33 protein-coding genes and 4 pseudogenes are annotated in these 48013 nt (G+C 67.2%); 16 read left to right on the plus strand and 21 right to left on the minus strand.

What is annotated here, in order from left to right; translation table 11 throughout:
- The 5 genes and pseudogenes from MFF64_RS38670 to MFF64_RS30170 all read left to right on the plus strand — a co-directional run.
- Positions 1–211 (plus strand): annotated as a pseudogene (locus MFF64_RS38670) (hypothetical protein); the annotation flags it as partial.
- A 1239-nt stretch (positions 212–1450) separates the two neighbouring features.
- Positions 1451–2044, plus strand: a complete 594-nt coding sequence (locus MFF64_RS30155) for a hypothetical protein (protein WP_238193162.1) — start codon at positions 1451–1453, stop codon at positions 2042–2044.
- A gap of 65 nt (positions 2045–2109) precedes the next feature.
- Positions 2110–3924 (plus strand): type I secretion system permease/ATPase, encoded by a 1815-nt coding sequence (locus tag MFF64_RS30160; RefSeq protein WP_238193163.1) that lies wholly within the window; start codon positions 2110–2112, stop codon positions 3922–3924.
- Complete coding sequence (locus MFF64_RS30165) at positions 3924–5276, plus strand: HlyD family type I secretion periplasmic adaptor subunit (protein WP_238193164.1); 1353 nt, start codon at positions 3924–3926, stop codon at positions 5274–5276. Before MFF64_RS30160 ends, MFF64_RS30165 begins: the two co-directional genes overlap by 1 nt.
- 25 nt (positions 5277–5301) lie before the next feature.
- Entirely contained in the window at positions 5302–6243 is a 942-nt protein-coding gene (locus MFF64_RS30170) for an alpha/beta fold hydrolase (RefSeq protein ID WP_238193165.1), read from the plus strand.
- Here MFF64_RS30170 and MFF64_RS30175 read toward each other — a convergent pair.
- On the minus strand, positions 6160–6996 hold the full coding sequence (locus MFF64_RS30175; RefSeq protein WP_238193166.1) for a response regulator transcription factor: 837 nt from the start codon (positions 6994–6996) through the stop codon (positions 6160–6162). The genes MFF64_RS30170 and MFF64_RS30175 overlap by 84 nt on opposite strands.
- 453 nt (positions 6997–7449) lie before the next feature.
- On the opposite strand from MFF64_RS30175, the gene MFF64_RS30180 reads away from it, so the two are divergent.
- Positions 7450–8817: a hypothetical protein gene (locus MFF64_RS30180; protein WP_238193167.1), complete on the plus strand. Its 1368-nt coding sequence runs from the start codon at positions 7450–7452 to the stop codon at positions 8815–8817.
- A 265-nt stretch (positions 8818–9082) separates the two neighbouring features.
- Here MFF64_RS30180 and MFF64_RS30185 read toward each other — a convergent pair whose 3' ends face one another.
- The 3 genes from MFF64_RS30185 to MFF64_RS30195 form a co-directional block, all read right to left on the minus strand.
- A complete protein-coding gene (locus tag MFF64_RS30185) occupies positions 9083–10531 on the minus strand; it encodes a DUF1254 domain-containing protein (RefSeq protein WP_238193168.1) in 1449 nt (482 codons plus the stop codon).
- Between the two features lie 1106 nt (positions 10532–11637).
- Positions 11638–13686, minus strand: coding sequence for a response regulator (locus MFF64_RS30190; protein WP_238193169.1), 2049 nt, complete (start codon positions 13684–13686; stop codon positions 11638–11640).
- 26 nt (positions 13687–13712) lie between these two features.
- Positions 13713–19526 carry a HAMP domain-containing protein gene (locus MFF64_RS30195; protein WP_238193170.1) on the minus strand — a complete coding sequence of 1938 codons (5814 nt, stop codon included), beginning with the start codon at positions 19524–19526 and terminating at the stop codon, positions 13713–13715.
- A gap of 544 nt (positions 19527–20070) precedes the next feature.
- On the opposite strand from MFF64_RS30195, the gene MFF64_RS38675 reads away from it, so the two are divergent.
- Entirely contained in the window at positions 20071–20319 is a 249-nt protein-coding gene (locus MFF64_RS38675; RefSeq protein ID WP_438823106.1) for a DUF6894 family protein, read from the plus strand.
- Here MFF64_RS38675 and MFF64_RS30200 read toward each other — a convergent pair.
- The 4 genes from MFF64_RS30200 to MFF64_RS30215 form a co-directional block, all read right to left on the minus strand.
- Positions 20316–21260 (minus strand): AraC-like ligand-binding domain-containing protein, encoded by a 945-nt coding sequence (locus MFF64_RS30200; protein WP_238193171.1) that lies wholly within the window; start codon positions 21258–21260, stop codon positions 20316–20318. The genes MFF64_RS38675 and MFF64_RS30200 overlap by 4 nt on opposite strands.
- 333 nt (positions 21261–21593) lie before the next feature.
- Positions 21594–21809 carry a hypothetical protein gene (locus MFF64_RS30205; protein WP_238193172.1) on the minus strand — a complete coding sequence of 72 codons (216 nt, stop codon included), beginning with the start codon at positions 21807–21809 and terminating at the stop codon, positions 21594–21596.
- 863 nt (positions 21810–22672) lie between these two features.
- Positions 22673–23272 carry a hypothetical protein gene (locus MFF64_RS30210; RefSeq protein WP_099901969.1) on the minus strand — a complete coding sequence of 200 codons (600 nt, stop codon included), beginning with the start codon at positions 23270–23272 and terminating at the stop codon, positions 22673–22675.
- An 18-nt stretch (positions 23273–23290) separates the two neighbouring features.
- Positions 23291–24466 (minus strand): zinc-dependent alcohol dehydrogenase, encoded by a 1176-nt coding sequence (locus tag MFF64_RS30215; RefSeq protein ID WP_099901972.1) that lies wholly within the window; start codon positions 24464–24466, stop codon positions 23291–23293.
- 317 nt (positions 24467–24783) lie between these two features.
- Here MFF64_RS30215 and MFF64_RS30220 point away from each other — a divergent pair, with 317 nt between their 5' ends.
- The 6 genes and pseudogenes from MFF64_RS30220 to MFF64_RS30245 all read left to right on the plus strand — a co-directional run bounded on the left by MFF64_RS30220 (position 24784) and on the right by MFF64_RS30245 (position 29722).
- Positions 24784–24993 (plus strand): hypothetical protein, encoded by a 210-nt coding sequence (locus MFF64_RS30220; RefSeq protein ID WP_238193173.1) that lies wholly within the window; start codon positions 24784–24786, stop codon positions 24991–24993.
- A 108-nt stretch (positions 24994–25101) separates the two neighbouring features.
- A complete protein-coding gene (locus tag MFF64_RS30225) occupies positions 25102–26199 on the plus strand; it encodes a two pore domain potassium channel family protein (RefSeq protein ID WP_238193174.1) in 1098 nt (365 codons plus the stop codon).
- 93 nt (positions 26200–26292) lie between these two features.
- Positions 26293–27060, plus strand: coding sequence for a Crp/Fnr family transcriptional regulator (locus MFF64_RS30230; protein WP_238193175.1), 768 nt, complete (start codon positions 26293–26295; stop codon positions 27058–27060).
- 980 nt (positions 27061–28040) lie between these two features.
- A pseudogene (locus MFF64_RS38230) lies at positions 28041–28268 on the plus strand (peptidoglycan-binding domain-containing protein); the annotation flags it as partial.
- 325 nt (positions 28269–28593) lie between these two features.
- A complete protein-coding gene (locus tag MFF64_RS30240) occupies positions 28594–28983 on the plus strand; it encodes a peptidoglycan-binding domain-containing protein (RefSeq protein ID WP_238193177.1) in 390 nt (129 codons plus the stop codon).
- Positions 28984–29149: 166 nt separating this feature from the next.
- On the plus strand, positions 29150–29722 hold the full coding sequence (locus MFF64_RS30245; RefSeq protein ID WP_238193178.1) for a type 1 glutamine amidotransferase domain-containing protein: 573 nt from the start codon (positions 29150–29152) through the stop codon (positions 29720–29722).
- 17 nt (positions 29723–29739) lie between these two features.
- On the opposite strand, the gene MFF64_RS30250 is transcribed toward MFF64_RS30245, so the two are convergent.
- The 4 genes and pseudogenes from MFF64_RS30250 to MFF64_RS37920 all read right to left on the minus strand — a co-directional run bounded on the left by MFF64_RS30250 (position 29740) and on the right by MFF64_RS37920 (position 34050).
- Entirely contained in the window at positions 29740–31695 is a 1956-nt protein-coding gene (locus MFF64_RS30250; RefSeq protein WP_238193179.1) for a PAS domain S-box protein, read from the minus strand.
- A 723-nt stretch (positions 31696–32418) separates the two neighbouring features.
- Positions 32419–32830: pseudogene (locus MFF64_RS30255) on the minus strand (VWA domain-containing protein); the annotation flags it as partial.
- A gap of 437 nt (positions 32831–33267) precedes the next feature.
- A complete protein-coding gene (locus MFF64_RS30260; RefSeq protein ID WP_238193180.1) occupies positions 33268–33612 on the minus strand; it encodes a hypothetical protein in 345 nt (114 codons plus the stop codon).
- Positions 33613–33927: 315 nt separating this feature from the next.
- Positions 33928–34050, minus strand: coding sequence for a hypothetical protein (locus MFF64_RS37920; RefSeq protein WP_273557181.1), 123 nt, complete (start codon positions 34048–34050; stop codon positions 33928–33930).
- Between the two features lie 51 nt (positions 34051–34101).
- Between MFF64_RS37920 and MFF64_RS30265 the strand changes: the two genes are divergently transcribed.
- The 3 genes from MFF64_RS30265 to MFF64_RS30275 all read left to right on the plus strand — a co-directional run bounded on the left by MFF64_RS30265 (position 34102) and on the right by MFF64_RS30275 (position 36482).
- The gene (locus tag MFF64_RS30265; RefSeq protein ID WP_238193181.1) at positions 34102–34590 is read left to right on the plus strand and encodes an SRPBCC family protein; all 489 of its coding nucleotides are present in this window, start codon (positions 34102–34104) and stop codon (positions 34588–34590) included.
- Between the two features lie 13 nt (positions 34591–34603).
- Entirely contained in the window at positions 34604–35773 is a 1170-nt protein-coding gene (locus MFF64_RS30270; protein ID WP_238193182.1) for a zinc-dependent alcohol dehydrogenase, read from the plus strand.
- A gap of 541 nt (positions 35774–36314) precedes the next feature.
- Positions 36315–36482 carry a hypothetical protein gene (locus MFF64_RS30275; protein WP_165795588.1) on the plus strand — a complete coding sequence of 56 codons (168 nt, stop codon included), beginning with the start codon at positions 36315–36317 and terminating at the stop codon, positions 36480–36482.
- A gap of 667 nt (positions 36483–37149) precedes the next feature.
- Here MFF64_RS30275 and MFF64_RS38680 read toward each other — a convergent pair.
- The 9 genes and pseudogenes from MFF64_RS38680 to MFF64_RS30320 form a co-directional block, all read right to left on the minus strand.
- Positions 37150–37560, minus strand: a complete 411-nt coding sequence (locus MFF64_RS38680; protein ID WP_438823105.1) for a hypothetical protein — start codon at positions 37558–37560, stop codon at positions 37150–37152.
- 44 nt (positions 37561–37604) lie between these two features.
- Positions 37605–40793, minus strand: coding sequence for a PAS domain S-box protein (locus MFF64_RS30285; protein WP_099905410.1), 3189 nt, complete (start codon positions 40791–40793; stop codon positions 37605–37607).
- Entirely contained in the window at positions 40790–41605 is an 816-nt protein-coding gene (locus MFF64_RS30290; RefSeq protein WP_099905412.1) for a Crp/Fnr family transcriptional regulator, read from the minus strand. Before MFF64_RS30290 ends, MFF64_RS30285 begins: the two co-directional genes overlap by 4 nt.
- 622 nt (positions 41606–42227) lie before the next feature.
- Positions 42228–43655: a sensor histidine kinase gene (locus MFF64_RS30295; RefSeq protein WP_238193183.1), complete on the minus strand. Its 1428-nt coding sequence runs from the start codon at positions 43653–43655 to the stop codon at positions 42228–42230.
- A gap of 250 nt (positions 43656–43905) precedes the next feature.
- Positions 43906–44212: pseudogene (locus tag MFF64_RS30300) on the minus strand (GMC family oxidoreductase); the annotation flags it as partial.
- A gap of 25 nt (positions 44213–44237) precedes the next feature.
- Positions 44238–46028, minus strand: a complete 1791-nt coding sequence (locus MFF64_RS30305; protein ID WP_238193184.1) for a thiamine pyrophosphate-requiring protein — start codon at positions 46026–46028, stop codon at positions 44238–44240.
- 455 nt (positions 46029–46483) lie between these two features.
- Positions 46484–46813, minus strand: a complete 330-nt coding sequence (locus tag MFF64_RS30310) for a cytochrome C oxidase subunit IV family protein (RefSeq protein ID WP_238193185.1) — start codon at positions 46811–46813, stop codon at positions 46484–46486.
- Positions 46810–47547: a cytochrome c oxidase subunit 3 gene (locus tag MFF64_RS30315; RefSeq protein WP_099900421.1), complete on the minus strand. Its 738-nt coding sequence runs from the start codon at positions 47545–47547 to the stop codon at positions 46810–46812. The genes MFF64_RS30310 and MFF64_RS30315 overlap by 4 nt, the downstream gene beginning before the upstream one ends.
- On the minus strand, positions 47544–48013 hold a 470-nt coding region (locus MFF64_RS30320; protein ID WP_238193186.1), incomplete at its 5' end, for a cbb3-type cytochrome c oxidase subunit I. The genes MFF64_RS30315 and MFF64_RS30320, both read right to left, overlap by 4 nt.

Below are 48013 nucleotides of genomic sequence, written 5' to 3' on the forward strand. Positions count from 1 at the left end.
ATCCTCGTCACCGATCTCGGCATCCTTATCGGCCTCCTCGTCATGGCGGGGCTGCCCGACCGGGCTAGCGCGGCCGCCCGCACCCCGTTTCGGCGGAACCCTCGCGGTCTTCATCCAAAAGTACGGGGTGAAGTACACCCGTGCGACCGAACGCCTGACGAAAGACAACGAAGCTCTGCTGGCGTTCTACGGCATGCCGGCGGAGCATTGGGGTAGATCGATTGGCTCGGGTTTTCCGCGCCCCCGTCCGATCTGCTTCAATCCTGAGTTTTCTGGGCGAGGCAAGCGCCCTCCCAATCCGGATGCATCCGTTCGGGCATCGTCCCCCACCCGCCTTGGTGACTATCGCCGAAGGTTTGGCCTTGGTTCTGTGTCCTGTTCCCGGGTTTACACCCAGCAGCGTGCGCGGCCCATGCAGCAGAGAGGCAGCACCATGACGGACCGACTTCGTGTGGATCAGGACGCTGAAGCCGACCAAGACAGCGTCGTAGATGTGGACGTGGGCGGCGAAGGGGGATTTAACGTGCAGGTCGAACAGCGCGAGCACATCGGCCAGAGATCGATGGTCGACGGTGACGGTGACCACACGGTCAGACTCGATCAGGACAGTGCAGCCGGTGACCTGTCTTCGGTCGACGTGGAGGTGGCGGACCGCCCGGTTGCCGTCGACATGCGCATTCGGACCTCACAGAGGGACGAGGCGGACCAGCGCGCCGATGTGGACGCCGATGATGACGGGGCCAGCGATGGAGGAACGGGAGTCGAGGCCTCCATCGAGCATCACCTCGATATCGACCAGCGTACGGACGTGTTCGTCGACCTGGAGGACGACGATGGGGTGCTGCGCCTGGAGGTCGAGATCGAGATCGATACGGATGTTGAGGAGGAATCCGACGTCGAGATCGACATCGAGGAGGATGCCGAGGCGGACGACGTCGAGGCCGAGATCGACCAGAATACCCGTGTGACTGACGAGTCGGACGTGCGTGTCGATGGCGACGACGACCTCGACGGCGCCTTCATCAGGGTCACCATCGACAAGCTCGTCGCTTCCGACATGGAGGACAGCTTGGAGGTGGACCTCTCCGACGACGGCGCGTGGGTCGATGCCCTTTCGAAGGCCGATGCCGACGTCGGCGTCCATGTGGACGTATTCATAGTCGCCTGACCGTATCATACCACCCCGAGCTCCAGGGCCGCCGGTTTCCCGGTGGCCCGTTTCTGTGCGTTCCAGGGTATGGATCCTGTCTGAAGTAGCGATACCCCTCCGGATATGCTCTCGCGGGCGGGTGATATCCTGACGGATACACGCCAAGTCGTGGCTTTTGCTGCTCACCGTCCTGGAGCCATGGTCACGGCGTCGGAGGCGAATTCCGGGCGACCGGAGCTCCGAGAACGCCGGGGACGCCCGAGCCCCGGTGCCCTGCACGGCAGAAGGGGAGATCACCCTATGGCTTCAGACAACGCCCGCGTCTTGTTCGACCTCGAACAGAACGACGACACCAACCAGACCGACAACTCGAACGTGGTGGTCACGGATTCCGACGACGCCGACGTGGACACGGACGTGGACCAGGAGTCCGAGGTCGACCAGGACGACGACACCACCGTCGACATCTCCGACTCCGACGATGCCGACGTGGACATCGACGATGATCAGGACGCCGACACGGACCAGTTCTCCGGCAGCAACGTCGACATCGACGACTCCGACGACGCCGACGTGGATGTCGACCACGACCAGGATAACGACATCGAGCAGGAGATCGACAACGACGTCGACATCACCGACTCCGACGACGCCGACGTGGACCTCGACACCGACCAGACGGTGGACAACGACCAGGATGCCATCTCGCTCGTGGAGATCGATGATTCCGACGACGCCGACGTCGACAGCGACATCGACCAGGATACGGACACCGACCAGGACACGGACACGGACGTCGACATCGACGATTCCGAGGACGCCAACGTCGACGTGACCATCGACCAGACTGCCGATACCGACCAGACCGGCACGGTCGACATCGACATCGACTGAGCGCCCGCGTGCTCCGGGAGGGCCGCCTGGCCCTCCCCCCGAACGACCAGCCCGGAGCCCCCGCGATGTCGCTGCTGCGGACAGCCTCCCGCCCGAGGACCGAGGTCGAGACGGCATTCCAGGCATGCCGCCCGTCCCTCGCCCTGGTGTTCTGCCTCAGCTTCTTCGTCAACCTGATGGCCCTGACCGTGCCGCTCTACCTGCTTCAGGTCTACGAGCACGTCCTGTCCAGCCGCAGCCTCGACACCCTGGTCAACCTAACGCTCATCGTGGTGGTCGCCCTGGCGGTACACGCGGTGCTGGAGGCGTTGCGCCGTGAAATGCTGACCCGCATCGGGGACTGGCTCGAGGAGCGCCTGCAGCCGGCGGTGATGACCGGAGCGGTGGCCGCCGCCATGCGGGGCGATCCCACAGCCGCGGCGCAGGCCTGGCGCGACCTGGGCAACGTTCGCACCTTCTTCTCCGGCAGCGCCGTCATCGCTCTGTTCGACCTTCCCTGGACCCCGATCTTCATCGTCGCCATGGTGCTGGTGCACCCGCTCCTCGGCGTCGTCGGCCTCGTCGGATCGCTCGCCCTCTTCCTGCTGGCGCTGATCAACGAGTTGGTCACGCGCAAGCCGTTTGCACGAGCCTCCGCGACCACCACCGCCAGCCAGCACCGCCTGGAGGCGATGTTGCGCAACGCGGAGGCGATCAGTGCCATGGGCATGCTTCCGGGCGTAGCCCGTGCGCTCCATGACGATCACGACGAGGCCAAAGTCTCCCAGGGCAGCGCCGGGCGGCGCGCCTCGGTGATCCAGGCCTGCGCCCGCTTCGTTCGCCTTCTCACCCAGGTCTCGATGTTGGCCGTCGCCGCCTGGTTGGTGATCGGCCGCGATCTCAGCGCCGGGGCCATCTTCGCTGCCTCGACCATGCTCGGTCGCGCGCTCGGCCCGGTCGAGAACGCCATCGGGACCTGGAAGGCGGTGACGACGGTCCGGCTCGGCTACGGGCGCCTGCAGAAGATTCTCGCTGCCGTGCCACCCCGTCCCAAGCCCATGAGGCTGCCCAAGCCCAAAGGGGTGCTCTCGGTCGAGCAGGTGAGCTACGTCCCCAGGGGGAGCGACACCGCGACGCTACGCCGGGTCACGCTCGCGGTCGAGCCCGGGGAGGTGCTCGGGGTCGTCGGTCCATCCGGCGCCGGCAAGTCCACGCTGGGGCGGCTCATCGCCGGCACCATCCAGCCCAGCGGCGGGCACGTTCGCCTCGACGGCGCCGATATCGGCATCTGGCTGTCCTCGGGCGGCCACAGGCACCTGGGTTATCTGCCCCAGGACGTGGAGCTCTTCGCTGGCACCGTGTGCGAGAACATCGCACGCCTGGGGGAGGCAGACGCGGAGGACGTGATCGCCGCCGCCGCCCTGGTCGGCATGCACGAGACGATCATGCGGCTGCCCCAAGGCTACGACACCCACCTCGGTGAGGACGGAGCCCGCCTGTCGGGTGGGCAGAAGCAGCGGCTGGGGCTGGCGCGCGCGTTCTTCGGCGACCCGAGCCTCGTGGTGCTCGACGAGCCCAACGCCTCCCTGGATCCGGAGGGCGAGCACGCGCTGCGCGAGGCCATCGTGACCCTGCGTACGCGCGGCACCACGGTGGTGCTGATTGCCCAGAGGCTCGGCATTCTCAACATCGCCGACAAGGTGCTGGTGCTGGATAACGGCTGCGTCAACGCCTTCGGCGCCCGGCGCGACGTGGTCGCCCGCATCAAGGACGGGCGCACCGCGATCCCGGTACGCAAGCCGGACGTGATCGACATCAAGAACACTGTGAAGCGAGAGGCCGCTCCGGCCCACGAGCCCAAGATGCCCCGCGCCGACATGCCGCCCTTGAGGATCGCCTGATGAAAACTCAGCCCATCCTCGCCTACGACCTGCGCGACGTGACTCCGCAGGTCAGCAAGTCCCCGGCCGAGCGGTTGCGCTGGCCGGCCTTCATCGCCTTCCTCGTCGTGGGCATATTCATAGTCGGTTTCGGTGTCTGGTCGGTGAAGGCTCCTCTGGAAAGCGCCGCCATCGCGGGCGGCGCCGTCGAGGCTGAAACCAATCGCAAGACGATCCAGCATTTCGAGGGCGGCATCATCGGCCATATTCTGGTGCGCGACGGCGACACGGTCACGGCCGGGCAGGTGCTCGTGCGCCTCGACGACACCAAGGCGCGGACCACGCTGGCGGCGCTGCAGGGCCAGCTCTTCGAGGCGAAGGCCCGCGAGGCACGTCTCCTCGCCGAGCGCGACGAGCGGAACGCGATCGCATTCCCTGACTCGGTCATCCTCGCTGCCAGAGGGGAGCCCGCCGTGGCCGGGGTGGTGGCCGGCCAACGAAAAATCTTTGATAGCCGTCGCAAGCTCACCGCCGCCCGGATCGAGGTGATCCGGCAGCGCAAGGCCCAAACCGAGCGGGAGATCCAAGGACTCCGCCACCAGGAAGCCGCCGCGGTCAAGCGCCTCGACATCGTCCGGCAGGAGAACGCCGCAATCGCTCCGCTGGTGGCCAAGGGGTTCATGACCCGGCCCAAGCTGATGCAGCTGGAGCGGGAAGAGGCGGAGATCCTCGGACGCCAGGGCGAGGCGCTCGCGCAGATCTCGCGCGCCGAGCAGGCCATGGGCGAGTCGGAGGCGCAAATCCTCAAGCTCCGCAGCGACGAGCAGGCGGAGATCGCGCAGAGCCTGCGCGAGACCCAGGCACTCATCAACCAGCTCGACGAGCGCCTGCAGGCCGCCTCCGACGTGCTCTCCCGGATCGAGGTGCGTTCGCCTGAAGCCGGCGTCATTACGGGTCGGCGGGTCCACACCCCGGGCGGGGTGGTCGCCGCCGGCGAACCTTTGATGGAACTCGTCCCGCAGCAGGACCGCCTCATCGTACGGGCCCAGGTTCGCCCCGAGGACATCGACCTCGTGCGACCCGGCCTGACCGCCCAGGTGCGGCTGACAGCCTACAAGCTGCGCCGGGTGCCGCCCGTACAAGGAACCCTCACCTATGTCTCGGCCGACCGGCTCGTCGATAAGCGCACCGAGCAGCCCTACTACGCCGCAACCATCGTCTTCGACGAGGACAGACTGCGGGAGCTCAAGGATGTCGAGATCGTCCCGGGCATGCCGGTAGAGGTGCTGATCAAGACAGGGGAGTTCACAATTGCAACCTACATGCTTGCGCCGATCATCGACAGTTTCAATCGGTCCTTCCGCGATAACTAGACTATCCCGGGCATCTGTGCCCGTCGTGCTGGCGCTCGTGACGGCTTTGGTCCGCCCCAGCGCGGCAGAGCCGTTGCCTTTGGGCCGGTCGGACCGAGAGGTCGCGGTTGCCGACCGCGTCATGCGGGTGGCAGTCTACCGCCCCGATTGCCGGGACATCGAACGCCTCATCGTTGTCTTCCACGGTTCGGACCGGAACCCGGTACTCGCGCGCGACAATGCCGTTCCCATCGCGGAGGCCGGCTGCGCCCTGATCGTGGCGCCACTGTTCGATGCGGAGCGTTTCGGCCGCTGGGCCTACCAGTTCGGCGGCGTCGGCGATGTCGTAGAGGCAGCGGGTCGGCGCAGATTCCGCTTCCGCCCACCCGATGCGACCACCGGAGCGCTGGTTCTCGCTCTCGTCGATCACCTGCGCCGCGAGGCGGGACGTCCCTGGATACCCTACGTGCTCCTGGGACACTCCGCGGGGGCGCAATTCCTCAGCCGCTTCGCAGCGCTGGAGCAAAACGCGGCAAGCCGCATCGTGGTGGCCAATCCCGGCAGTCACGTCACGCCTGATCTCGCAGTGCGCTTTCCCTACGGCCTCGGCGGGATCCCTGATCCTCCGGGCGGTGAGGGGGCCCTGCGACGCTACTTGGCGGCGCCTCTGGTGATCATCGCGGCTGAGCGCGATGTCGGGCGAGCCGGCTTACTCAAGACTCCCGGCGCAGAGCGCCAGGGCCAGACCCGGCGCGAACGCGCCATGAGCACCTTCGAGGCCGCGCGCCGGGCCGCAGCCGGGCGGGACTGGGCCTTCGGCTGGAAGCTCGTCATCGTGGGCGGCCTCGGCCACGGCTCGGGCCGGCTCTATGCCCGCCCGGAAACGGCGGAGGCGGTGCTCGGGTCATCTCCGCGGCAGCGTGAGACGCCTGATATTGGTCTCCTCCCTCACAATCCTCGCGGCGGAGGCGTGGACATTATCCGCTGACACCACGAGGTCTGGCAACAAGCGCTGCCCCATGATCGCCGCCTGGGTGCGGTTACTTGCCTTCAGCTTGCGCATGATGTGCCGTATGTAGATCTTGACCGTATTCTCGGAGAGGTTCAGGTCGTTGGCAATCAGCTTGTTGGAGCGCCCGCGCTGGAGGACGCCCAGCACCTCGATCTCTCGCGGCGTGAAGTGCACCCGGTCGTTCTCTGCGACATCGGGCCGGGGCGACCTCGCCGCGTGCCCCAGGAGTACGGGCTCAGGGATGAGCTTCCGTGAGGCTGGATCTGCCCTTAACCGCATTGTGGGCTCCAATGGGCGCGGATAGTATGTTCCCCCCGCCAAGACAAGCCGCACTGCGGCGATGCCAACGTCGACCGAGGCTGTACTCGGAATGACCCCATCCACGCCGTGCCTCATCGCGGCTTGAACAGTGCTCTCGTCGTCAAGCTGAGTGATAAGGACCTTAGGCGTGCGCGCGAAAAGGGCCTCCACATCGTCGAGGACCTGCCCGAGCGCCGGCCCCTTGGCTGCGTGGCCGTCCCATCGGATCGCCACGAACATGATAACGGGTACGAGGCCTCTATCGACCTCGCTTGCCCGCCTAAGGCCGAGTACCTCGACGTCCGGGAAGGCGTTCTTGAGAACCTCGGCTGTGCAACCCCGCGAAAAGGCGTGCTCGTCGATGACGAGGAATATGCCTCGATCCCGACTGAAGGACGGCGAGTCTTTCCCGGATGGCGATGACGGCATGCAACTCCCCCCTTGCTGCTGACCGCTCTGAATACATGTTCCGTCTAGAAAACTGAACTTGTACTGGCGCTGAAGCAGATAACGGCACTGGAAATGCTTGACCTGCCGGGGCAGGCGGGCTTGAGCCGGTTCGGATCACGGCTCCTGCCTCTGTCTAGGGAGGCCAGACCAAGTTAGCATAATGGCACAATCAACAGCGAGTGGGTACCCCCTGCTTGGAATATTCGAGGCTTGTGGCTTATCATGTGCGGCCGCGCACCGCAGGCAGAGTCGAGCTCCTGATGGTGGGCGTCTTTGTTAGCGTAGGTTATTTTTGAATACGGCTCCTCCGAGATTGTAATCAAGTATTTGCCTATCCTGAAACGGCGCTCGGCCATCACCCGTTCGGGCGAATGGATCGCGTCGCCGCAATGCTCAACACTGCCAAGGTCGTCGCTGTCGCGAGGGACCCCGATGAGCGCGCCCGACCGAGGCTTCCGCGATCTCCTGCCTATCCTGCTCGCGCATTTACCGACGGAGTGGATGCCTGTTCGTTCCAGGAAGCGCGGCAACATCGAGGATCGAGAGCACCATCCGAGTGCAATGCGATCGGATGATGCTCTGCAGGCGCCCGCCTCGGGCGCCCAAGCGAGTGATTGGTCATCGAGCCCCACCACTCAGGCGACGACCGCTCCGCCGCAGACTTTGCTGTCCCAGCCTGCCCAGACCAATCATGGGATCGTGACGCACCTTGAGAAACCGATGGAGGGAACGGAGCTGCCACATACGCCTGCTCCGGGAGCTGCCTCTCCGGGCGCAATGCCGGCAGCCATGGAGGAAGCCGACGTAGCACTTGTGCGCGGACCCGCAGCCGCGGAGGCATCCATCCTCCCCCAGGTCGTCACCAACAACGTCGCCAGGGCCGCTGACGGTGACGACCCCTCTCGCATCTCCGCGGGCTCGGCGGAGCAAGACCGAACAGAGGCCGGCGGACCACGCCACGGCGGTAGTGAGGACGACCTCGAGGGATCCGGAGAAGCCCATACAGATGACCCTGACGGGGCCGAGGCCGGCCCCACACCCGGGGACCTCCGGGATGCGCTCGTCGAACAGGATGCCGGCCTGTGCCAGACGGCCACTCTGGCACTCTGGATCAGCCGTGGGGCCACTGACGTCACCATTGTGCAGGACGCTACTGTCGATCAGGACGGCTCCGTCGGTCTTAGCACCGACGGGGAAGCATTCCCGGGCTCAGCGGATCTCGCGGTGGATGGCGATCTGGATTTCTCCATCCGGCAGGACGCCAGGGTCGACGTGGACGTGACGGGCTGGGATGGGCGGGTCGTCACACGCATCACCCTCGACCAGGATCTCGCGCTCGACCAGGATTTTGCGATGACCGTGTTCGTCGACGGGGACAGCGCGTACGACGTGAGGGTGGATCAGGGTCTCTTGGTAGATCAGGATATTTCCTTATCCATCGCTCTCACCGAGGAAAACGGCACCCTCTACGTGGACATGGCAGTGGTCGAACGCGCCTGGATCGATCAGGATACCAGCGTATTGGTGAACGATGACGGGGACGGCAGGAGTGAGGCCGCCATCGTCCAGGACGTCGAGGTCGCACAGGACGTCATTGTCAGCCTTGATGTCGAGGACAGCCTCGATGATCTCTACGACGTCAGCCTCGGCCTCTTTGTGCGCCAGGCGGTCGACGTCCATCAAGACGCGGAGATCTGGCACGCGGCGGGAGAGGACGGCATCCAGATCGAGGTACGGGCCGACCAGCTTGCCGAGCTCAGTCAGGAGATCGCGGTGCACCTCGACTTCGCCCTCGGCTAGAGCTGTTTGACCGCTAGGTCGTCTCGACCGCCCCAGATTCGTCGGGCCGCGATCCACTCGCCCCGGAACGCGTCCGGGACAGCCTTGTGGCGCTTGATATCCGCAGTCGCCGCGTGGGGAGCGATGAGGATGGGGACGAGCGCGGCCATGCGAGTGAAGCCCATGCATGCCTCCCGTCTCTCCACTGCGTTCGGACCATCGGCACCAGCCGCGGACCGCGCGTTTCGGATCGCCACTGCCCGACCCGCATCCCTCCTGGGGCGCCTCAGAGCGTGGCACTCGTGATGCGGGTGACCGGCGGCGGCGACCATGATCCGTTGAGCACGGCGTCCTTCGGCCAGTAGGTCCGCAGCATCAAAGCGAACGGCCCTCTCGGGGCCGGCAGCCAGTTCGATTCCCGCGGCGCGCCGGGACTCTCGGTCTGGATGAAGAGATCCACCGACCCGTCCGGATTGGCCTGGAGATCATTGCGCGGGCTGACCGAGTACCGGTTGATCGGGTTGTCGACGAAGAAATAGTCCGCATCGTACATCGTCAGCGACCAGAAGCCGTCGACGGGCGGCAGCTCGCCCGCGGGGAAACGCATCACGTACTTGGATGCGCCGTTGAGCGCCCGGCCCGCGGCGTCGACCGTGGTCAGGGGGTAGACGGCATCCTGCGGCAGGTTGCAGCCGAGCCCGACCGCCGTGACGAGGGCGCGCTGCAGGTAGTCCTTGCCGTAATCGCCGCCGTCCGTCGTGAAGGTCCAGCCGTTCACGCGCTGACCCGTCGCCTTCAGGTGCCCCATGATGCGGGAGATGGCCTCCTTCGGTGCCTGCTCGACGGCCGCCCGGACGGTGGGAGGCAGGCCTGCCGGATCGAAGGGCTGACCGGGCATGATGCCGAGGGAGGCCATCTTGGCGACCGGAACACCGTCCGCGAGGGCCGGCGGGTTGTCCTTCATCAGCGTGGCCAGGAGGTTGAAGTACGTCGTCGCGGTCATGCGGTTGACCTGTTCGCGCACGGCCGTCTTCGTGTCGATGCCGGGATCGACCCGGCCCGCGGGCGGGGTGTAGGCCCGGCCGGTCACGCTCGCTGGGACGAGCCGGTACTGGTCCTGGACGGCGTGCACCGCCCTGTAATCCTCGGGCGTGCCCGTGCAGTAGGTCCGCCCGAGGATCCAGATCAGGTTGGTGGGCGCCTGGATGAGCTTGGCGCCGCTGGGCACGCTGCCACTCCAGCCGGGCCCCGCGATGAAGTAGGTCTGCGGCCCCGTCCCGGTCGTGCGCTTGCCCGGCACCGCGAAGATGTTCGTCCAGGCGCTCAGCATCGGCATGAGGAAGTAGCGCCCGTCCCCGTCCGGGAGGCTGAGGAGATAGGGCTCTCTCCCCAGGTCGAGGAAGGCGCTGGAGTAGAGCGTGTCCGCGTTGGGCGCGGTGACGGCGCGGAACTTGGCGTCCGGGTAGGCCCGCAGGTTGGCGAACTGACCCATCGGGGCGTTCTTGCCCTCGGGCGTGGCCACGTTGGTGAGGACGCGGCGGGTCATCTCCACGGTGACGAGCGGGTAGCCGTAGATGTAGGCCTCCACGGCCAGCTCCAGCGGATCGGCCACCGCGGTATTGCCGATGAGCGGCGCATCCTGAACCGTGCTCTGGGCCCGGGCGTCGGGCAGGCCCGCGCCGAGGACGGGAAGCGTTGCGGCGCCCGCCGCGAAGATCCGTCTCGTGACATCCATGACCGCCTCCGGCGATGTGCCCGCTCAAGCAGGCGGCTTCAGCAAAATCCCCACTCCCTGCGACACCCGCCGGATGGAGCCCTCGATGGTCATCGGGGTCCGATCGGACCGGCTCCGCCAACCGTCAGCACGACGAGGGCATACTTCGAGATCCGCATCGGATCGCGGAGATCCACATCGGATCGCGGCGCGCAGCAGCATACCGAGGCTGAGCAGGGCGGCTTGACCGAATGGGACAGCGGTCCCGTTTCATCTCGGAAGTGCACGGTATGCAATGTCTATTGGAACATCGCTTGCGATAACGTATCGTCATGAGCAGGGCTGAACGGGGACGTCCGTTTTGCCCAGTCTGTCGCCCAAGATTCGCCGTTCTGCCTTCGCCCGGGCTCGGTCATTCGGGGCCAATCAGGCTGCCCGAAAGCAGACGACCTCCCGAAGGCCTGGGCCGCTGAGCTTCGAGGCTGGCCGAGCCGTCAGCCGCGTCCCGGGGGCCTGAGCCACCCGCAAGCAGTCTGTTCGCTTCGATTTTCGTGGCACCTGCACGATTTTTATGAAATCCAAATTTTAGCTTGGATATGGAAATTTTTTACCTTTACATATCCTAATACTGCTGGATATATTGACCGTATTACTGAATAATTGCCTTTATGAGCAGAGATCGTAACGTACATGATGCGGATTTGACGCTGTGCGTTCAGGCGAACCAAACAATCCCAGCAAGGTTCCGGCAACGCAGAACGCCAGTCAAGATCGCGAAGACAAGGAGTTCTACGATGGCAGCGTTGTCACGGACTCGGTTCTTTCCACTAAACCGCTCCGGGTTTTTCGGAGGCTGTTTGTCTTGGGTCAGGCGGCCAAGGCTTGGTCACCGACGTGAGCAAATCGATGCGGCGTCGACGATGCACCACATCCTGGCTGCGGCGGAAGTCGGCGAGGCCGAGTGGCGGACCGCTCCTGGATGCAGGGTCATGCCGGTGCGGGAGCGGCACGAGGGCGAGGCCAGCAAACGCGGAGCGACGAGCGACGGCAACGTCATCACCCTGCACGGTGGAACGGTGAACAAGAAGGTCGTCTGCATCCTCGATCAAGTCGGCATCCGACCGGCGTCACGCCGCTCCGATGCCGTACAGCGACGTCCTCAGACTCTCCATCAGTTCGTCGGTGCGATAAGGCTTGAACAGCAGGTCGAAGTCGCTCGCATCTTGATGCTCCTGGAGATAGCCGGAGGTCAGCAGGATTGGCATCTCCGGCCATTGCCGGCGGATGACGCGTCCGAGATCGATGCCGGTCATCGTACCCGGCATGTTCACGTCGCTGAAGACGAGAGCGATGTTCCGCTCGCTCTCCAGGATGCGGAGAGCCTCGCTGCCATCCTGCGCGCTGAGGACGGTGAATGCGAGCGCCTCGAGCGTCGAGATGATGGTCGAGCGGACATCGGCGTCGTCCTCGACGACGAGAACGACCTTGCCGGCACCGTTCACGGCGTTCGCCGCGTCATCGGGAGGGCGTCGGTCGGTGCTCTCCGACGGAAGGCTGCGCCTGTCGAGCGCGGGCAGCGTCACGACGAAGCGCGTGCCCTGGCCCGGGTTGCTGTCGACCGTGATGGTTCCGCCGCTCTGCTGCACGAAGCCGTACACCATGCTGAGACCGAGACCGGTTCCCTTGCCGGCTTCCTTGGTGGTGAAGAACGGCTCGAACACCCGGGCGAGGATGGCGGGTGGCATGCCGGTCCCCGTGTCGGCGACGGTGATGTCGACGCAGCGCGTGCTCTCGGCGCCCTCCGGTGCGGGGACCTCGCGACCCTGGACGTGGATGCAGAGCGTGCCGCCGTCCGGCATGGCGTCTCGCGCGTTGACCGCGAGGTTGATGAGGGCCGCCTCGAACTGGGCGTGGTCGACGCAGATCTCCGGAAGCCCGTCGTCGAGCTCGGCCGAGATGGTGATCCGCTCGCCGAGCGTTCGCGCGAGGAGCTTGGTCAGGCCGGGGATGAAGCTGGCGAAGTCCAGGGCCCGGGGCTGCAGGGGCGAGCGCCGCGAGAAGGCGAGCAGCCGGCCGGTCAGCTCCGCGCAGCGATGCGCCCCCTCGATGGCGTTCTCGATCCGGCGGAGAGCCTTCTCGTTGTCCTGCAGCGATCCCCTCGCGAGATCGAGATTGCCGATCACGATGCTCAGCATGTTGTTGAAGTCGTGCGCGATGCCGCCCGTCAGGCGGCCCACCGCCTCCAGCTTCGAGGCGTGCTGCAGGCTGAGCTCGAGCTCCTTGCGCTCGGTCACGTCGAACCACATTCCGAAGAGCTCGGCCGCCGCGCCGTCCTCGGCCCGGTTGACCACGACCTGGTCGAGGATGTGCCGCTCCGTGCCGTCGGCGTTGCGCCAGCGATATTCGAGGGCGGCGGCGCCGGTCTCGGTCAGGTTGCGCAGGTCCTGGAGAACCCGCTCGCTGTCCTCGGGCTCGAGCCGCGATTCCCAGAGATCGGAGGACGCGAAGCTGCTGCGCGAGAAGCCGGTGATGCGCTCGATGCTGTCGTTGGTGAAGTGGAGCCGCCGGTCCTCGACCCCGACCGGAGAGGTGTAGAGCGCGATCGGCAGCCCCCGCAGGACGGCGGCCTGATGCTCCTCGCGCCGACGCAACGCCTGCTCGGCTTCCAGCTTCTCGCCGCGCACGCGCAGGTTCTCGAGGAGAAGCTGCTTCTCGGCGGCCGCCTTGCGCTTGATCTCCTCGGTCTTGCGGTAGAGGTCGACGAAGACGTCGACCTTCGATTTCAGCACGAGGGGCTGGATCGGCTTGAAGACGTAGTCCACCGCGCCGGCGGAGTAGCCGCGGAAGATGTGCATGTCCTCCTTGTTGTGCGCGGTGAGGAACAGGATCGGGACGCGGGAGGTGCGCGGGCGGCTGCGGATCAGGGCGGCGACCTCGTAGCCGTCCATGCGCGGCATCTGCACGTCGAGCAGGATGAGGGCGAACTCTTCCCGCAGGGTCCGGCGCAGGGCCTCCTCGGGCGAGTCCGCCAGCACGAGATCGATGGCCGGATCGGCGAGGATCTCGGACGCGGCGAGCAGGTTGCGCCGATCGTCGTCGACGATGAGGATCTTGGCCCGGACCGGGAGCGGATCCGGGGGCGCCGTCCCTGGGCAAGTCCCGATATCGGCGTCCATCGGAAGCGGGCCGTCCGACGGCGACGTCACAGCGGCTTCTGCGCCGGTGCCCGCGCGCCCTCCCTGATCACGGCCGCGCCGTTCGGCGCGGCGCCGCGCCGCTCCAGCTGGACCCGGAGCGCGGCGAGGAGCTGGTCCACGTCGACCGGCTTCGAGACGTAGTCGGAGGCGCCGGCCTCGATGCACTTCTCGCGGTCGCCCTTCATCGCCTTCGCGGTGACCGCGATCAGCGGCAGGCGGCGGAAGGCCGGCATGGCCCGGATCGACCGGATCGTCTCGTAGCCGTCCATTCCTGGCATCATGATGTCGATCAGCATCGCGTCGACGGTCGGGTTGGCGGTGAGGAGAGCGATGCCGTCCTGCCCGTTCTCGGCGAACAGGACCTCGAGCCCGTGCTCCTCCAGGGCGCTCGTCAGCGAGAAGATGTTGCGCAGGTCGTCGTCGACCAGGATGACCTGGCAGCCCTGCAGGCTCGCGGCGTCGGCCCCCGCGACGAGGATCGGGTCCTCCGGCCTGGCGCTGCCGATCGCCCGGTGCAGGAACAGGGCGGTCTCGTCGAGGAGCCGCTCGGACGAACCCGTGTCCTTGAGGATGATCGTCGAGGCGGTGTGCCGCAGCTGCTGCTCCTCGGCCGGCGTCAGCTCGCGGCCGGTATAGACGATGATCGGCAGTTCCTCCCCGTCCTGCGAGGCGCGGATCTGCTCGATCAGCTCGGCGCCGCCGAGATCGGGCAGGCCGAGATCGATGATCGCGCAGTCGAAGCGCCCGCCCGTCACGGCCTCCAGGGCGGCCGCGGCCGTGCCGACGGCGAAGATCCTGACATCCTCCTCGCCGAGGAGCGCCGTGATGCTCGCGCGCTGGTTCTCGTCGTCCTCGACGAGCAGCAGATTGCGCACCGGGCGGGTGATGAAGTCCTTCGACCGCTCGAGGGCACGCAGCAGGCCCTCCCGGTCGACCGGTTTTTCCAGGAAGCCGAACGCGCCCGCGCGCAGGCCGCGCTTCTTCTCGTCGTTGACGGAGATCACGTGGATCGGGATGTGCCGGGTGCGGGGATCGTTCTTCAGGAGGTCGAGGAGCGCCCAGCCGTCCATGTCGGGCAAGCCGATATCGAGGGTGATGGCGTGCGGCTTGAAGCGGTGGGCGAGGCTCAGCGCGCCGGCGCCGTCCTGGGCGATGAGGCCCTTGAACCCGCGCTCGCGGGCGAGCTCGAGCAGCACCGAGGCGAACATCGCGTCGTCCTCGACGATGAGCACGATGTGATCGCCCGCGTGGATCGCGTGACGGTCGTCGGCCGAGGCCGAGAGCGCCATCGCGGCGCTGGGCTGGCGCCCGACCGGCGCCGAGGCCCCGTTCGCCTCGGACGCATCCGGCGCGCGGCCCGTGACCGTCTGCACCGGCGGCTCGCAGGGCAGGAACAGGGTGAAGGTGCTGCCGGTGCCGAGACGGCTCTCCACCACGATCTCGCCGCCGAGCAGGCGTGCGATCTCGCGGCTGATCGCGAGGCCGAGGCCGGTGCCGCCGTACTTGCGGCTCGTGGTCCCGTCGGCCTGCTGGAACGCCTCGAAGATGATGCGCTGCTTGTCCTCCGCGATGCCGATCCCGGTGTCAGTCACCGACAACGCCATCCACCGGCTCCCGGCGCGCAGGGGCGAGCCCTCGGCCGATCCGATCCGCAGGGAAACGCTCCCCGCCTCGGTGAACTTGAAGGCGTTGGAGAGCAGGTTGCGCAGGACCTGCTGCAGCCGCTTCGAATCCGTACGGACGGACCGCGGCAGACCCGGCTCGACCTCGATCCCGAAGGCGAGGTGACGCTCCTCGGCGACCTGGCGGAAGGTCCGGTCGAGGTTCTCGACGAGGTCCTGGAGCGCGACGTCGCCGATCTCGAGCGACACCGTGCCGGATTCGATCTTCGACAAATCGAGGATGTCGTTGATGAGCGACAAAAGGTCGGTGCCGGCCGCGTTGATCGTCTTGGCGAATTCACGCTGCTTGTCGGTCAGGTTGCCGTCGCGGTTCTCGGACAGGAGCTTGGAGAGGATCAGCAGGCTGTTGAGTGGCGTGCGCAGCTCGTGACTCATGTTGGCGAGGAACTGCGACTTGTAGCGCGAGGTCAGGCTCAGCTGCTCGGCCTTCTCCTCGAGCGCCGTCTTGGCGACCGAGACCTCGCGGTTCTTGCCCTCGACCTCGCGCTTCTGGATCTCGAGCAGCCGCGCCTTCTCCTCCAGCTCCTCGTTGGTCTGCTGCAGGCGCTCGCGCTGGCTCTTGAGCAGGTCCTCGGATTGCTGGAGCGAGGCGGCCTGGAGTTCCAGGCGGTCGTTGGTCTTCTTCAGTTCCTCCTGGCGGCTCTGCAGCTCGCCCGTCAGCAACTGGGACTGCTTGAGGAGCCCTTCCGTTCGCATGTTCGCCGCAATCGTGTTCAGCACGATGCCGATCGACTCGGTGAGCTGGTCGAGGAAGGATTGGTGCGTCTCGCTGAACCGATTGAACGAGGCGAGTTCGATCACCGCGCGCACCTCCTGCTCGAACAGCACCGGCAGCACGATGATGTTGAGCGGCGTCGCTTCGCCGAGCGCCGAGCCGATGGTGACGTAGTCGCCCGGCACGTTGGTCAGCAGGATGCGCTTCTTCTCGTAGGCGCATTGCCCGACGAGGCCCTGGCGCAGGCGGTAGCGGTTCGAGAGGTTCTTGCGCTCGGTGAAGGCGTAGCTCGCCACGAGGTCGAGGATCGGCTCGCCGGCCTCGTCCTCGACCATGTAGAACACGCCGCGCTGGGCGTTCACCAGGGGCGCGATCTCGGACAGGATCAGGTTCGAAACCGTGGCGAGGTCGCGCTCTCCCTGCAGCATGCGGGTGAACTTGGCGAGGTTGGTCTTCAGCCAGTCCTGCTCGGCGTTCTTCAACGTCGTGTCCCGCAGATTGCGGATCATCTCGTTGATCGTGTCCTTCAGCGCCGCGACCTCGCCCGAGGCCTCGACGGCGATCGAGCGGGCGAGGTCGCCCTTGGTCACCGCGGTCGCCACCTCCGCGATGGCGCGCACCTGGGTCGTGAGGTTCGCCGCGAGCTGGTTCACGTTGTCGGTGAGGTCGCGCCACAGGCCCGCGGCGCCGGGCACCCGCGCCTGGCCGCCGAGCTTGCCCTCGACGCCCACCTCGCGGGCGACGTTCGTGACCTGATCGGCGAAGGTCGCGAGCGTCTCGATCATCTCGTTGACGGTGTTGGCGAGCGCCGCGATCTCGCCCTTGGCATCGACCGAGAGCTTGCGCTTGAGATCGCCCTGCGCCACCGCCGTCACGACGCTGGCGATGCCGCGCACCTGACCCGTCAGGTTCGCCGCCATCATGTTCACGTTGTCGGTGAGGTCCTTCCAGGTCCCGCCGACACCCTTCACCTGAGCCTGCCCGCCGAGCTTGCCCTCGGTGCCGACCTCGCGGGCGACGCGCGTGACCTCGGAGGCGAAGGAGTTCAGCTGGTCCACCATCGTGTTGATGGTGGATTTCAGCTCCAGGATCTCGCCGCGAACGTCGACGGTGATCTTCTTCGAGAGGTCGCCGTTGGCGACGGCCGTGGTGACCTCGGCGATGTTGCGGACCTGGCCGGTCAGGTTCTCGGCCATCATGTTGACGTTGTCGGTGAGGTCCTTCCAGGTCCCGCCGACGCCCTTCACCTGGGCCTGGCCGCCGAGCTTGCCCTCGATGCCGACCTCGCGGGCGACGCGGGTCACCTCCGAGGCGAAGGAGTTGAGCTGGTCCACCATGGTGTTGATGGTGGATTTCAGTTCCAGGATCTCGCCCTCGACCGCGACCGTGATCTTCTTCGAGAGATCGCCGTTGGCGACGGCCGTGGTGACCTCGGCGATGTTGCGGACCTGGCCGGTGAGGTTCGCCGCCATCATGTTCACGTTGTCGGTGAGGCCCTTCCAGACGCCGCCGACGCCCTTCACCTGGGCCTGGCCGCCGAGCTTGCCCTCCGTGCCGACCTCGCGGGCGACGCGCGTCACCTCGCTCGCGAAGGAGTTCAGCTGATCCACCATCGTGTTGATGGTGGATTTCAGTTCCAGGATCTCACCCTTGACGTCGACGGTGATCTTCTTCGACAGGTCGCCGTTCGCCACCGCCGTGGTCACGTCGGCGATGTTGCGCACCTGTCCGGTCAGGTTCGCCGCCATCAGGTTCACGTTGTTGGTGAGATCGGCCCAGGTGCCGGCCACGCCCTCCACGCGGGCCTGGCCACCGAGCTTGCCCTCCGAGCCGACCTCCTTGGCGACGCGCGTCACCTCGGAGGCGAAGGAGTTGAGCTGGTCCACCATCGTGTTGATGGTGTTCTTCAGCTCCAGGATCTCGCCCTTGACGTCGACGGTGATCTTCTTCGACAGGTCGCCGTTCGCCACCGCCGTGGTTACGTCGGCGATGTTGCGCACCTGTCCGGTGAGATTCGCCGCCATCAGGTTGACGTTGTCGGTCAGGTCGGCCCAGGTTCCCGCAACGCCCTTGACCTGCGCCTGACCGCCGAGCTTGCCCTCGGAGCCGACCTCGCGGGCGACGCGGGTCACCTCCGAGGCGAAGGAGTTGAGCTGATCCACCATCGTGTTGATGGTGTTCTTCAGCTCCAGGATCTCGCCCTTGACGTCGACGGTGATCTTCTTCGACAGGTCGCCGTTCGCCACCGCCGTGGTCACGTCGGCGATGTTGCGCACCTGTCCGGTCAGGTTCGCCGCCATCAGGTTCACGTTGTTGGTGAGATCAGCCCAAGTGCCGCCGACGCCCTCGACCTGGGCCTGACCGCCGAGCTTGCCCTCCGTGCCGACCTCGCGGGCGACGCGGGTCACCTCCGAGGCGAAGGAGTTCAGCTGATCGACCATCGTGTTGATGGTCAGCTTGAGGGCCAGGATCTCGCCCTTGACGTCGACGGTGATCTTCTTCGACAGGTCACCCCGGGCGACCGCCGTGGTGACCTCGGCGATGTTGCGGACCTGGCCGGTCAGGTTCTCGGCCATCATGTTGACGTTGTCGGTCAGGTCGGCCCAGACGCCGCCGACGCCTTTCACCTGGGCTTGCCCGCCGAGCTTGCCTTCCGTGCCGACCTCCTTGGCGACGCGGGTCACCTCGGAGGCGAAGGAGTTGAGCTGGTCCACCATCGTGTTGATGGTGTTCTTCAGCTCGAGGATCTCGCCCTTGACGTCGACGGTGATCTTCTTCGACAGGTCGCCCCGGGCGACAGCCGTGGTGACCTCGGCGATGTTACGCACCTGTCCGGTCAGGTTCGCCGCCATCAGGTTCACGTTGTCGGTGAGATCCTTCCAGGTGCCGCCGACACCCTTGACCTGCGCCTGACCGCCGAGCTTGCCTTCCGAGCCGACCTCGCGGGCGACGCGCGTCACCTCGCTCGCGAAGGAGTTCAGCTGATCGACCATCGTGTTCACGACCTTGCCGATACGCAGGAACTCGCCCCTGAGCGGGCGCCCCTCGATCTCGAGCTGCATGGTCTGGCCGAGATCGCCCTTGGCCACCGCGCCGATGACCCGTGCGACCTCCGTGGTTGGCTGGACGAGGTCACCGATCATCGCGTTGACCGAGTCGACGCACTCGACCCAGCCGCCCGTCGCCGCCGGAAGCTTGCCGCGCTCGCCGATCCTGCCGTCCTTGCCGACGGTGCGCGCCACGCGGTCGAGCTCGCGCGCGAGCCCTTGGTTCAACTCGACGATGTCGTTGAAGGCCTCGGCGATCTCGCCGTCGATGCCCGTCAGGTCGAGGGGCAGGCGCGTCGAGAAGTCCCCCTTCCGGAAGGCCCGGAGGCTCTTGAGGAGAAGCTTCGGCTCGAGCTGCGAGGACACTGGCGTCATACGGACACACCTGCGGACGGCAAAGGGCCTGCCGCGCCGGTGGGCGACTCAGTCCGTGCACCTCGCCGAAATCCGACGGGGTGCGGTGCTGATCGTGACCCTCCGACGGGCGGCGACCCGTGCTGGTAAAGGTATGTCTCGCAACACGCAAGCTTACCTGAGGGTAATACGTGGTAATGGCGCGGTGCCGATTCCTCACTTCAAGGCCATTTACCGATCTCACACTCTTTTCATCAATCTCCCAAGATGCAATCAGGGGTAGGATGTGATATGTTTATTTGTTTATAAAATTACCCTGGGTAGCATGAGGCATTTAACAAAAAATATAAAATTTTATCTCGTCAAATAATGTCAGACTGGCGATATTTGGCTCAGCAGATGCGCCGTTGGGATTGCATTGGTTGCATAAAATAGGTTGCGTCAGGGCGCAATCCATTCGCTTCGGCGGCGAATTGCACAAATAGCCGACGGATTGTGCCGCTTAGGCCGATGGGATCACTACCAGGTGCTCTATAGCAGCTTGCCCCAGCGCGGTTCAAAGATAATGCCTCGGTATTTTTTCCATATCGACGAAAAGCGTCACCACATCGACACGGAGGGAGTCGATCTCTTGGGGCTCGATGCAGCCAAGAGGGAGGCTATGACGATTGCCGGCAAGTCGATGATTGACAATGCGGCGAGCGACATTTGGTCGAGCGGGTCATGGAGTTTGACCGTTGCCGACGAGGCGGCACAGGAGCTGTTCGTTGTTCGGCTCTCGACACGGTGTCGGGACAGTGCAGGTTCCAGTTAGGCTGTCTTCGACCGGCGGCGCTCACTGGGCAGCAGGCCATGGGCGGCTTTGAACCGCCGGCCGAAATGCGTCATGTCCGAGAACCCCCAGCCATAGGCGATCTCGCTCACCGTGCGATGCGCCTGCGCGGGATCCTCCAGAGCCTGCCGGCAGCGCGCGAGGCGCCGTGTCTGAATGAGGTGCGTGAGCGAGGTGTCCTCGTCGGCCAGCACGGCGTTGGCGTACCGCACGCTCACGCCGGCAGCATCGGCGATCGCGCTGGCCTGAAGCGCGGGGTCGGCCAGGCGCGCCTCGACCTCGATATGCAGCCGCATGCGAATGAGCGACCGGGCGGACGAACGGCGGGGCGTCATCTCGTTCGCCGCTCTCCCGAACGAGAGGGCGATCAGATCGAGCAGATGCGCCTCGACCAGGCATTCGGCCGAGCCCGCGACGTCGACATGGGACGGCAACATGGCCATGTAGGCGGATGCCAGACGGCCTTCCGGCGTTGCCAGCTTGTGAGCGAGCAGGTCTCGCATCTGCCCGAGACGGCTCTCCAGAAGGGTGCGTTGAACCTTGACGACGAGGACTTCAGAGCCGTCCGAGAACTGCCCCCGATAGGGCAGGCTCGGATCGATCAGCGCGATATCGCCCGGCTCCAGCACGACTTGCCGGCCATTCTGCTCGAGAGTGAGGCGCTGCCGATACTGCCGACATAAGAAAATCTCGTCGTGATTCGTGCGAGACAGATGCCGCGTCGCATGATTGACCGCCATCCCCGAGTTCTGAAAGCGGACAAGATCGAGTGAGCCGATCGATCCCGCACGCAGCTCTGCCCGGAACGTTCCCCTGCAATCCGGTCTGGAATCGTGGTCGACGACGTCGCGACAGGCGACCTCATGCCAGTAATCGAACCGGTCGCGCTGGTGAACGTCGTCCGTCGTGAAAACCGTCTCCATTATCCTTCCCTGCGGCCCTGCCGGCCGATCGACGAAATCGGCGCACCGAGCCGATCCTGTTTCCCATGGCCGTGCACCACGATAGCCGATCGAGTCAGACGAAGGCATGCGCCATCGTCAAGTCCGGACGGCAGGGAGGGCCTCGGCTCCGAATCTTCTCGACAATCGGGATCGGCCAATTCCAGTTGGGCCAGCGTCGGAAGCTTTCGTGTGCAAAGGCTCGGGCTCTCGGAGCGTCCATCCGGCTACGTAGCCCTGGTGCAGGCCGCTGGGACTCGAACCCTTTCGGCTCGGCCGTGCGAAGGGTGACGCAGGCGTGTCCGTGGAGACCGGCTAACGCTGCTCATCCTCCACGATCAGGGACAGGCATTCCAGAGCGCGCTTTCGGCCGTCATCGGTTCGGATGGCGAACCAGAGTCGCATGCAACCCAAAGCTTCCGACATTTCACCAACGGAGTGATCTCTTGGCGAGACGATGCCGAGAGCAAGCGTAATCTTTTCTAGAATCGATTTGGAATCCTTTATGTCGGCTTCACCCTTGCTGCTCATGTCCGACTTGGCTTTCTACAGCGGATACGATCAGTTTGCTTGTGCTATGATGCCAGGCAATCCCTGATCCAGCTCTCTGCCCCGATCATGCTATCGAAGATGCGGCCATTATTGATGATCTTCTCGTGAAATGCGGTCTCCAGAAAAAATTTCCCTGCATTGTCTTCGTGTAGATCTCCCAGCAAGACAAGCACGGCTACGAGACTGTCTGCGAGGAAAACGAGGTGCCCTTCTACGCTTCCACGTACGGCAATGCTGACAGGCACGAACTTAAGATCCATATTTTTGTTCTGGGGACAACGCGAGCCATCATGAGCCTCATGTAGAGCGCTCGGCCATGCGTGAATCGGCCGAAACGGCACAATCTATCGGCTTTGCGAGCACACCCGACATATCGCGACCCGTCGCGCACGAGGCTCGATCATCCGGCCACGCATGCAGGCCGCGCCACGCGTGCAGGCCGCGCCACGCGTGCAGGCCGCGCCACGCGTGCAGGTCGCAATCCGGCGATGGGAACTGGCATCGCGCCCTCCAGTGTCGCCCTGAACGTCTCACGCCGTCCCCGGCCGCCTGATCCGGTGGGCTCAGACATCCAACCGCTCGACGGGTCGGGGATCACGGTCTTAGGGCGATGCGCACGTCCATGACGCATCATCCAGAGACGGCACTGCCGAGCGCCGGCAGATCGGCCGAGCGTGAGTGGCGGGGTGTTCAACGCACCTCCCGCAGCAGCATCTGCTGCCGACGGGAGGCGCGTTGCGCCGGCCGGTCCATCGAAGTGTCCGGCGCGACGTCGATCCTTGTCCTCGCGGGGACAGGGTCCGCGCCGTGAGTGCTCGCTCTTCCGCCCGATCAGGGCTGCCTCAAGCGACGGACGGACGCTGGGAGACCGCAGCGAGGGCGGGGGCGTGCCGCAAGTCGGGCGGGGTCTTGAAGTCCCGCGCCGCGCCGCGGGACGCGGCGACGCCACGCGGAAATCCGCTGCGGTCCCGGTAGGATTTCCTCCGGCCCGCGCTGCGGCTGTGCCGCATCGTGGTGGCCTGGGCGTCGATCAGGTCGACCGCCGTGATGCCGAGCAGCAACGCCAGAGCGATGACGACGTTGTCGCGCTTCGGGTTGTCCGGTCGAAGCGCCGTCATGACGGTCGCGATGTCGAGGCCGTCGCCGGCGACCCGGCTCCAGAGCCCGAGCTTCTTGTCGACCGACAGCGAGAGGATGCCGCTGCCGATCTCCCGGGCGCCGTAGACGCGCACCAGGGCCTCCTTGCCCTCCATGCCGAGCGCGCGCGTGATGCGCCCGGGCGCCAGGAGTTCGGTGAGGCCGAGGCCGAGGCTGAACCAGCCGAGCCCTCGGGCCAGGCTGTCCGGGACGCCGCGCGAGCTCGGTCCGGAGTGAAGGACCTTCGGATCGCCCTCGGACCGCGCGATGTTCGAGAGGCCCGTGATGCTGGAGAGTTTCGTCATGATCTTTCTCTCGACATATCAGGGTTTGAGGACGACCTTGATGCAACTGTCCTGCTTGTCCCGGAAGGTCCGGTACATCTCCGGCCCTCGGTCGAGCGGGACCTCGTGCGTGATGACGAAGGAGGGATCGATCTGCTCCTCCTCGATCCGGCGGAGGAGATCGGCGGTCCACCGTTGGACGTGGGTTTGCCCCATGCGGAAGGTCAGGCCCTTGTTCATCGCCGCTCCCATCGGGATCTTGTCGGCCAGGCCGCCATAGACGCCCGGAATCGAGATCAGGCCCCCGGGCCGGCACACATAGATCATCTCACGCAGCACATGCGGCCGGTCACTCTCGGCCAGGAAGATCTGCTTGGCCCGGTCGTAGACCGTGTCCGGCATGGCGGGGGTGACATGGCTTTCCATGCCGATGCAGTCGATGCATTTCTGGGGACCTTCGCCGCCGGTCAGCTCGTTCAGCCGCTCGACGACGTTCTCCTCGTCGAAGTTGATGGTGATGGCGCCGCCCGCCTCGGCCATCTCCAGCCGCTCGGGCAGGTGATCGATGGCGATGACCTGCTCGGCGCCGAGGAGGACGGCCGAGCGGATCGTCATCTGGCCGACCGGCCCGCATCCCCAGATCGCCACGGTGTCGGTCGGCTGGATGTCGGCCTGGACGGCCGCCTGCCAGCCGGTGGGGAAGATGTCCGAGAGGAAGAGCAGCTTCTCGTCGGGAATGCCCTCGGGCACCTTCTGGACGGTCGAATCGGCGAACGGCACGCGCAGGTACTCGGCCTGGCCGCCCGGATAACCCCCGGTGAGATGCGTGTAGCCGAACAGGCCGGCGGTGGTGTGGCCGAAGACCTTGTCGGCGAGGTGCTTCTTGCGGTTGCTTCTCTGGCAGACGGAGAAGTAGCCGCGCTTGCACTGGTCGCACTCGCCGCAGACGATGGTGAAGGGCACCACGACCCGGTCGCCCTTCTTCAGCTTGCCATTGAGCCCGCGCCCGGTCTCGACGACCTCGCCCATGGTCTCGTGACCCATGACGTCGCCGGGCAGCATGGCGGGAATGAAGTTGTGGAACAGGTGCAGGTCCGAGCCGCAGATCGCGCAGCTCGTGACCTTGATGATGACGTCGCGCCCGTCCTCGATGTCCGGATCGGTGACGGTGTCGCAGCGGATGTCTTCCTTCCCATGCCAAACCAGGGCTCGCATCGCCTTCTTCTCCCGTCGGTCGAGATGCGAGAGCCGGGCTCGAAGCCGTACAGCCCTGTCGGCCTCAAGCTCTCGCGGGGATGATGGTCGGGACTGCGATGTGGCGAACCGGGACGACAAAGGCCGCGTTCCCGCGGATGAATCCGTAGGAGACCTCCGGTGCGAGCCGGTGTCCCGGATCGGGAGAGGGCGTCCTGCGCGCCTGGGACGGATCCCGTGTCACACCTAAGGACAGACCCTGTCGCCCGGCGGGATGAGCGGTGTCACGGTCGCGGGCCCGAGGGCGGCCCGGCCGCCCGCCGATCCGGAGACATGCCGTGACCGATCTTCTAGCGGACGCCGACCGGGACGCCTGCGCGCGCGACGCCACCGCGACGCTCGAGGCGGCGCTCGACCGGCTGTCCCCTGAGATGAGGAGCGCCTTCTGGGCCGCCGTCGACAGGCTCTATCGATCGGAGGCTCATGCCGATGGGCAGCCCGCCGGGGCGGCACCAGGGCCGAGCCTGGACGTCCGGCTGCCGGCGTAGGCCCACTCGGTACCGTCCTACGTATCGATCGCAGGAACGGGCTCAGCAGCGGCCGGTTCGCGACGGGAGTGGCGCCTGCGGCGCACGGAGCCTCGCGGCAGGCTGATCATGGTGTCTTTCCTCGAACGCGCGTCGGGGGCCCTCGTGATGGGGATCGTCCTCCTCGACGTCTTTCTCACCGTCCTCTACGCCCGCATCGGCACCGGCTTGATCGCCGAGCGTGCCGCGCATCTCACCTGGATCGCCTTTCGCCGGGCCGCCGGGGCGGCCGACGCGCGACGTGGGGTGGTGCTGTCCTTCTGCGGCCCGATGATCCTCCTTCTCTACGTCCTGCTCTGGGCCGGCGGCCTGACGCTCGGCGCCGGGCTCATCATCCATCCCGGTCTCGGGACCGGGGTGCAGGCGGGCAGCGGCCCGACGCCCACCGACTTCCTCACCGCGCTCTATGCCGGGGGCAGCAGCATGGCGATCGTCGGTGCCAGCGACTTCCGGCCCACGACCGATGCCTACCGCGCCGTCTACCTGGCTAACTCATTGGTCGGCATGTCGGTGACCTCACTCGTCCTGACCTACGTCATGCAGGTCTACGGCGCCCTGCGACAGCGCAATGCGCTCGGGCTGCAGTTCCACCTGCTCTCGGGGGAGACCTCGGACGCCGGTGAGCTGCTGGCACGCCTCGGACCTCGCGGCCAGTTCAGCGCCGGCTACAGTCACCTCGTCTCGCTCGGCGAGGCCATGGTGGCGATGAAGGAGGCCCATCACTTCTACCCGGTGCTGTTCTACTTCCGGTTCCGGCAGCCTTACTACTCGGTCTCGGCACAAGCCCACCTCGCGCTCGACACGGCGTCGCTGATCCGCAGCACGCTCGCCGGTGAGGACACGGCCTGGCTGAAGGAGGCCGCCGCGGTCGAGGAACTCTGGCGCGTGGCCCAGATGCTGGTCGTCACGCTCGAAACGGCGTTCCTGACGGGCGATCCGCCGGTCGCGACGACCGTCGATCCTCGCGAGCGGCAGCGTTGGCGCGCCCATCGGGAGCGGGCCGCATCGCGGCTCGCCGAAGCCGGCATCACGGTCGCGCGCGAGGAGACGGCCGCGCAGGCCTATCTCGACCTGCGTGCGCAATGGTGGCCGCACATCGCGCGGCTGGCTCCCGCGATGGCCTACCGGAGCGAGGACATCGAGGCGCATGGACCGGAGAAATCCTAAGGAACAGGCCGGATGTGTTCGCCCCGCGGCGATGTGTGAATAAGGTCCTATAATGGAGGAAGCTCGATGGGGACACTCGCCACGACCGCCGTGATGGATCCCGCCATCTCTGGATTCGCCCGCGGACCACGACAAGCGGCTCCGGCGCCCGGACGGGACCGCTCGGCCTGTGCGCTGGCGCGCAAGCTCGATGGCTTCGCCCCGCTTGACGAGCAGGACCGAGCGGCGCTCGCCGACCTGATCGGCTATGTCCGGCCGGTCGAGCGGCACACCGTCCTCGTGGAGCAGGACAGCGTGGCCGATCACGCGATCATCGTCTTTGCCGGGTTCGCGAGCCGAGACAAGCGCCGCGCGTCCGGCCGTCGCCAGATCGTGGCCTATCTCATCCCCGGCGACCTGTGCGACCGCGGTGTCCTCCACGACTACTCGCTCGACCACACGATCGAGGCCCTCATGCACTGCCTAGTCGCCAAGGTCCCGCGCACGGCTTACCTCGACCTGCTCGGCCGGCATCCCCGCATCGCGCTCGCGCTGCAGCGCGCGAGGCTCGCGGAGGAGGCGACGGCGCACGAGTGGCTGGCCAATGTCGGCATGCGCTCGGGTACCGAGCGCATGGCGCATCTCCTGTGCGAGTTGATGGAGCGTCTGGGCACCGTCGGCCAGGTCACGGACGGTCAGTATGACCTGCCGCTCACGCAGACCGATCTGGCCGATACACTCGGCCTGTCCAGCGTGCATGTGAACCGCGTGCTGCAAGCCCTGCGGCGCGACAAGCTGATCTCCTTGGGTGGGCACCGCCTGCGGATCCTCGCACCGCGGCGGTTGCGCGAGTTCGCGGAGTTCGAGGCCGGGTACCTCTGAGAAGGCCGGCGACTGCAGCTTCGCTGAGCGTCCAGGCTTGGCATCCTCTACCCCGGCCGAACAGGTAGGTGGGACCGTTCCGGACAGGAGGCTCCTGCTCACCCTGCGCGGATGGCGGTGGACCGGCATCGGCCGGTGACGGCCCGACACGCCCTCCCCATCGTGGATGACATCGACATTCCCGTCGCGATCCCGGTGCCGCTCGACCGCGGCGAATGGTCGGTACCCTGCCTGCGGCTAGGGCGCCGTTCCATCCACGGCCGCCACCCCCGCCATCCGGCCGAGATGCCGGCAGCGACCTCACCCACCGCGCGGCGCATCGAGGTGCGGCAGTTCTCCTATCTCGACCCGGCTCCTTCGATTTGTTTGCCTCGATCTTGCTTCCCTCGACCTGGCTTGTCGGCGCCGGACCACCGCTGAGGCGTCCGCCGACCTCCACATGCCGACGAGCCGTGCGATCGTGCCTCGCCTGATCGCGCGCCTGCCGACGCCCGACGCGCCGGTTCCTTGTCCAGCAAACCGGAACCTGATGCGGGCGCCGCATTCGCCGTGGCAGCCCGGGCACCCGTCGCACGGGGGCCCGCATCGACCACCGGATGGTCCCGAGCCGAAATCGACGCTGCCGCCGACCAGCATCCACGTGAGGTGGTGCGCGGTTGGGCTCCACGGCGAAAAGCGGATCGTCGGCTCAGCCCTCAGCCCGGCCTCTCGTCGATGTCTTCCCGATGCTCTGAGCGGAGATCGGCCGCCCCGTCGCTCGCGAGGGGCCGATGATGTCGAGCGGCCATCTCCGCGGACGCATCGGACCGAGTCGGGACACTCCGTGCCGGTGTCGGGCGCACCCACGAGGCAAACCTCGTCGTACCTAAGCTTCTCCCGGACATTTCCTGAGGAATCCTCCTTAGGAACGGCGGTTGCCGGTCATGGTTCGGATCTACGCCGCATGGGCTCAGGTATTGCCGCATGGGCATGAGGTATTCATGGCGTTGAGAGAAGCCTTTCTCGCGGGCACTGTGCTTGCCGCGCTGGCGGGTGGGTACGCGCAAGCTCAGCAATCGGCGGCCAGCAACCAGCGCACGTCACACAACCAATCGGAAGGACAGGCCACGCAGATCTTCGTGAGCTCGGCCGGGGTGCGGCAGATCCAGCAGGCCCTGACCCAGAAGGGCTACAGTACGGGCAACGTGGACGGACGTTGGAACGGGCAGACCGCGGCGGCGGCGCGCAGCTTCCAGCAGGCGCAGACCATGGAGCCGACCGGCACGCTCACCATCCCGCTCGTCTACGGCCTCGGTCTCGACCAGGACATCATCCTGGGCAATACGGGCGCGCAGGGCGGCCAATCCGGCGACCAGAGGACCAAGCAGGCCGACAATCAGCGCGTCGTCGTCGAGCGCGCGAACAGCCGCGGCATCCCGCTTCACGTCAGCCCGGCCGCAACCGAGCCAGGCGGCCGGCACGGGAGGCGATCGGCAGGTCGACAACCAGCGCATCGCCGTGGAGCGCGCCGACAGCCCCGGAGAGCCGCTCTGGATGAATTCCGACGGCGTGCGCCAGATCCAGCAGGTGCTGAACCAGCGCGGCTATGCGGCCGGTCATCTCGACGGCAACTGGAACACCGACACGGCGCTCGCCGCGACCCACTTCCAGCAGGCGCAGGAACTCGAGCCGACCGGCACGCTGACCACGAATCTGCTCGCCTCGATCGGCATGCCGCGCTGGCAGAGGGGCGAGTTCATGGCCGGCATGACGGCCAACGCGAACGCGGCGGGCAACCCCAATCCGCAGACGACCGGCACCGTCTCGTCGACACGCGGTTCGGGCCCGTCCGCCCAGGGCGCCACGAGCGGCGGCGCCACGAGCGCCAGCCCTCCCGCCGGACAGGGCAGCGGCGAAGGACAGGGCGCGTCGGGCACGCGATAGCCTGGCCTGACCGGTGCGGCAGGTTCGCGTCCTGCCGCAGCCTTGGCCTGCCCGGCCCTCGTGCCGGGCAGGCGCTGCTCAGGGTCCGTGAGGCCGTGGCGTCTGCGTCCCGATATCCCCGTCCGATTTGCCCTGCATCGCCATCCTGGCGGAAGGAGAGAACCCTATGGCTCACGGATCACTGAACGGCGTGCGAGTCGCGATCCTCGTCACGGACGGATTCGAGCAAGTCGAGCTGACCGAGCCGCGCAAGGCCCTCGACGAAGCCGGGGCCGAGACGCGTCTCGTCTCGCCGAAACCCGACCGGGTCAAAGGGTGGAACTTCACCGATTGGGGCGACGCGCTGCCCGTCGACGTTCCGCTCGCTCAGGCGAGGCCCGACGACTTCGACGCCATCCTGCTGCCTGGCGGGGTCATCAACCCGGACACGCTCCGGATGGACGAGAATGCCATCGCGTTCGCGCAATCCTTCCTCGATGCCGGCAAGCCCGTGGCGACGATCTGCCATGGTCCGTGGACGCTGATCGAGACCGGCAAGCTGAAGGGAAGGCGGATGGCGTCGTGGCCGTCTCTGCAGACGGATCTCGAGGCCCAGGGCGTCGAGTGGCTGGACCAGGAGGTCGTCGTGGACGGCAACCTGGTGTCGAGCCGGATGCCGGACGACATCCCGGCCTTCAACCGCGAGATGGTCGCGCTGTTCGGCCGGTCCAGGGCACAGGCGGCACGGCCTGCCCCGTGAGCTGAGCCGACGCGGATTCATGCCCGGCGGTCGCCGGCCACCTCGGGGGCCATGGCAGCCCGGGTGTCGAGGAGATCCTGGGCTGCGCGGCCTGAAGCATCGGGCGGATCGGCGGGGCGCACGCCGGCCGCGGTCGCGATCAGAACCGCCTCGGGCAGGGTGCGGGCACCGAGCGCTTCCATGACCTTCGCGCGGTGGATCTCCACCGTTCGCGGGCTGAGGCCCAGGGTGCGGGCGATGGTCTTGTTCGTGCCGCCCGCGAGCAGGCCCTCCAGCACGGCCCGCTCGCGTGCCGAGAGCGCCGCGATCCGATGACGCGACGCGTCGCTCTCGCGGTTCCGGTCCGCGACGTCCCGGATCTCGGCCAGCGCAGAGCTGACCGCGAACAGCAGCCCATCCGGCGCCCAGGGGTCTTCGAGGAAATCGACCGCGCCCGCCTTCATCGCGCGGACCCCGAAGCCGGTGTCGCCTCCGCTCGCGCCGATCGCCACCACGGGCAGGTGGGCACGGTCCGTCTTCAGCGCGCTCGCCACCCCGAAGCCGCCGGCCTCCTCGAGGTCGAGCACGACGCAGCCCGGCATCAGGGAGCCGGCGATCTTGAGGAACGCCTGGCCGCTCGCGAAGGCCTGCACCTCGTAACCGGCGGCCTGTAGAGCCCCCGCGATGCGATGCCGGGCATCATCCCCGGCTGCGACAACGTAGACGCGCAGGCCGGTATCGGTAGTGACGTCCTGCGCGATCCCGCCCACGAAGCGGATGCGCCCGTTGCGCCCGGGGATCGGGAAGAAGGTGTCGCGGATCCGTCGCACCCCCTGGTCCGAGGCGCGCAGGATCCGGTATCCGAGCACCAGCGTCTCGCCGCCGCCCACCCGCTCCAGCGCCTGTGCCGCACCGTCGCGGTCCTCCGGGTGAACGCTGGCGAGCCAGCCCACGAGGTCCGGCATGTCCCGGGCGGGCATGCCCCAGACCTGCGCGAAGGAGGAGCTGAGATAATCGAGCTGCCCGCTCTCCAGGTCCGCGAGCCAGAGCACATTGGCCGAATGCTCGGCGAAGCGCCGGAAGCGCTCCTCGCTCTCGCGCAGGGCCGCTTCCGTGCGCTTCTCCCGATCGACGTCCTGCATGACGACGATGGCGAGCTGGATACCGCCGTCGCGCTCCCACACCGGAATGGCACTGACCCGCATCCAGCTCTCGTCGCCCTCCCGGGATCGGTGCAGGAAGTTCATGCCCTGCACGACCTCACCCCGCATCGCCCGCGCGAAGGGATAATCGGACGGGCTCACGACCCGGCCCTCCGCGTCGAAGCCGGTCCATTGCGGCTGCACGTCCGGATCGACCGCCGGCGCCATGCCGTGGGGAAGAAATCGCCGGCAGAGCGGGTTGGTGAGCAGGGCTCGCCCATCGGCTCCGAAGAGCCCGGCCGCGAAAGGCAGATGCTCGATCAACGTACCGAAGCGCGCCTGTTGCGCCTCGATCTCCCGCAAGGCGGATCGGAGTTGCTCCTCCGTGCGGACCCGTGCCGTCGTTTCGTGCACATGACAGAGCACACCCCGCACATCCCCTTGTTCGTCCCGAACCGGCGAGTAGGCAAATGTCCAGCTTGTGTCCTCCCGCGATCCGTCACGATTGACCGTCACGGCATAGTCTTCCAGGTAGCTGGCCTCACCCTGGAGCGCGCGGTCCGTCACCGGTCCGATCTGGTCCCAGGACTCGTGCCAGACCTGGGGGAAGGGGCGTCCGAGCGCCTCGGGCTTGCTGCCGAGGATGGGCCGATAGGCATCGTTGTAGAAGCTGATGAGGTCGGGCCCCCAGGCGAGGTAGGTTGGAAAGGCCGAGTTGAGCATTCCGCTCAACGTGTACTTCAGCGCGTGCGGCCACGTGTCGAAGGGGCCGAGAGGCGAGGATCGCCAGTCGTACTCTCGAATGCGGATGGCACTCTGACCGCCACCGGCGAGGAAATGTCCATGGTCCACGGCGACCTCCTTCGGGGCCCAATCCGAAATGGGAGCTCCACGAAGTTGCAATTACTTATGTTGTAAAAAGGATAAATAGATGATTGTTGTCAATACAACCGACCCCTATTTCGTCGTATCTCGCAAGAGAACGGATAATAATTTTGCGCTAAACGTGATTAATGTCGTGCAAAATGACAAGGCGTGTATCGCTGGGGATCGTTCTGTCTCTCATGGTTGAGCATTGGTTCTTTGGCCAAACCGACCGGAAGAATTCTTACATCGATCGATCATATCTTTCTCAATCGATGTCTGATTATACAGTCGGGCACCGAAGTTTATGATACATTCAAGAGAAGCCGTAAAACTGCGTGTCTCCCGTGCAAATTGCGCGATCATGCCGCATCGCATCTGCTATTTTTCGCGGTGATGACGATGCGCGGCGGCGATCATCCTTGCTTGCAGCGCGTCTCATGACGAAGTGCTGGGTTGGATCGCGTCCAGGGAGCGGCTTCCTGTGCGCACTCACGCCGTTGCGTGCAGGTTGGTCATCGCAATACATGCGACTCTGACACTGCGGCAACTCTCGATCGAGGTTCACGCTGGGCCACGATGAAGGCCGCCGGTCGCGCCGCATGTCGCGCGCCGGCGGGCCGCATGACATGCTCCTACCGCCTGCGCGGCGTCAGGTCGGTAGACCGTCTTGAGCGCCGCCCTGTGACAGATCGAGCGACGCCACCACGGTGCGGCAGCGGCACCGAAGGGCGCGTTGCGCGGGTTGTAGCCCTCACGCGTCTCGGCGTCCGGCGGCGGCGGGCCGAAGCGGTTCTCGTGCGGCACGTCCTCCACCCCGTAGAAGCCGATCTCGCGACCGCGGTCGTCGTAGCGCGGGATCGGCGACGGGGCGTGTCCGCCGGCGCCGACGATCAGGCTCCGCACCGCGCCCGGCTTGCCCTCGAAGGTCGCACCGCCGCGCGCCGGGACGGGCGGCACCTCGTGGCCGTCGGTGACGAAGACGAGGTCGCTGCCGAGATCCGCCGCCAGCCCGATCGCCCGGAACAGGCCTGCGGCGGGCTGTCCCCTCCCAGCCCATGCGCCAGTCGAGCCCCGCGAGGACGTCGTCGAGGGCAGCGAAATCGGCGCAGGTCTCGATCGGCTCAGCGTTCCACGTCTCCGCAGCGATCGTGCCGTGAGGCCGAACGTGTCCGCGCGATGAGGAATGTTAACCCGGCGAGAGGGCGGTCAAAATTTCTTAATCTGGCCTTTGATAGTTCTCGGTTGGCTTTCTTATAAGGAAATTATTACGTTCACTCATTCCAATTGCGTTGGCGGCTGACAATCTTGATGTCTTCCCGCCTGATCGGGATGATGCGGCAGTTCGATGAGTTGTTTTTCTTGATGCAATCGCAAAATGAATCATATCATATAAAAAGCAATAAGAAGATTATTATTTTAACAATTGATTTTTCTAAGAAAATAATGATGTAGCATCCATCATTGTTGCATCGCGGCAATTGTGGCATCAGTAATATGTTTGCCGTAAATTCTTGCCTGCCCGTTACCGCACAGACTTGAGGGCTGTCGACTTGCGCATCAAGCAATGCTTTCATGAATGTTTTTGAACAAGTTTCGCAGGCACACCGCATGATCGGCCATGGATGGGCACTGCGCGGAGCTGAGAGAGCTGAGTGCCGGGGATTTACGCAGATCGCGAGACATAGATGTCGGCCTGCTCGTTCCGAAGATTTTCTGCGCCAATCGACTTATCGGTTCGGCGGGCAGGAAGCACGACCCGGCGATCACGGGGCCGATCGCAGCGGAGGCGGCAGGCCGGGCAGGCTCGTCGAACGAGCTGAGTTTTCTGACCGGGCTGAAATGTGCGTGGCGGAAGGCCGTCCCTTCGCCGCCATCGGACGCCTTCACACGCGGCAGGATCATACGTGCGGCATTCGTCACGTCGAGAGCCGATATGAAAGAACTGATGCATGTTATTGCTCCGAGCCACATGACCAGCTCTGATCTCGCCAAGCCAGGACTCGTTATAATCCCACCCGATTATGAAGCCTGAGAATAAATTATCGTAAATATCGAGGGCGTTGAGCCACCATAACCCCTGGGCTGAACGTACTCTCTGACGGGCTCTCGGCTCCTTCGACGCGTCTGAGGTGTGCCATGACGGACCAACACGATGGGCTCCGCACAGAGGATCGCAGCGATCGTCCGGCCGGTGCGCGAGCCATGGCGGGCGCGCGGTCATGGGCCGGCCCGCAACGAGGCGGGCACGACGTTCTCGGTGGTCGTTCCGCCCCCGGCCTGGTCGGGCTTGCCCTCGCCGCCGCCGCCGGTGTCGCCGTCATCGGCCTGATCGGTGCCCAAACGGGCATTGCGAGCCAAGCCGGGACGAGACCGAACCGACGTCGGTCGGCCATGGCACAGGAGCCGGACATCGAGCGCTCGATCACGATCGAGGATGTGTCCGCGGACGAGCTGTATCGGCGCTGGCGTGATCCGGAAACCTTGCGCCGGGTCATGGCCCCCTTTGCCGATGTCGAGCCCACGGGTGACGGGCAGACGCGATGGAGCGCCGGCCACGATCTCGGGTCGTGGGACATGCGCGTGGTCGACGATCGGCCCGGCGATTTCCTGCGCTGGGAGGCGCAGGGCGAGGGCGCGCTGGTCCGGGAAACATCGGTGCGCTTCCGCCCCGCTGCCGGCGATCGAGGCACCGTGGTCACCCTGCGCGCCAGCCTCGATCCGCCCGGCGGCATGCTCGGCCGGGTCGCGGCACGGATGCTGGGCGGTGCGGTACCGGCGGTGCTGGCGAGCAAGTCGCTGCACTACTTCAAGGCCCTCGTCCAGACCGGCGAGATTCCCACCACCGAACGCCAGCCTGCGGCTCGGCGCGACCCCCGCTGACGAGGAGGCTCTCATGCGCGCGCTCATCTGGAACGGCGTCAACGACCTGCGTGTCGAGACGGTGAAGGATCCCGAGATCGTCAACCCGCATGACTGCATCCTGCGGGTCACCATGTCGACCACGTGCGGCTCGGACCTGCACTTCATCGACGGCTACATCCCGACCATGAAGGCCGGGGATGTCATCGGCCACGAATTCATGGGCGTCGTCGAGGACGTGGGCCCCGAGGTGAGAAAGGTCAAGAAGGGGGACCGCGTCGTCGTTCCGTCCTTCATCACCTGCGGACAGTGCTGGTATTGCAAGAACAAGCTTCATTCTCTGTGTGACAACACCCACCCCAAACCGGAGTTGCAGGAGCCCGTCTTCGGCTATCCGACCGCCGGTATCTACGGTTACACTCACGCGTTCGGTGGTTACGCGGGGGCTCATGCCCAGTACGTCCGTGTGCCCTTCGCCGACAACGACTGCTTCAAGGCGCCCGACGGCCTGCCGGACGAGCAGGTGCTGTTTCTCTCGGACGCGGCCCCGACCGGCTACATGGGGGCGGATTTCTGCAACATCCGGCGCGGCGATGTGGTCGCGGTGTGGGGCTGCGGCGGCGTCGGCCTGATGGCCCAGAAGAGCGCGTTCCTGATGGGGGCCGAGCGGGTGATCGCGATCGACCGCATGCCCGAACGGCTGCGGATGGCCCGCGAGCATGTCGGCTCCGAGACCATCAACTACGAGGAGGTCGACAGCGTGCTGGAGGTGCTGAGGGAGATGACGGGCGGTCGGGGTCCCGATTCCTGCATCGACGCGGTCGGCATGGAGGCGCACGGCACCGGCCTGCAATACGCCTACGACCGCGCCAAGCAGCTCGCGTTCATGCATACGGATCGTGGCCAGGCGTTACGCGAGGCGATCCTGGCCTGCCGGAAGGGCGGAACGCTGTCGATCCTGGGCGTCTACGGCGTGATGGACAAGTTTCCGATCGGAGCGATCATGAACAAGGGCCTGACCGTACGCACCGCGCAGCAGCACGGCCAGGCTTACATGGACCGCCTGCTCGACCACGCTCAGAAGGGCGAACTGAACCCGTCGTTCCTGGCAACGCACCGCTTCTCGCTCGAAGACGCACCGCGCGGATACGCCATGTTCAAGCACAAGACGGATGGCTGCGTCCGATCCGTGTTCATTCCTTGATGCCGTGTCGATGCCGTAGCGGACCTGAGGCCGTCGCAGCGGCCGACACGATCGCCTGACGATGCGGGCGACCGGCCCTCATACGGGTGCAGATCGGAGGCGCGGATGCCGATGCCCGCGATCCGCATCACCGGGCCGGTCGGCCTCTCGAGCCGCGCGCCGAGCACGGTCCGCCCCCGGCCAGGAGCACCTGTCCGCGGTGCGCGAACCCTACCTGCGCGGGCTCGCCGCCGAGGCCGGCCTCGCCTGCGCGCCCCTCGACGCTGCCGGGGGGCCTCGCGGACGCCCTCACGGCAGCGGCGACGCAGCCTCTCGCGCCTCTCACCCGGCGCGAGCGGCGGATCCTCGTTCTCCTCGCGCGGCGTCGGACCTGCGCGTGCATCGCCCGCGATCTCGGGCTCGGGGCCGGGGCTCTGGCCGAACTCTGCACGGGGATGAGCCGCAAGCTCGGCATGGCCAACCTCGCAGACCTGATCCGCTTCGCCGTCGCCCGAGGGGACGCGGTGCCGCATCGATCCCGCCACGACGGAAGGAGCCTGCCTTGATCGTCCATGCCGATCCGCTGCTCGCCCTCGTGCTCACGGCGGCCGAGGCCACCGGAAGCCCGAAGCCTGTCAATTACGCCCGGTTCCGGGAGGTGGTGGAACGGCTCGGCACCGATCTCGCGGCCCTGTCCCACGGCGAGCCGCTGGTCCGCTCGGCCGCCTAAGGACCCGGAGGCGAGCCGCCGCCGGGCGCAGGAGAGCTTCGGCCCGAACGGGACGGTGGTGGCGGGCCTGCTGGGTCCCGCCTGATCGGACCGGGCTGACCGCTCACCGGGTGCGGCGGACCGCCTCGCGCAGAACCTCGACGAGGGCGCCCTCGAGCAGCAGGGCCGAGCCGCAATGGAACTCGCCGTCTTATACCGCCGCGCCTTCGAACGGACGCGTTCGACGGTGCCAGGCAAGCCCGAACGGGCGCCGGCGCTGCTGCGCCGGTCGCCTTCGCATCGACACGGCGATGCGAAGGCGCGAGGGTATTAGGCGCGGCGGGAGTTCATCGACAGGGACGCACTCTGCATCGCGATCAGATGGCCGGCAGCGTCGAACAGCCCGGGCCCGGACTGGCGCGGACTTCGTGCGGTTTCCGGTGCAGGTATCCTCTTTCCGGTGCAGGTATCCTCTATTGCCGCGACACCTCGGGCGTGCCGAAGCGGGCCGCGGCCGCGTGGCTGATCGCCGGACGCGGATCGTCATGCTCAACGCCCACAATTTCCGCAGCCGGCGGCTCGAGGTCACCCGCGCGGTGGCGGATTGCTACTTCCAAATCACCGGCCGCAGCTACGACTCCGAGCCGGAGAGCCTGCAACTCGGCGTCCGGCCCGGCGCGGAGGCGCTTCACATCACCGACGACTGGGCGCTGCTCCACCTGAGAGAGCCCGTCACAGCGGCGGCCGCGCAGCCGGTCCCGGACGCACCCGCCGGGCCGCGAACCGGAAGCGAGGCCGTCGCGGTGACGATGGTCTCGCTGGCCGGCGACGAGAATTTCGCAGCGCGACCAGCCTTGAGGCCTGCACCATCCGGCAGATCGACCCGCCGGGAGAGGACGGTATCCGGCAGGTCCGGCACGATTGCAACAACGGCTATGGCGGGTCCGGGCCCGACGGCCATCCTGCGGATAGAGCGCTGCCAGCCGTCCATCGCCTCACACACCGTTCGATCGGCCGTGATGCGCCGCAACAGGGACGTAATCTCACCCACCGCCCGAGTATCGCCGGTGCCATCCGTGTGGGGGGCGTCATCGATCATGGCCGGCGGCGACGGCCACGTTGGATCCGTCGCTGCGGCCGTCGTCACGGCACCGCCTGGAAATTCGCCAGCGATGCCTCGATGACGCAGGTCGCGCCCTCACGGGGAAAGTCGAGGGCCAGTCGGGCACCGACCTGAGCGGCCAATCCGCGCTCGATCAGGCGCGACCCGAACCCTTTTCGCGAGGGCGGGACGACCGGCGGTCCCCCGCTCTCCGTCCAGGCGATGCGCAAGGCGGGCCCGCCCTCCGCATCGACCAAGGAGGCCGTGACCGAGACCCGTCCCTCGGGAACCGACAGGGCCCCGTACTTGACCGCGTTCGTGGTGAGTTCGTGCAGCGTCAGCGCCAGGGACAAGGCGGCCTTGCCGCCGATGGCGACCTCGGGTCCCCGGAACGAAACCCGTGCACCGGCAACCTCCTGCACGCCGACACCTTCCCGCACGACGGCCGAGAGCGGCGCGCTCTCGGCCGTGCCGCCCAGCAGCATGTCGTGTGCCTTGCCGAGGGCGATGAGGCGGCTGCCCAGCACCTCGCGGGCCGCATCGACGTCGGTGGCGCCGCGCAGGGTCGATGCCGCGATGGCCTGCACCATCGCCAATAGGTTCTTCATGCGGTGGGACAGCTCGTGGTTGAGCAGGTCCTGGTGCGCCTCCGCCTTCCTGCGCGCATCGACGTCCGCGACCGCGACGACGCCTCCCGTCAGGCGGCCGTCGGGGTCACGCATCGGCACGCCGACGATCTCGACCCAGACCCGGCTGCCGTCGCCGCGCTGGTAGTGGCATTCGAGCGCGGCGTGCTCGGCACCGTCGCGAATGATCCGGCTGAGCGGGTACTCGTGCGGCGCGACCCGCCGGCCGTCCGCGTGGAAGGCGACCCACTCGCCGTAGCTCTCCGCGTCGGGCGAAGGCAGGACCGGATGGCGGAAGATCTCCTCCAGCCGCCGGTTGCCGCCGACGATGCGTCCGGACGGGGCCTGGGCGAACAGGATGCCGACCGGGACGGTGTCGAGCACCGCCCGCAGGGAGGCCTCGCTCGCCCGCAGGCTCTCCCGGTTCCGATGCTCCTCCGTGAGGTCGCGGGTGACCGTGCCGTAGCCGAGCAGGCTGCCGGCGGCGTCCCGGACAGGAAAGATGGTGTAGTGCACCGGCACGGCGGCGCCGGTGGCGACGTGGCGGAAGTGCAGCTCACCCTCCCAGAAGCCGTCGCGCCCGGCGGCCGGAAGAACCTCCTCGACGAGGCGCGGGTGCTCCTCCGGCACGAAGTAGTCGAGGATGCGCGTCGCCCGGGCGGCGGCGATGTCCGGCAGGCCCACGAGGCGCAGCCCCGCCTCGTTGACGAAGTCGATCCTCCCGTCGGGCGCGGCGAAGCCGATGAAATCCGTGGACTGCTCGACGATGGCCACGAGCTTGCGCGCCTCGGCCTCCGCCGCCTTGCGCGCGCTGACGTCGACCGCCGTGCCCGAGAAGCGCAGGGGCGTGCCCGCCTCGTCGCGGAACAGCCGGCCCTTGCACTCGACCCAGCGCAGCGGCCGACCGGGCACCGCCAGCCGGTACTCGACCCGGAAATCGGCGCCGTGCTCGAAGGTGTCCCGGATGGCCGCCCGCAGCGGCGCGACATCCTCGGGCACGACGAACGTCTGGTAGCGCTCCATCGTGACGCCGGCGGCGACCTCGTCGGCATCGAGCCCGTACAGGCGCGCGAAATGGGCATCCCCGTGCAGCAGGTCGGTCTCGACGACCCAGTCCCACAACCCGACGCCGCCGGAGGCCGTCAGCGCCGTCTGCAGGCGCTCGTCGCTCTGCCGCAGCCGCTCCTCGGCGAGCCGCTGCTCGGTGCGGTCGCGCAGCACCTTCACGAAGCCCGTGGCCGTCCCGGCCTCGTCGCGCAGGACCATCATCTCGCCGAGCGCGAAGAAGCGCTCGCCGCCCTTGCGCAGGTGCCAGCGCTCGTCGTTGCCGGCGCCCTCCGTCATCGCGGCCTGCATCTCCTGCTCCGGGATGCCGGCCTCGCGGTCCTCGGGCGTGAAGAACACGTCCGCCGGCCGGCCCCGCATCTCGCCGGCCGTCCAGCCCAGGATCCGCTCGGCGCCCGCGTTCCAGTCCGTGACGCGTCCGTCGAGGTCCATGACCACGATGGCGTAGTCGATGATGCTCTCGAACACGGCGCGGTAGCGCGCCTCGCCGGCCCTCATCGCGGCCCGTGCGGAGGCCTCGCTGACCTGCGTCAGGCCGGCCGTGGCCGTGGCGGCGAACATCCGCAGCAGCCCGACATCGCGCTCGCCGAATGCCCGGGCGTGACGCGACTGCAGCTTCAGGACGCCCAGCACGGCGTCACCCCGGGTGATGGGCACGTGGATGGCCGAGCCGAGGTCGAGCGCCCGGGCGACGTCCTGCCGCACGCGCGCGTCCGCTCGGGCATCGGAGACGAGCAGCGGGGCGTTGGTGGTGAAGGACCGGCCCGAGGAGCTCCCCTCCAGCGGTACCCGCAGGCCCCGATGCGCGGCGAGGCTGCCGCGGACGGCGCGGTACTCCAGCGCCTCGCCGTCGACGAGTTCGAGCGCCGCCCCGTCGGCGGTCGGCACCGCCTCCAGGGCGCCGTCGAGCAGCTTGCCGAGGACCACCTCCTGCTCGCCGCCGGCCCCCGCCACGCCGGCCTGGGTGGCGCCGAGGACGTCGCGCTGGTGCTCGGAGGCGCGCCGCTCGCGGATCAGGGCGTCCCGCTCGGCCAGCGAGCGGTGCAGCAGCAGCTGGTCCATGATCTGACGCGCGAGCGCCTCCAGGTCCTCCGCTTGCGCCGGGGTCAGGCCGCCGGGCCGGGGGGCGTGGTCGATCACGCACAGGCTGCCGAGCGCGTGACCCCCAGGCGTGCGCAGCGGGGCACCCGCGTAGAAGCGCAGATGCGGCGCGCCGGTCACCAGCGGGTTGTCGCGGGTGCGGGGATCGCGCGTCAGGTCGGGGATCTGGAGGATGCCGGGCTCGGCGAGGGCGAATTGGCATACCGAGCGGTCGAGGTCGGTCTCGCAGGCCGGGAAGCCGGAGTGGGCCTTGAACCATAGCCGGTCGCGGTCGACGAGGCTGACCAGCGCCACCGGCACGTCGCAGAGCCGGCGGGCGAGATGCACGATATCGTCGAAGCCGCGCTCGGGCGGCGTGTCGAGGATGCCGAAGGCGGCGAGCGCGTCGAGGCGGGCCTCGTCCTCGACGGCGGACGGGCGGGGGAGGCCGAGGTTCACGGCGCCAGATCCCGCAGCGTGACGGCCGTCGAGGGCGGCTTCAGCCTGTCCGGCTCGGCGGCGTCGACCGCGACCATCCGGCCGCCCGGCGCGTAGACCGCCCCGAGCACCTCGGCGAAGTGGTGCCGCACGGCGGCGTGGCACTCGCACGAGGCCGCCTCGGCGCGCTTGCGGTCCGGCAGCGTCAGGCGCCGGTGGCCGATCGCGATCAGGCCCTCGCGCTGCATGCGCCCGAGCACCTCGGTAAGGTAGGCACGGCGCACGCCGAGCATGTCGGCCAGGAGCTCGTGGGTCACCGGCAGGTCGGGCGTCCCGATGCGGTCCTGGAGGGTCAGGAGCCAGCGCAGGCAGCGGCGCTCGATGGTGTGGGACGCGTTGCAGGCGACCGATTGCAGGACCTGCGCCAGGAGGCAGTCGGCGTAGCGCACGAACAGGTCGCGGATGGTCTTCGAGGCGTGCTTGGCCTCGGCCAGCCGGTCGGCGTCGATGCGGATGATCGGGCCGGCGACCTGCACCACGGCCTGCCCGAAGGCCGGCAGGTAGCCCTGGCTGACCACGCCGCCGATGGCCCCTTCGCGACCGACCGTGGCGGTCTCGACCGACTTGCCGTCCCGCAGCGGCACCACCAGCGTGACGACGCAGCCCTGGGCCGGAAACGTGACGTGGCTGACGTCGTCGCCGGCCCGGAACAGGACGTCGCCGCGCCCGACCTCGCGTCGCTCGACGTGGGGGGCCAGCAGGGCGCGGTCGGCGGTGTCGAGGGCTTCGAGCAGCAGGTTGCCGTCGATGGAGCGAAGGGAGGAGGTTTTCACGAGGACCGTAGGGAAGCCGGCGATCGAGTTGTCCAATAGCGGACTTCTCGGCGCAAAGATGTCCGATCCCTGACAAGTGAGGGCGAAGTGAGATCGGGAGACCCGATTTTTTGGAAGCCGGGGGCGTCTCCGCGTCCTCGCAGCGGCGGGCGCCCAGAAGGACACGGGCCGCGCACCGGATCACCGACGTGCGGAGGCCTGGGTCGATGCAGGGATCTGCGCTCGCACGAGGGATTCGTTCCCCCGCGCGCCCGTCGCGATCATCGTCGGCTCGGGCCGGTGGCCGACGATCTGCCATCCACGGCGTGCTTCATCGACGACCCGTCCCGACGCGGGTGCTCGAGAAGGCTGCGGCGGTCATGATCGACTGCGGTCAGCTTCCATTGCAGCCGAGGAGCGCGTGGACGAGTGGCCGCATGTCGACCGGTTTCTCGCAGCGCCGCATATCCGAGACGCGATTCGGGACCACCGCTCGGTCATAGCCGGTAGCGGACACGAACGGCGCGGCGCGTTCGCGCGACGCCTACGGACATGGGCCATGACGTCGTGGAGGTTGATGCCGAGCACCGCTCCATCGATCCGGAACCACACGATGTCCGCTCGACGGCTACCGCGTCAGATCTCATGCCTCAAAGTCATTCATATCCGCTATCGGCAAGTCGATCGTGCAGACCAGCTCCGTCTCGCCCAGATCGTACGTCGTCCGTGCCTGCAGCACGTAGGGCAGCGCCCGCTCGATCAGTTCGCGCCCGTAGCCACCCCGTGCCGTCGTGGATCCCCGAGCCCCGAACCCGCTTTCCCGCCACTCCAGGGCGAGACGCTGCCTCGCCTCGTCCGCGTAGGACCGCCAGGTGATCCGCAACCGACCATTCGCATCCAGCAACGCACCGTATGCCCGCGTGCTGATGGCCAGTTCATGCAGTGCCAGCGCGACGGTTTGCACGGCGCCCTCGTGGAGGCGGATCTCGGGCCCGTGCACCAGGATGCGGTCCGCCACCTCGTCGGCGCCGAGCGCGTCGAGCTCGGTGCGGATCAAGGCTTCGATGGTGATGGGCTCCTCCTGGGAGCGCGACAGCAGGCCCTGAACCCGGGAGAGGGCGCACAGCCTGTCGTTCAATCCGGCATGAAAGCCCTCCAGGCTGTCGCTCGTCCGAATCGTCTGCTCGGCGATCGAGCGCACCACCGCGAGGAGGTTGCGGGTGCGGTGCTGCAGCTCGGCGACCATGACGCGCTGGCGCGCCTCGCTGTCGCGCAGGGCCTGCTCGGCCCGCTTGCGCCCGTCGATGTCCCGGAACGCCACGGACAGGCCGCCCCGCGGCGTCGGAGCGAGATCGGCCTCGATCCACCGGTCGAGCACCGGCGAGATCGTCTCCAGGGTCTCGGCCTTGCCTGTCCGCATGACGCGCCGATGCGCCTCGTAGGGCGCGCTGCCGGCCGCCTGCGGGAAGCAGTCCAGGAAGGGGCGCCCCATGATGTCGTCCGGCGTCTTGCCCCACGCGCTGAGCGCGGACCGGCTGGCGAAGAGGAAGCGCCAGTTCCGATCGAGGGCGTAGAAGGCCTCGCCGATGCCGTCGAGCACGGTCTGCAGCCGCTCCTCGTTCTCCAGCAGGGCCTTGCGTGCACGGACGGCCGCCGTCGTCTCCACGACCGTGTCGATCATGCCGAGCACCTCTCCGTCGGCACCGCGGACGGGGCTGCAGGAGAAGGTGAAGAAGGCGTCCTCACCGTGGCCCGACCGGTCGATCCGGAGCGGATAATCCTCGATGAACGTCGACCGACCTGACATCGCGCGCTCGACGATGGGGCCGATCTCGGTCCACGCCTCACTCCAGACGTCCGCGAAGGACCGGCCGAGCGCTTCGGGCTTGGCGCCGAGGATCGGCCCGAAGGCGTCGTTGTAGATCGTGACGAGGTGCGGGCCCCAGACCAGCGCCGCGGGGAAGCGGTTCTCCATGACGAAGGCCGCAGCCGAGCGAAGCTCGGCCGGCCACGCCTCCATCGGCCCGAGCGGCGTCGCTGCCCAGTCGTGCGTATGGAGGCGGTGGGCCATCTCGCTGTCGATGCGAAGCCATTGCGGTTGTGGTCGCCTCATGGACGCAGAGAGCCGGCTCCGCTACTCGAGGTCAATTGCAAAAGGTTAGCGTGCACCTGCGCGGCACGCAGGCAGACCTCGACCTGACGCATCAAGATCTGAGTCTTCGTCAGATTTCTGACCATGGGAGATCCCTGGTCCGTCGTGACGATGTTCGGCGCAGCTCATCGTTTCGGCACTTCGCGCCGTTCGCGTGACTTGGCCGATTTCATGCCCCATTCGCGAAGATCCGGTCTGCCGTTCGCAGGGCGATCGCCCGGATGGTCAGCGACGGGTAGACCCGCCCACCGTCGGGAACACCGAGCCGTCGCAGATCCACAGGTTCGGGATGTCCCAGGAGCGGCAATCGGCATCAACCACGGAGGTCCGCTTGTCGTCGCCCATTCTGGCGGTGCCGTTGCGGCGGCAGGTGTCGTCGCCCTGGTCGCAGACCTCGCGGCCGCCCGCCGCCTCCGGGGCCTGACGCAGGAACGTCAACGCGTGCCGGGCGACCGCCTTGCCGTGGCGCACCACGAACATGAGCGTGACGCGGGTCGGTCCTCACGTCTTGCTGCCGGGCAGGACCGAACTCAGCACCTGGCGGGCGGTGTCGACCAGCAGGTGACGCTCCCGGGGATCGCCCTTGCCGAGCATCGACATGTAGTTCTTCACCTGCTCGAAGGTGAAGAACGGCGGCAGCGGCGGCACCTCGGGGTCGGTCTTGACCTCCAGCACCACCGGCACCGGGCTCGCCAAGGCCTCGTCCCAGGCCTGGCCGACCTTCGCCGGGTCGTCGACGTAGATCCCGCGCAGCCCGATCAGCTCGGCGAACTTGTGGTAGGGCACGTTCGGGATGGTCTGGCTCGCCTCGAATTTCGGGTTGCCCTCCATCACCCGCTGCTCCCACGTCACCTGGTTCAGGTCCTCGTTGTTGAAGACGCAGCAGATCCAGGTCTTGTTCGGCCAGCGGTGCATGTACTTCGCCACCGTGATCAGCTCGGCCATGTTGTTCATCTGCATGGCGCCATCCCCTACCAGCGCGATCACCGGCCGGTCCGGATGCGCCACCTTGGCGGCGATGGCGTAGGGCACCGCCGCACCCATCGAGGCGAGGCCGCCCGAGAGCGAGCACATCTGCCCGCGCCGCATCTTCAGGTCCCGGGCGTACCAGTTGGCGCAGGAGCCGGAATCCGAGGTGACGATCACCCGGTCGGGCATTCGCGGCGAGAGTTCCCAGGTCACCCGCTGCGGGTTGACCGGGCTGGCCTCGGCCATCGTGCGGTCCTCGGCCTCCTTCCACCAGGACGCGACCCCCTGCTCGATGCCCGCCCGCCAGGAGCCGCCCTCCGTCTTCTGCTGGAGGAGCGGCAACAGGGCGCGCAGGGTCTCGGCCGACTCGCCCTGGAGCGGCACCTCCATCGGATAGCGCAGGGACAGCATCTCGGGCGCGAGGTCGATCTGTACGCCGCGGGCCTGGCCCTCCTCGGGCAGGAACTCGGCCCAGGGAAAGCCGGAGCCGATCATCAGCAGGGTGTCGCACTCGGCCATCATCTCGGACGAGGGCCTGGAGCCGAGAAGCCCGATCGTGCCGGTGACGAAGGGCAGGTCGTCCGGCACGGCTGCCTTGCCGAGCAGCGCCTTGGCGACGCCCGCCTGAAGACGGTTCGCGACCGCGATCACCTCGTCGGTGGCGTGCAGCGCACCGGCCCCGATCAGGATCGCGACCTTCTCGCCGGCATTCAGCACGTCCGCCGCCCGCCGGAGATCGACCTCGAAGGGCACGACCTTCGGGGCGGTCCAGCCGACGCCGGAGAAGGTGTTGCCGTGCTTGCGCACGGGCGCCTCGTAGGGGACGTCCTGGAGATCGTTCGGCAGGATGATCGCCGCGACCTTGCGCTCGGCCTTGGCAATGCGCATGGCGCGATCGACGATGTGGCGCACCGAGGCCGGGGAGGCCGCCTGCTGCACGTAGGCCGCCACGTCCTTGTAGACGCTGGTGAGGTCGAGTTCCTGCTGGTAGTGGGCGCCGTTGACGTTGCGCGCCTGCTGGCCGGCGATGGCGAGGAGCGGGACGTGGTCCGAATAGGCGTCGTACATGCCGGTGAGCAGGTGCGTCGCTCCCGGGCCCGAGGTGGCGAGGCAGACGCCGACCTCGCCGGTGAACTTGGCGTAGGCCGTGGCCATGAAGGCCGCCATCTCCTCGTGGCGGACCTGGATGAACTCGAAGGGCAGGTCGGTGCGCTGGAGCGCCCCGAGCAGGCCGTTGATGCCGTCGCCCGGGTATCCGAAGATCGTCTTCACCCCCCATGCGGCGAGACGCGTCCAGACGAAATCGGCGACGGCTTCGGTCATGGCTGCTCCTCGCAAGCCGGGCGGCATCGCGGTCCTGGTCGGGGCCCTGCCGCGGATGCGGCGACCGGCTCCTCCACGGGCCGTTGCGGCACTACGTGGGCGACCCGGCCTGCCGGCCCGGCTGAAGCGCGTCGGGACAGCGAGACGATCCTGCGTAGCGGCAAAGACCGGTCGCGGCGCAAACATAGGATCGAATCGGCGACGATGGAGGCCTCGTCAGCCGGAGCTCCTGCTCGCACATCGGTGCACGATCAAAGCGCTTGGGGGATTGTCCCGACGGGAGGCCGCATGACCGGGAGGTCAGACGATCGGCCAGTTCGTCGACAAGAAGGCACCCACCACCTGGCGGCGCACGGCGCCATACCCGCCCGACGCCCGACCCGGCCGATCGTGACGCGTCGTTGGTCACCCTGAGTCCGCACGGTCACCGGCGCTGATGCGGATGCGCGACGCTGTCACCGGTTCGCCATCCGGCTCAGCACGTCGGCGAGCGTCAACGTGAACAGGATCGCGGCCCAGAACAGGCCGCTGGTGGCGACGATGCGGACGAGACCGCTGGCGTGCTTCAATTGCATGAAGACCAGGGCGACGAGCGCCGTCTTGGCACCGGCGATCCCGAACCCCACGGCGGTGTCGATGCGTCCGTACGGCCAGTAGGCGGCCCAGACGCTCAGGGCGAGAAGCGCCATCAGGGCGGCCCAGACCCACAGGTTGCGGCGCCACAGGGCGCCAGGGGTCTCGGCCCTCGACGCTTCGGTGCTTGGCGTTCCGGCTCCTTCGCTCATCCGGATCGTCCCGGCAGGTAGAGCATCGGATAGAGGAAGACCCAGACCAGATCGACGAGATGCCAGTAAAGGGCCGCAACCTCCACCTGCGGATTCTCGGCGAGGAACCCGACGTCGCGCCAGCCCTTGATCGTGAGGCGCGTCACCAGGCCGATGCCGATGCTGAGATGGATCGCGTGCACCACCGTGACGACCCAGTAGAAGCCGAAGAAGATCTGAGCGGGAGCCTGGCTCAATGCGAAATCCGCGCCCGGCACCAGGCGCTTCTCGATGTCCTCGCGATACTCGAAGCCCTTGACCACCAGGAAGGCGAGGCCGAAGGCGGCGGTGGTCGCGAGGCACCAGAGCGTCAAGCGGCGAAACAGCCCCTTCTCGGCCGCCTGCGAGGCAACCGCCATGGTGAGGCTGCTGGTGAGCAGGATCGCGGTGTTGAGGGTCCCGTAGACGATGTTGGTTTCGCGCCCGGCGGCTGCGAAGGCCTCCTGGTTCGCGAGCCGGGCCGCCGTGTAGGTGAGGAACAGGGCTGCGAAGAACAGGGCTTCGCTCGCGAGGAAGACCCAGATCCCGAAGGTGGCGCCACCGCGCTGGCGCGCGAAGGCGGTCTCGCTGTCGGTCGCGAGTTCGCTCCAGGGCTCGCGCAGGCGAGCCTCGACGTTGGCCTGACTCTCGCGCAGGCGAGCCTCGACGTTGGCCTGACCCTCGCGCAGGCGGACCTCGGCGTCGGCGCGGCTCATGTGAGCGACCCTCGCGAGGGAAGCCGCGGCTGGTCGTGCACCGGGGCGACGCCTTCCGGATGGTAGTTGTACGGCCCGCCCTGGACGCGTGGCGAGCCGAAGAAGTTCTGCCGCGGCGGCGGCGAGGTGGTGCGCCACTCGAGCCCGCTCGCGTCCCACGGGTTGTTCGTCGCCCGCTCGCCGAACAGCAGCGACCAGGTGAGATAGCCGAGCGGCATCAGGTAGGCGGCGGCGAGCACCGCGGCGCCGGCCGATGAGAGCACGTTCCAGATCTGGAATTCCGGCGGGTAGACGTGGTAGCGCCGCGGCATGCCGAGATAGCCGGCAATGAATTGCGGGAAGAAGGTCAGGTTGAAGCCGAAGAACATCAGGATCGCGGCGAAGCGAGCCCAGGTTTCGGGGTAGGTCCGGCCGGTGATCTTCGGCCACCAGAAGTGCAGGCCGCCGAAATAGGCCGAGACCGAGG

The sequence above is a fragment of the Methylobacterium frigidaeris genome (genome assembly GCF_022179185.1).
In the GTDB taxonomy this organism is placed as follows: Bacteria; Pseudomonadota; Alphaproteobacteria; order Rhizobiales; family Beijerinckiaceae; genus Methylobacterium; species Methylobacterium frigidaeris.

Excerpts from the sequence above, each read along its gene's own strand:
- MFF64_RS30295 (WP_238193183.1), bottom strand. The coding sequence starts at position 43,655 with ATGGCCCACCGCCTCCATACGCACGACTGGGCAGCGACGCCGCTCGGG.
- MFF64_RS30245 (WP_238193178.1), top strand. The coding sequence starts at position 29,150 with ATGGCTCACGGATCACTGAACGGCGTGCGAGTCGCGATCCTCGTCACG.
- MFF64_RS30195 (WP_238193170.1), bottom strand. The coding sequence starts at position 19,526 with ATGACGCCAGTGTCCTCGCAGCTCGAGCCGAAGCTTCTCCTCAAGAGC.
- MFF64_RS30305 (WP_238193184.1), bottom strand. The coding sequence starts at position 46,028 with ATGACCGAAGCCGTCGCCGATTTCGTCTGGACGCGTCTCGCCGCATGG.
- MFF64_RS30160 (WP_238193163.1), top strand. The coding sequence starts at position 2,110 with ATGTCGCTGCTGCGGACAGCCTCCCGCCCGAGGACCGAGGTCGAGACG.
- MFF64_RS38680 (WP_438823105.1), bottom strand. The coding sequence starts at position 37,560 with ATGATCGATGACGCCCCCCACACGGATGGCACCGGCGATACTCGGGCG.
- MFF64_RS30205 (WP_238193172.1), bottom strand. The coding sequence starts at position 21,809 with ATGAGCAGCAAGGGTGAAGCCGACATAAAGGATTCCAAATCGATTCTA.
- MFF64_RS30230 (WP_238193175.1), top strand. The coding sequence starts at position 26,293 with ATGGATCCCGCCATCTCTGGATTCGCCCGCGGACCACGACAAGCGGCT.
- MFF64_RS30270 (WP_238193182.1), top strand. The coding sequence starts at position 34,604 with ATGCGCGCGCTCATCTGGAACGGCGTCAACGACCTGCGTGTCGAGACG.
- MFF64_RS30215 (WP_099901972.1), bottom strand. The coding sequence starts at position 24,466 with ATGCGAGCCCTGGTTTGGCATGGGAAGGAAGACATCCGCTGCGACACC.
- MFF64_RS38675 (WP_438823106.1), top strand. The coding sequence starts at position 20,071 with ATGCCTCGGTATTTTTTCCATATCGACGAAAAGCGTCACCACATCGAC.
- MFF64_RS30190 (WP_238193169.1), bottom strand. The coding sequence starts at position 13,686 with ATGGACGCCGATATCGGGACTTGCCCAGGGACGGCGCCCCCGGATCCG.
- MFF64_RS30225 (WP_238193174.1), top strand. The coding sequence starts at position 25,102 with ATGGTGTCTTTCCTCGAACGCGCGTCGGGGGCCCTCGTGATGGGGATC.
- MFF64_RS30210 (WP_099901969.1), bottom strand. The coding sequence starts at position 23,272 with ATGACGAAACTCTCCAGCATCACGGGCCTCTCGAACATCGCGCGGTCC.
- MFF64_RS30315 (WP_099900421.1), bottom strand. The coding sequence starts at position 47,547 with ATGAGCCGCGCCGACGCCGAGGTCCGCCTGCGCGAGGGTCAGGCCAAC.
- MFF64_RS30180 (WP_238193167.1), top strand. The coding sequence starts at position 7,450 with ATGAGCGCGCCCGACCGAGGCTTCCGCGATCTCCTGCCTATCCTGCTC.
- MFF64_RS30260 (WP_238193180.1), bottom strand. The coding sequence starts at position 33,612 with ATGATCCTGCCGCGTGTGAAGGCGTCCGATGGCGGCGAAGGGACGGCC.
- MFF64_RS30310 (WP_238193185.1), bottom strand. The coding sequence starts at position 46,813 with ATGAGCGAAGGAGCCGGAACGCCAAGCACCGAAGCGTCGAGGGCCGAG.
- MFF64_RS30240 (WP_238193177.1), top strand. The coding sequence starts at position 28,594 with ATGAATTCCGACGGCGTGCGCCAGATCCAGCAGGTGCTGAACCAGCGC.
- MFF64_RS30185 (WP_238193168.1), bottom strand. The coding sequence starts at position 10,531 with ATGGATGTCACGAGACGGATCTTCGCGGCGGGCGCCGCAACGCTTCCC.
- MFF64_RS30175 (WP_238193166.1), bottom strand. The coding sequence starts at position 6,996 with ATGCCGTCATCGCCATCCGGGAAAGACTCGCCGTCCTTCAGTCGGGAT.
- MFF64_RS30265 (WP_238193181.1), top strand. The coding sequence starts at position 34,102 with ATGGCACAGGAGCCGGACATCGAGCGCTCGATCACGATCGAGGATGTG.
- MFF64_RS30200 (WP_238193171.1), bottom strand. The coding sequence starts at position 21,260 with ATGGAGACGGTTTTCACGACGGACGACGTTCACCAGCGCGACCGGTTC.
- MFF64_RS30155 (WP_238193162.1), top strand. The coding sequence starts at position 1,451 with ATGGCTTCAGACAACGCCCGCGTCTTGTTCGACCTCGAACAGAACGAC.
- MFF64_RS30165 (WP_238193164.1), top strand. The coding sequence starts at position 3,924 with ATGAAAACTCAGCCCATCCTCGCCTACGACCTGCGCGACGTGACTCCG.